Source organism: Streptomyces sp. NPDC020917 (assembly GCF_044333795.1).
In the GTDB taxonomy this organism is placed as follows: domain Bacteria; phylum Actinomycetota; class Actinomycetes; order Streptomycetales; family Streptomycetaceae; genus Actinacidiphila.
In genome coordinates this window covers 660,316-717,675 of record NZ_JBIRRR010000002.1, presented here as the reverse complement: position 1 = coordinate 717,675, position 57,360 = coordinate 660,316, and the positions used below count along the sequence as shown (strand labels likewise).

At 72.9% G+C, this 57,360-nt stretch carries 47 protein-coding genes, 2 tRNA genes and 2 pseudogenes (2 of these 51 cut by a window edge); 28 read left to right on the top strand and 23 right to left on the bottom strand.

From position 1 onward, the window contains the following. Positions 1-421, top strand: partial view of an N-acetylmuramoyl-L-alanine amidase gene (locus ACH4TG_RS07305; RefSeq protein ID WP_398241155.1) — the 3' portion only. Its footprint begins 236 nt before the window's first position; the window shows 421 of its 657 coding nt (coding positions 237-657); the start codon falls outside the window, past its left edge; it ends in the stop codon at positions 419-421. Between the two features lie 22 nt (positions 422-443). On the opposite strand, the gene ACH4TG_RS07300 is transcribed toward ACH4TG_RS07305, so the two are convergent. The 3 genes from ACH4TG_RS07300 to ACH4TG_RS07290 form a co-directional block, all read right to left on the bottom strand. Beyond that, positions 444-1,034 (bottom strand): DUF4240 domain-containing protein, encoded by a 591-nt coding sequence (locus ACH4TG_RS07300; protein WP_398241154.1) that lies wholly within the window; start codon positions 1,032-1,034, stop codon positions 444-446. 201 nt (positions 1,035-1,235) lie between these two features. Beyond that, a complete protein-coding gene (locus tag ACH4TG_RS07295; RefSeq protein WP_398241153.1) occupies positions 1,236-1,733 on the bottom strand; it encodes an NUDIX hydrolase in 498 nt (165 codons plus the stop codon). A 17-nt stretch (positions 1,734-1,750) separates the two neighbouring features. Further along, positions 1,751-2,722: an amidohydrolase family protein gene (locus ACH4TG_RS07290; protein ID WP_398241152.1), complete on the bottom strand. Its 972-nt coding sequence runs from the start codon at positions 2,720-2,722 to the stop codon at positions 1,751-1,753. A 233-nt stretch (positions 2,723-2,955) separates the two neighbouring features. Here ACH4TG_RS07290 and ACH4TG_RS07285 point away from each other — a divergent pair, with 233 nt between their 5' ends. Next, positions 2,956-4,110, top strand: coding sequence for a helix-turn-helix domain-containing protein (locus ACH4TG_RS07285; RefSeq protein WP_398241151.1), 1,155 nt, complete (start codon positions 2,956-2,958; stop codon positions 4,108-4,110). Positions 4,111-4,229: 119 nt separating this feature from the next. On the opposite strand, the gene ACH4TG_RS07280 is transcribed toward ACH4TG_RS07285, so the two are convergent. Together ACH4TG_RS07280 and ACH4TG_RS07275 are read right to left on the bottom strand one after the other, a co-directional pair. Continuing rightward, entirely contained in the window at positions 4,230-4,967 is a 738-nt protein-coding gene (locus tag ACH4TG_RS07280; protein WP_398241150.1) for a hypothetical protein, read from the bottom strand. Between the two features lie 296 nt (positions 4,968-5,263). Continuing rightward, complete coding sequence (locus tag ACH4TG_RS07275; RefSeq protein WP_398241149.1) at positions 5,264-6,493, bottom strand: peptidase S8; 1,230 nt, start codon at positions 6,491-6,493, stop codon at positions 5,264-5,266. Positions 6,494-6,773: 280 nt separating this feature from the next. Between ACH4TG_RS07275 and ACH4TG_RS07270 the strand changes: the two genes are divergently transcribed. The 16 genes from ACH4TG_RS07270 (at position 6,774) to ACH4TG_RS07195 (ending at position 24,593) form a co-directional block, all read left to right on the top strand. Further along, on the top strand, positions 6,774-7,670 hold the full coding sequence (locus tag ACH4TG_RS07270) for a YhjD/YihY/BrkB family envelope integrity protein (protein WP_398241148.1): 897 nt from the start codon (positions 6,774-6,776) through the stop codon (positions 7,668-7,670). A 143-nt stretch (positions 7,671-7,813) separates the two neighbouring features. Beyond that, complete coding sequence (locus ACH4TG_RS07265) at positions 7,814-8,419, top strand: LysE family translocator (protein WP_398241147.1); 606 nt, start codon at positions 7,814-7,816, stop codon at positions 8,417-8,419. Between the two features lie 2 nt (positions 8,420-8,421). After that, the gene (locus tag ACH4TG_RS07260; RefSeq protein WP_398241146.1) at positions 8,422-9,231 is read left to right on the top strand and encodes a B3/4 domain-containing protein; all 810 of its coding nucleotides are present in this window, start codon (positions 8,422-8,424) and stop codon (positions 9,229-9,231) included. Between the two features lie 739 nt (positions 9,232-9,970). Next, complete coding sequence (locus ACH4TG_RS07255) at positions 9,971-11,395, top strand: PLP-dependent aminotransferase family protein (protein WP_398241145.1); 1,425 nt, start codon at positions 9,971-9,973, stop codon at positions 11,393-11,395. A gap of 339 nt (positions 11,396-11,734) precedes the next feature. After that, complete coding sequence (locus ACH4TG_RS07250; RefSeq protein WP_398241144.1) at positions 11,735-13,549, top strand: APC family permease; 1,815 nt, start codon at positions 11,735-11,737, stop codon at positions 13,547-13,549. A gap of 296 nt (positions 13,550-13,845) precedes the next feature. Beyond that, a complete protein-coding gene (locus ACH4TG_RS07245; RefSeq protein WP_398241143.1) occupies positions 13,846-15,114 on the top strand; it encodes an enoyl-[acyl-carrier-protein] reductase FabV in 1,269 nt (422 codons plus the stop codon). An 83-nt stretch (positions 15,115-15,197) separates the two neighbouring features. Next, positions 15,198-15,587 (top strand): VOC family protein, encoded by a 390-nt coding sequence (locus ACH4TG_RS07240; RefSeq protein ID WP_398241142.1) that lies wholly within the window; start codon positions 15,198-15,200, stop codon positions 15,585-15,587. Between the two features lie 149 nt (positions 15,588-15,736). Further along, a complete protein-coding gene (locus ACH4TG_RS07235; RefSeq protein WP_398241141.1) occupies positions 15,737-16,762 on the top strand; it encodes a DUF4129 domain-containing protein in 1,026 nt (341 codons plus the stop codon). Then, a complete protein-coding gene (locus ACH4TG_RS07230; protein ID WP_398241140.1) occupies positions 16,759-17,292 on the top strand; it encodes a hypothetical protein in 534 nt (177 codons plus the stop codon). The genes ACH4TG_RS07235 and ACH4TG_RS07230 overlap by 4 nt, the downstream gene beginning before the upstream one ends. Before the next feature lie 196 nt (positions 17,293-17,488). After that, positions 17,489-18,514 (top strand): AAA family ATPase, encoded by a 1,026-nt coding sequence (locus ACH4TG_RS07225; RefSeq protein WP_398241139.1) that lies wholly within the window; start codon positions 17,489-17,491, stop codon positions 18,512-18,514. Then, positions 18,511-19,857 (top strand): DUF58 domain-containing protein, encoded by a 1,347-nt coding sequence (locus tag ACH4TG_RS07220; RefSeq protein WP_398241138.1) that lies wholly within the window; start codon positions 18,511-18,513, stop codon positions 19,855-19,857. The genes ACH4TG_RS07225 and ACH4TG_RS07220 overlap by 4 nt, the downstream gene beginning before the upstream one ends. A gap of 493 nt (positions 19,858-20,350) precedes the next feature. Then, complete coding sequence (locus ACH4TG_RS07215) at positions 20,351-20,962, top strand: hypothetical protein (RefSeq protein ID WP_398241137.1); 612 nt, start codon at positions 20,351-20,353, stop codon at positions 20,960-20,962. Between the two features lie 299 nt (positions 20,963-21,261). Beyond that, complete coding sequence (locus ACH4TG_RS07210; RefSeq protein WP_398241136.1) at positions 21,262-22,137, top strand: acyl-CoA thioester hydrolase/BAAT C-terminal domain-containing protein; 876 nt, start codon at positions 21,262-21,264, stop codon at positions 22,135-22,137. Between the two features lie 125 nt (positions 22,138-22,262). After that, positions 22,263-22,610 carry a hypothetical protein gene (locus tag ACH4TG_RS07205; protein WP_398241135.1) on the top strand — a complete coding sequence of 116 codons (348 nt, stop codon included), beginning with the start codon at positions 22,263-22,265 and terminating at the stop codon, positions 22,608-22,610. 112 nt (positions 22,611-22,722) lie between these two features. After that, positions 22,723-23,571: an aminoglycoside phosphotransferase gene (locus ACH4TG_RS07200; RefSeq protein WP_398241134.1), complete on the top strand. Its 849-nt coding sequence runs from the start codon at positions 22,723-22,725 to the stop codon at positions 23,569-23,571. 386 nt (positions 23,572-23,957) lie between these two features. After that, entirely contained in the window at positions 23,958-24,593 is a 636-nt protein-coding gene (locus ACH4TG_RS07195; RefSeq protein ID WP_398241133.1) for a hypothetical protein, read from the top strand. A gap of 369 nt (positions 24,594-24,962) precedes the next feature. On the opposite strand, the gene ACH4TG_RS07190 is transcribed toward ACH4TG_RS07195, so the two are convergent. Further along, the gene (locus ACH4TG_RS07190) at positions 24,963-25,727 is read right to left on the bottom strand and encodes an XRE family transcriptional regulator (protein WP_398241132.1); all 765 of its coding nucleotides are present in this window, start codon (positions 25,725-25,727) and stop codon (positions 24,963-24,965) included. 223 nt (positions 25,728-25,950) lie between these two features. Here ACH4TG_RS07190 and ACH4TG_RS07185 point away from each other — a divergent pair. Together ACH4TG_RS07185 and ACH4TG_RS07180 are read left to right on the top strand one after the other, a co-directional pair. Then, a pseudogene (locus ACH4TG_RS07185) lies at positions 25,951-26,301 on the top strand (hypothetical protein); the annotation flags it as partial. Between the two features lie 664 nt (positions 26,302-26,965). Next, complete coding sequence (locus tag ACH4TG_RS07180) at positions 26,966-28,675, top strand: FG-GAP-like repeat-containing protein (RefSeq protein ID WP_398241131.1); 1,710 nt, start codon at positions 26,966-26,968, stop codon at positions 28,673-28,675. Positions 28,676-29,168: 493 nt separating this feature from the next. On the opposite strand, the gene ACH4TG_RS07175 is transcribed toward ACH4TG_RS07180, so the two are convergent. Beyond that, on the bottom strand, positions 29,169-30,308 hold the full coding sequence (locus ACH4TG_RS07175) for a VWA domain-containing protein (protein WP_398241130.1): 1,140 nt from the start codon (positions 30,306-30,308) through the stop codon (positions 29,169-29,171). Between the two features lie 475 nt (positions 30,309-30,783). On the opposite strand from ACH4TG_RS07175, the gene ACH4TG_RS07170 reads away from it, so the two are divergent. Then, complete coding sequence (locus ACH4TG_RS07170) at positions 30,784-31,317, top strand: NUDIX domain-containing protein (protein ID WP_398241129.1); 534 nt, start codon at positions 30,784-30,786, stop codon at positions 31,315-31,317. Here ACH4TG_RS07170 and ACH4TG_RS07165 read toward each other — a convergent pair whose 3' ends face one another. Further along, complete coding sequence (locus ACH4TG_RS07165) at positions 31,318-32,628, bottom strand: hypothetical protein (protein WP_398241128.1); 1,311 nt, start codon at positions 32,626-32,628, stop codon at positions 31,318-31,320. Between the two features lie 226 nt (positions 32,629-32,854). On the opposite strand from ACH4TG_RS07165, the gene ACH4TG_RS07160 reads away from it, so the two are divergent. The 3 genes from ACH4TG_RS07160 (at position 32,855) to ACH4TG_RS07150 (ending at position 35,196) form a co-directional block, all read left to right on the top strand. Then, positions 32,855-33,754 (top strand): ATP-binding protein, encoded by a 900-nt coding sequence (locus tag ACH4TG_RS07160; RefSeq protein WP_398241127.1) that lies wholly within the window; start codon positions 32,855-32,857, stop codon positions 33,752-33,754. Positions 33,755-33,954: 200 nt separating this feature from the next. Beyond that, positions 33,955-34,461, top strand: a complete 507-nt coding sequence (locus ACH4TG_RS07155) for a hypothetical protein (RefSeq protein WP_398241126.1) — start codon at positions 33,955-33,957, stop codon at positions 34,459-34,461. An 81-nt stretch (positions 34,462-34,542) separates the two neighbouring features. Then, entirely contained in the window at positions 34,543-35,196 is a 654-nt protein-coding gene (locus ACH4TG_RS07150; RefSeq protein WP_398241125.1) for a class I SAM-dependent methyltransferase, read from the top strand. A gap of 53 nt (positions 35,197-35,249) precedes the next feature. Here ACH4TG_RS07150 and ACH4TG_RS07145 read toward each other — a convergent pair. The 8 genes and pseudogenes from ACH4TG_RS07145 to ACH4TG_RS07110 all read right to left on the bottom strand — a co-directional run. After that, a pseudogene (locus tag ACH4TG_RS07145) lies at positions 35,250-35,318 on the bottom strand (hypothetical protein); the annotation flags it as partial. A 259-nt stretch (positions 35,319-35,577) separates the two neighbouring features. Then, positions 35,578-35,650 (bottom strand) — tRNA-Lys (locus ACH4TG_RS07140). Positions 35,651-35,876: 226 nt separating this feature from the next. Continuing rightward, positions 35,877-36,380, bottom strand: a complete 504-nt coding sequence (locus ACH4TG_RS07135) for a hypothetical protein (RefSeq protein WP_398241124.1) — start codon at positions 36,378-36,380, stop codon at positions 35,877-35,879. 56 nt (positions 36,381-36,436) lie between these two features. Next, positions 36,437-37,090 (bottom strand): thioredoxin family protein, encoded by a 654-nt coding sequence (locus tag ACH4TG_RS07130; RefSeq protein ID WP_398241123.1) that lies wholly within the window; start codon positions 37,088-37,090, stop codon positions 36,437-36,439. A 5-nt stretch (positions 37,091-37,095) separates the two neighbouring features. Beyond that, positions 37,096-40,221, bottom strand: coding sequence for an FG-GAP repeat domain-containing protein (locus tag ACH4TG_RS07125; protein WP_398241122.1), 3,126 nt, complete (start codon positions 40,219-40,221; stop codon positions 37,096-37,098). Positions 40,222-40,591: 370 nt separating this feature from the next. Further along, on the bottom strand, positions 40,592-42,817 hold the full coding sequence (locus ACH4TG_RS07120) for a DEAD/DEAH box helicase (protein WP_398241121.1): 2,226 nt from the start codon (positions 42,815-42,817) through the stop codon (positions 40,592-40,594). A 321-nt stretch (positions 42,818-43,138) separates the two neighbouring features. Then, entirely contained in the window at positions 43,139-43,732 is a 594-nt protein-coding gene (locus tag ACH4TG_RS07115) for a hypothetical protein (protein ID WP_398241120.1), read from the bottom strand. Positions 43,733-43,919: 187 nt separating this feature from the next. Further along, positions 43,920-44,270 carry a metallopeptidase family protein gene (locus tag ACH4TG_RS07110; RefSeq protein ID WP_398241119.1) on the bottom strand — a complete coding sequence of 117 codons (351 nt, stop codon included), beginning with the start codon at positions 44,268-44,270 and terminating at the stop codon, positions 43,920-43,922. Positions 44,271-44,398: 128 nt separating this feature from the next. On the opposite strand from ACH4TG_RS07110, the gene ACH4TG_RS07105 reads away from it, so the two are divergent. After that, a tRNA-Glu gene (locus ACH4TG_RS07105) sits at positions 44,399-44,471 on the top strand. 139 nt (positions 44,472-44,610) lie between these two features. Here ACH4TG_RS07105 and ACH4TG_RS07100 read toward each other — a convergent pair. Genes ACH4TG_RS07100 through ACH4TG_RS07085 form a run of 4 tightly spaced genes read right to left on the bottom strand, consistent with a single transcriptional unit; the run spans position 44,611 to position 49,975 of the window. Further along, positions 44,611-45,705 (bottom strand): glycoside hydrolase family 26 protein, encoded by a 1,095-nt coding sequence (locus ACH4TG_RS07100; protein ID WP_398241118.1) that lies wholly within the window; start codon positions 45,703-45,705, stop codon positions 44,611-44,613. Continuing rightward, positions 45,698-47,392: a glycosyltransferase family 39 protein gene (locus ACH4TG_RS07095; RefSeq protein WP_398241117.1), complete on the bottom strand. Its 1,695-nt coding sequence runs from the start codon at positions 47,390-47,392 to the stop codon at positions 45,698-45,700. The genes ACH4TG_RS07100 and ACH4TG_RS07095 overlap by 8 nt, the downstream gene beginning before the upstream one ends. Further along, complete coding sequence (locus ACH4TG_RS07090) at positions 47,389-48,663, bottom strand: glycoside hydrolase family 26 protein (RefSeq protein WP_398241116.1); 1,275 nt, start codon at positions 48,661-48,663, stop codon at positions 47,389-47,391. The genes ACH4TG_RS07095 and ACH4TG_RS07090 overlap by 4 nt, the downstream gene beginning before the upstream one ends. Then, positions 48,656-49,975, bottom strand: coding sequence for a glycosyltransferase family 2 protein (locus ACH4TG_RS07085; protein ID WP_398241115.1), 1,320 nt, complete (start codon positions 49,973-49,975; stop codon positions 48,656-48,658). The genes ACH4TG_RS07090 and ACH4TG_RS07085 overlap by 8 nt, the downstream gene beginning before the upstream one ends. Before the next feature lie 248 nt (positions 49,976-50,223). Between ACH4TG_RS07085 and ACH4TG_RS07080 the strand changes: the two genes are divergently transcribed. Genes ACH4TG_RS07080 through ACH4TG_RS07070 form a run of 3 tightly spaced genes read left to right on the top strand, consistent with a single transcriptional unit; the run spans position 50,224 to position 53,834 of the window. Next, positions 50,224-51,543, top strand: coding sequence for a UDP-glucose dehydrogenase family protein (locus ACH4TG_RS07080; RefSeq protein ID WP_398241114.1), 1,320 nt, complete (start codon positions 50,224-50,226; stop codon positions 51,541-51,543). Between the two features lie 14 nt (positions 51,544-51,557). After that, the gene (locus ACH4TG_RS07075; RefSeq protein WP_398241113.1) at positions 51,558-52,694 is read left to right on the top strand and encodes a glycoside hydrolase family 26 protein; all 1,137 of its coding nucleotides are present in this window, start codon (positions 51,558-51,560) and stop codon (positions 52,692-52,694) included. 24 nt (positions 52,695-52,718) lie between these two features. Continuing rightward, positions 52,719-53,834 carry a hypothetical protein gene (locus ACH4TG_RS07070; protein WP_398241112.1) on the top strand — a complete coding sequence of 372 codons (1,116 nt, stop codon included), beginning with the start codon at positions 52,719-52,721 and terminating at the stop codon, positions 53,832-53,834. Positions 53,835-54,125: 291 nt separating this feature from the next. Here the strand turns inward: ACH4TG_RS07070 and ACH4TG_RS07065 are convergent, their stop codons facing one another. The 3 genes from ACH4TG_RS07065 to tdh form a co-directional block, all read right to left on the bottom strand. Continuing rightward, positions 54,126-55,094 carry a LysR family transcriptional regulator gene (locus ACH4TG_RS07065; protein ID WP_398241111.1) on the bottom strand — a complete coding sequence of 323 codons (969 nt, stop codon included), beginning with the start codon at positions 55,092-55,094 and terminating at the stop codon, positions 54,126-54,128. A 4-nt stretch (positions 55,095-55,098) separates the two neighbouring features. Further along, a complete protein-coding gene (locus tag ACH4TG_RS07060; RefSeq protein ID WP_398241110.1) occupies positions 55,099-56,298 on the bottom strand; it encodes a glycine C-acetyltransferase in 1,200 nt (399 codons plus the stop codon). 176 nt (positions 56,299-56,474) lie between these two features. Further along, positions 56,475-57,360, bottom strand: the 3' portion of a protein-coding gene (gene tdh, locus ACH4TG_RS07055) for an L-threonine 3-dehydrogenase (protein ID WP_398241109.1). It continues 143 nt past the right edge of the window; 886 of the gene's 1,029 nt are visible here — the last part of the coding sequence; its start codon lies off the right edge, out of view — the gene reads right to left on this strand; its stop codon occupies positions 56,475-56,477.

Here is a 57,360-nt window from a genome sequence, read left to right as displayed (position 1 = left end):
CACGGCCTACCCGGTCAACCTCGTGGTGATCCACGTGACGCAGGAGACCTTCTCCGACACCATCAAGCTGTTCCAGGACCCGACGCACGCGGCGGCCGCGCACTACGTCGTGCGGTCCGCGGACGGCGCGATCGACCAGTGCGTGCGCGAGAAGGACATCGCCTGGCACGCCGGCAACTGGGACTACAACACCCGCAGCATCGGCATCGAGCACGAGGGCTGGGTGGACCAGCCGTCGTACTTCACCACCGCGATGTACCACGCGTCGGCCGCGCTGACCGCGGAGATCTGCGACAAGTACGGCATCCCCAAGGACCGCGACCACATCATCGGCCACTACCAGGTGCCCGGCACCGACCACACCGACCCCGGGCCCAACTGGGACTGGGTGCGGTACATCCGGCTGGTCAACGGCGTCTGACGGCCGCGGACCCCGCCCGCGCTCAGGGCCGCGGCAGCGGGAACATCTCGCTGAGCCGGGGCAGCCGGCGGGCCGCCTCCGGCTCGTCCAGCGCGCTCCACCGGTCGCCGCGCGGCGCCGTACCGGTGGTGCCGCGCGGGCCGGAGGCGGCCCGCCGCGCGCGGACGGCGGCGTCCAGGGCGTCGGCCGGGAGCGACGACACGCGCTCGTACGCCTCGGGGGCGAGCCGGTCCAGCGACTCCCAGGTCGGGTGGTCGTCGTACCAGCTCTCGCGGGGGCGGGCGGACAGCCGCAGCACCTCGGGGACGTACGCGAGGGAGTCCGGGTCGTCGACCGCCGCGTCGAACACCGGGCGGCCCAGGCCGATCAGCCAGTGCTGGAAGTAGCAGAACGTGTCGTCGGAGCACCAGCCGCCGAAGACGCGGTCGGCGGCGGCCCACAGGCTCCAGGTCCTGGACTGCGCCACCCGCCGTTCCAGGCCCGCCTGGAAGCCGATGATGCCGTCGAGCGGCGTCCGCAGGAGGGCCTCGCGGAGCCAGGCGTCCCGCTTGTCACCGGTGAGCCCCTGCCGCCTGCTGTCCGCGATGAGAGTCCAGAGGGGATCCGTCTCCATGCCGCGACTATGCCAGCGGGCTGTCACTGCGCGCAGGGGCAATTCCACCTGATGGACGCTCAGTTCCCACTCCCCGGGCCCCGCACCCTGCCCGTCTCCGCCCCCCGGAGCCTTCCCGACCTGCGACGACGCGCCTGGCTGACGGAAGAGCGAAGGCCGCCGCGCAGCGACCGGCGGCGAGGGCGCGGCGAAAAAGGGGCCTCAGAGGCCGAGCCGGACGGGCTCGGCGGGGAGGCCCGAGGTGAGGAGGGCCGTCAGGGGGGTGGCAAGGTCGCGGGGGGAGAACAGGTCGGGGCCCCGGTAGGCGACGATGTCCCGCGGGTGCCACCACCGGAGGCCGCTGATGTGCTCGGCGGCCAGCTCCTCGTCGGACATCGCCCCGCGGGGCGCGAACGCGGCGGTGCGGACCAGGAAGTAGTCGTTGACCACGCCGTCGTAGCCCGCCGCGTGGCCGGGTTCGACGACCTCCTGGTGCCAGACGTGCGGCGGGGTGCCGTCGAGGGCCAGGCCCACCTCCTCGTCCAACTCCCGGCGCAGGGCCGCAAGGGGCGTCTCCCCCGGCTCGACGCCGCCGCCGGGCGCCGCCCAGACGACGATCGGCCCGGACGGCTTCGCGAAGACGAACCGGCAGAGCAGGAGGCGTTCGTCCTCGTCCAGGACAAGCGCGCGGACCGCGTGGCGAAGGTTCGGCGAAGGCATCAGGACACGCTAGTGGATCACGTTCCCGCCCGGAGCCCGAAGAGTGTCACCGCGTTGTCGTGGCACACCGCGCGCAGCCACTCCGGCCCGAGGCCGAGCCCCTCCAGGGCGTGGAGCTGGTGCACGTAGGGATAGGGGATGTTGGGGAAGTCCGTGCCGAGCAGGACGCGGTCGCCGAGCGCCGCCAGCCGCGGCAGCGCCCGGCGCGGGAAGGGCATGAAGTCCTCGGTGAAGCCGGTGAACGCCATCGTGGTGTCCAGCCGCACCTGCGGGTACCGCTCGGCGAGATCGAGGAAGTCCTCGTACTCGGGCATCCCCATGTGCGCGACGATCAGCGGCAGTTGCGGGTGGCGCGCCAGCACCCGCGCGATCGGCTCGGGTCCGGTGTGCTTGCCGGGCGCCGGTCCTGAGCCGCAGTGGATCACCACCGGGATCCCGGCCTCGGCCAGCACTCCCCAGGCGGGCTGGAGGAGTTCGTCGGCCGGGTCGTACGCCCCCACCTGCACGTGTGCCTTGAACACCCGCGCGCCCGCGTCGACGGCCTCGGCGACGAGCGTCTCGACGCCCGGCTCGGGGAAGAGGGTGGCGGTGTGCAGGCAGTCGGGGGTACGCCGGGCGAAGCCGGCCGCCCAGCCGTTGAGCCACCGGGCCATGCCGGGCTTGTGCGGGTAGAGCATCGCCGTGAAGGCCCGGACGCCGAACCGCCTGAGGACGGCGACCCGTTCGTCCTCCTGCTTGCGGTAGGCGATCGGCCACTGAAGTCCGCCGATCAGGGGCCCCTGCGCGTCGAAGTACTCCCAGACCTTGTGCAGGACGCGCTCGGGCATGAAGTGCGTGTGGACGTCGACCAGCCCGGGCAGGCCGAGGCCGCCCCAGAAGCGCCGGACCTCACGGGCCTCCGCCGCGTCGCCGTCGATGACGCCGCCCTGCGCGGCCTCGTCGTCGGCCGGGCCTGCGGGGTCGGAGCGCGCCGTGCGGTGATCGTTCATACCGCCCACGATCGTCCCTGGTGAGGGGGCGGGTCCACCGTTTCGGCCCGGGGCGGGTGAGGGATCCGTCACCCGGGCCGCCCGGCGAGCCCCCGCCCGCCCGGTTGCGTGCGACTGCGGGACGGCGGCGAGCGGTCCGCGAAGGCGGCCCGGGGGCGCAGCTTCGGGGCCGGTGGGCGGGCGGGGCGTGCGTGTTACGTTCGGCAGCCCGGCGGGCGAGGAGGTGGGACGGCATGGCCGACGAGGGGCGGCGCGTGCTGGGCGCGGTGCTGCGCGCGATGGTCGCCGACGAGCGGGTGGTGGACGAGGTGATCGCGGCCGCCCGCACCTCGCCGGAGGTGGCCCGGCTGCCCGAGGCCGAGAACCGGCGGCATGTCGCCGTCCTGCTGGCGTCCGGCCTGGCGTCGTTCGACGATCCCGCGGCCGGACTCCCCGACGAGGACCCGGTCGCGGCGGCACTCGGCGCCGACCGCGCCGAGCAGGGCGTGCCGCTGACCGCCCTGCTGCACGGCGTCCAGGCGGGCCGGCGGCGGGCGCTGGAGATCGGCGTGGCCCGCGCCCGGGAGGCGGGCGTCCCCGACCGCGAACTCCTGGACGCACTGCTCCACTTCGACCGGCACGCGGGCGCGATGGAGCGCCACGTGATCAACGGCTACCACACCGCGCAGCTCGAACTGGCCCGCACCGCACGCGATGCCCGCACCCAGTTGCTGCGGCGGCTGCTGCACGACGGGGCCGGCGGACCGCTGCCGGAGGCGGAGGTGCGGCAGGCGGGACTCGACCCGGGCGCCCGGCTGCACTGCGTGCTGTCGGCGGTGACCGACCCCGTGCGGGCGCGCGCCCTGGAACGCGAACTGGACGTGCCCGGCGCGCTCTTCGGCCTCGTCGACGGGCGCTTCTCCGGACTGGCCCCGCGGCTGCCGGCCCGGCGGGACGCCATCGGGGACGGGCCGCTGCTGCTGGTCTCCCCCGCGGTGCCGCTGGACGGCGTGCCCGCCGTGCACCGGCTGTGCGCGCAGGCGCTGCCCGCGGCGGCCGCGCACGGGCTGACCGGCGTCCGGCGGCTGACCGACCTGGCGGGCGAGACCGCGCTCGCCGCGCAACCGGCCCTGGCGGCGCTGCTGGCCGGGGAGATGCTGGGCGCCCTCGACCCGGCGGACGCCTTCCACCGCGAACTGGCGCGCACCGCACTGACGTACCTGGACCTGGGCCACCGCCTCGACCTGACCGCGGCGGCCCTCCACGTCCACCCCAACACCGCGCGCCACCGCCTGCTGCGCCTCACCCGACTCACCGGCGCGGCCGACGCGTTCGACGATCCAGGCGTCCTTCCCACCCTTCGCTGGTGGTGGGCCCTGCACACCTGGCTGAACGCCGCGCGGCCGTGACCACCCCTCCTGCGGGGTGATCACGGCCGCGGCGGCACCACGTCAGTGCCTCGTCGCGTCAGCCGATCGGAACGCAGCGGATCGGACCGTCCGCCGGTCGGTGCGCGGGTGCTCCGGCCTCAGTGCTGGCGCGCGGCGCCCTTGCGGCGGAACCGCACGAACACGCCCGCGCCCAGCAGCACCGCGGCCAGCGCGGCGATACCGCCGACGGAGGCACCGGTGGAGGCCAGGCTGCCGCTGTCCGAGCCGGTGGTGGCGGACGGCGACGGGGAGGCCGAGGTGCTGCCGCCGGACTCGCCCGGGGTGCCCGTGGACCCGCCGGACTCCGAACCGCCGGAGCTGCCACCGGACTCCGAGCCGCCCGAGCTGCTGCCGCCCGAGGTGCTGCCCGGCGCGGTCGAGGTGTCGGACACGCTGGGCGTCGGCGAGCCGGAGTCCGACGGGGTCGGCGTGCCGCCGTTGTCGCACGCGACCCAGAACACCTTGTGCTTGGCCTTGCCGTGCTCGCCGTCGAAGTTCCAGACGAGCTTGTAGTGGCCGTCGGGGAGCGTCATGTCCGCCGTGCGGCCGTGGCCCTTGGCGTCGAGCGTGATCGCGCCCTTCGCGGCGACCGCCTTGCCCGTGGGCGCCTGCTGGTCGATCTCCCAGGCGGCCTGCTGCCGGCCGTCGAAGTAGAAGGCGTCGAGGTAGAAGGTGCAGACGTGGGGCTCGTTCTTGACCAGTTCCTCATCGGTCTTGGCATCGTGGATCTTGACGGTGCCGTTGTCACCGGGTGCGTCGGCAAAGGCCGTGGGGCTGAGCAGCACGGTCGCCGCCACGGCCAGAGCCGCACCGGTTGCCGAGGGAAGGACGCGCATGGGCACACCAACCTGACGGGTTTGAAAGAGGCGATGCGGGGGGAGACAGCAAGATTCCTTGCCGGGGATACGGCACGTCAAGCGCCGCGACGCGCTATCCGTCCCCTTCCTTCCTGTTCACGCCGTTTACGCGCATAACAATCCGGCCATCGCGGGCGCCCGGGCCGCGGTCCCGTCCGGCCCGCGGCGGCCGAGGAGGCACCCGGGCGGCGGCGGAACGCGGCGCCGGGCCGGAAGGGGTTTCCCTTCCGGCCCGGCGGGCGGGTGGTGCGGTGGGGCGGTGGCCCCGGGTGGGGTCAGAACGCCCCGATGCCGTTCGGCGTGCCGAGGCCCGTGGGCCCGTCCCAGCCGGCGCGGGCGGTGCACCACTGCGACGTCGGGCAGCTGCCGTTGCTGCCGGAGGTGACGTCGTTGAGCGACGTGGAGTGCGTGTAGGGGTAGTTGTTGTCGATCGACGCGGTGTTGCCGGCCAGCGCGTACACCGAGGCGATGACCGGGGACGAGACGCTGGTGCCGCCGAAGACCATCCAGCCGACGTAGCCCTGGTAGGCCGTGCTGTCGTAGACCGCTACGCCGGTCGACGGGTTGGCGACGGCGGAGACGTCCGCCTCCGCACGGTTCGCGCAGCCGGTGCCGAACGAAGCGGCGCCGCTCAGCGCGGTGTTGTACGCGGAGCAGCCGCTGCCCGCGCCGCTCCAGGCCGTCTCGCTCCAGCCGCGGGAGTTGGACGCGGTGGAGAGCGTCGTGCCGCCGACCGCGGTCACGTAGTGCGAGGACGCCGGGTAGCTCGCGCCGTAGCCGGAGTCACCGGAGCTGGCGGTCACCGCGATGCCCGGGTGGTTGTAGTAGGAGCCGTAGCTGGCGTCCGAGGCGTCCGAGCCGCCGTAGCTGTTGCTGATCGCGACGACGCCCGCGGTGCTCGCCGCCTGGTTCACCGCGGCGCCCAGGTTGGCGAAGCTGGACGTCTTCGCCTCGACCAGCAGGATGTGGCAGTTGGGGCAGATCGCCGAGACCATGTCCAGGTCCAGGGAGATCTCCTGGGCCCAGCCACCGTCCTTCTTCGGGTAGCTGGTGCCGCCGGTCTGGCTGACCTTCTTGAAGCAGCCGTTCGCCGTGGTGCAGGCCGGAAGCCCGAACTGGGCGCGGTAGACGGCGAGATCGGCCTCGGCCGTGGGGTCGTCGTAGGCGTCGACGATCGCCACCGTGCGGCCCGCACCGGCCGTCGACGACGGCAGGTTGTACGCGGACTGGAGGCTGGACGGGCCGAAGCCGGACGGGGTGGCGTTCGGCTTCGCGGCGTTCGACGTCGCCTGGGACTGCACGAGGTCGGTGCGGACGATGGCCTTGCAGGAGGCGAATCCCGGCTTGCTCGTGGCACAGGAGTGCGCGGTCTTCTGGGCGTGGGAGGCGGGGGCGGCGGCCGGCGAGACGGCGGCCTGCGAGGCGCCGGCGGGGCCGAGGACGGCCAGCGGGATCCCCGCCAGCGCGGCCACGCCGATGCCGAACAACCGTGCGCGCAGGTGCATGTGACTCTCCTCAGGGGGTTGCGACCGAGTCTTCTATGTTGCGCACATGACAATCTCAGAGCGATTCCGCTGGTGAACGGGTGAAGTGTGAGGCTGCCAGGCGCCGTTGCGCAAGGTGCCGTCCTGTCGGACAACTGTGAATCCGCTACGCGCGCGGGCAGCCGTGTCCCCCGCGGCGGAAGGGACGGAGGTGACGTAACGCCCTTTCAGGAAAGCCGAGTTGCACCGGGGGGACCCGGCCCGGTATCCACAGCGGTAACGCTGGGGGAAGGGTGAGCCCATGTCCAGACTGGCCGAAGCCTGGAAGCGGTCCGCGGTCGGGCGGTTGACGAAACAGGCCCTCCACATCGAACTGCTCCACCGTTCCATGGGGTTCGCCGCGCTCGGCTTCGTCACGCTGATGCCGCTGCTGGTCGTCGTCGCGGCGGCCACGCCGTGGGAGAACCGTCCGGGCTTCGCCCAGTGGGTCGTCGACGGGATGGGGCTCACCACCGATGGTGCGCACAGCGTGCGGAGCATGTTCGCCGCGCCCCGCAACGTCCTGAGCGCCACCAGCGCGTGGAGTCTGGCGTCGCTGGCCTACTTCGGGCTCACCTTCGTGGCGAGCGTGGAGAACGGCTACCGCAGGATCTGGGACCTGCCGGCCGGCCCGTGGCACCGCGACTGGCGCCGCACGGTGTGGCTCGTGGTGCTCACCGCCTACCTGTTCTGCGAGTCGCAGAGCGCCGCCGCCCTGGGCAGCGGCCTGCTGCGCACCGGCATCCGCATCGTCCTGACCGTCCTGCTGGGCGTGGGCTTCTTCGCCTGGGGCCAGCGCTTCCTGCTGGGCGGCGCCGTGCGGCTGAAGACGGCCCTGCCCGGCGCGGTCTTCACCATGGTCGGGCTGGCGGGCCTGCGGATGTTCTCGCAGCTGTTCTTCGCTCCGATGATCGTCAGCAACGCGGACGCGTACGGCCCGGTCGGCACCGTGCTGACCGTCGAGACCTGGCTGGTCGGCGTCGGCTTCGTGGTGTTCGGCGGCGCGCTGCTCGGCCGGCACGTCCGCGACGGGCGGATCCTGCGCCGCGGCGCCGAGATACCCAAGCCCCACATGCCGGAGGGCTGGTTCGAGACGCCGCAGGCCCCCGCTCCCGAGATCCTCTGGCGCTCGGACGGCGCCGGCGGCGCCATCGACTGACGCGTGCCCGCCCGGTGGCCGGGTGTGGACCGGTGGCCGGGGCTTTGGACCGGTGGAACGCACCGGGTTTGGCCCTGTGGACCGGGCCAAGAGCGCGGCAGGGTGAAGGGAGGCCGCACCCTGCCGACCCGCGGAGGTCCCCCTTGAGCATCGCCTTCCTGCTGACCACCCTCGTCGTGGTGATCACCCCCGGCACCGGGGTGGTGTACACCCTCGCCGCCGGGCTGGCCCACGGCCGCCGCGCGAGCGTGATCGCCGCCTTCGGCTGCACCCTCGGCATCGTGCCGCACCTGGCGCTGACCATCACGGGCCTCGCCGCCCTCCTGCACAGCAGCTCGTTCGGCTACGCGCTGGTGAAGTACCTGGGCGCCGCCTACCTGCTCTTCATGGCCTGGACGACGCTGCGGGACAAGGAGGCGCTGGCGGTGACGGAGGACACCGAGCCGAAGCCGGCGTCCCGGATCGTCGCCCGAGCCGTGCTGGTCAACCTGCTCAACCCCAAACTCACCGTGTTCTTCGTGGCGTTCCTGCCGCAGTTCGTACCGCAGGGCTCGCCCGGCGCGACCGCCGCGATGCTCCGGCTCGGAGTGGTGTTCATGGCGCTGACGTTCGTGGTGTTCGCCGCGTACGGATGGGGCGCGGCGGCGGTCCGCCGGCACCTGGTCGCCCGTCCGCAGGTGATGGGCCGCGTCCGCCGGGTGTTCGCGGTGAGCTTCGTGGCGCTGGGCGCGCGGCTGGCGGTGGGCTGACCATGGCCCTGGTCTTCCGGCACGCCGCCGCCCTCTGGTCCGACCACCCCCAGCTGGCTGCCGGTGCCCTGTACGCGGGATCCGTCGACGGCACCACCGACGTCGCGGACGGCGTCGCGGACAGCGTCGCCGACTACACCGCGCGGGCCGTCCGGCGGCTCGACGGCGCCACGGAGGGGGAGTTCCCCGAAGTACTCGCCTGGCGGCGGGCGTTCTCCCGGCTCGGCCTCAAACCCACCCAGTACCGGTGCGCTTCGGAGTCGCTGCTGCGGCGGCTGCGCAAGCACGGCGGACTCCCCCGCATCCACCCGGTGGTGGACCTGTGCAATGCGATCTCCGTCGCGTACGCGGTGCCGGTCGCCGCGCTCGACGCCGACCGGATCACCGGCCCGGTCCTCGAGGTGCGGTACGCCCGCGGCAACGAGCACTACACGCCGTTCGGCGGCGGCCCCGACGAGCAGCCCGCCCCCGGCGAGGTCACGTTCGTCGACGGCGCGGGGCGCGCGCACGCCCGCCGCTGGACCAACCGCCAGAGCGGCTTCTCCGCTGTCGGGCCCCACACGCGTCGCGTCCTGGTCGTCACCGAAGCGCTGCACGACGGCGCGGCCGGAACGGTTCGCGAGGCGCTGGCCGCTCTTGACCGTGAACTCCGGGTCCACTGGGCCTCCGCCGTCGTCTCCATGGCCCATCTCAGCTCCGGGGCGCCGGAGTTCGCCTGCCGGGGGGCGGGAGAGCCGCCCGCTGCTTCGGGTGGGCCCGCGGGCGCTGGGCGGGGTGCCGCCCCTTCGTCGCGCGAGGAGGCCCGCACCTGACGCGTCGCCCCTCCGGGGCGGGTTCCGGGGTGCCTCTCGCTGCGCGTTGCCGGGTGCACTGTGCGTGGGTGGCTGCGCGCGCAGTTCCCCGCGCCCCTGCGGGATCGGGGGTGCCCCGCGGGGTGCGTTCCCGGCCAACGGTTCGGGTGTGGCTTGTCGCGCTGGGGGTACCTCCCAGGCGAAGCGCTGGGGGACCCCGCGCCCCTGACGGCAACTGGGCAGCCCCCGAGGGCGCTTTGCCGTCGAGCGGTCGACTTTGGCTGGGCGCGGAGTTCCCCGCGCTCCTGGAGCATCGCCCCTCCGGGGTGGGGGTCCGGGGAAGCCCCTGGGGTGCGTTGCCGGGTGCGCCGTGCGTGGGTGGCTGGGCGCGCAGTTCCCCGCGCCCCTGCGGGATCGGAGGTGCCCCGCGGGGCGCTTTGCCGTCGAGCCGTCGGCTTGGGTTGGGCGCGGAGTTCGCCGCGCTGCTGGGGCTGCCGAGGTGCCCCGCGGGGTGATCCGTGGGGGCGGGCCCGGGCGATGGCGTGACACGATGCTCGCGGCGGAAGGAGGCGGCGGCATGACCGGGATCACTCCTGGCCAGAAGGCAGACCGGGCACCTCGGCTGGTCGCTGCGACGGGGGTGGACGCGGTGTCTCGAACTGGCCCGTCTTCGGGTGGTGTTGGTGGTGACGCCGCGCGTCGCCAGGGGGCTGGGGCGGCCGCTCGGGGGGACTCGGGTGGCTCGTACGGGTCGGACTTCTTGCAGTTGGATGTGGCGGACGCGCCGGTCGGGGGGAAGGCGGACTGGCTGACGGTGCGGCTGCGGCAGGCGATCGGGGACGGGCGGCTGGCGGTGGGGGGCCGGTTGCCGCCGACCCGGGTGCTGGCAGCGGAGCTGGGGGTCTCGCGTGGGGTGGTGGCCGAGGCGTACCGGCGGCTGACCGAGGACGGCCACGTGGAGGGCCGCCGCCGCGGCGGCACCGTCGTCGTCGCGGCACCCGCCGTGCCGCTCCCCGCCGAGCCGGCCCAGCCCCGCCCGCCCGCAGGGCTGTTCGCGAACACCCCGACGCCCGACGTGTTCGAGGCGCTGCGGGCCGCCCCCGCCCGCGTCGACTTCACACCCGGCCAGCCGGACCTCGCCGCGTTCCCCCGCGCGGCCTGGCTGCAGGCCGAACGCACCGTGCTCGCGGGCCTGTCCGCAGGCCACCTCGGCTACGGCGACCCGCGCGGCACCCCGCAGCTGCGGCAGGCCGTCGCGGACTGGCTGGCCCGCAACCGCGGCATCCGCGTCGCGCCCGACGAGGTGCTGATCGTGGCCGGCACCGCGCAGGCCCTCACCCTGCTGCACCCCGTGCTGCGCGCGGACGGCGTCGACAGCGTCGCCGTCGAGGACCCCGGCTCGCTCGGCACCCGCCAGCACCTGGTGAACGGCGACCTGGCCACCCCGCCCGTGCCGGTCGACGACGACGGCATCCGCGTGGACGCGCTGCGCGCCACCGGCGCCCGCGCCGTGCTGCTCACGCCCGCCCACCAGTTCCCGATGGGCGTGGTGGCCAGCGGCGAGCGCCGGCGCGAACTGCTGCACTGGGCGGCCGGCGACGGCGGGCTGATCGTCGAGGACGACTACGACGCGGAGCACCGCTACGACCGGCCGCCGGTGCCGGCGCTGCGCGCACTGCTCGCCGACCGGGTCTGCTACCTGGGCAGCGTCTCGAAACTGCTGGCGCCCGCACTGCGGATCGGCTGGGTGGTCCCGCCGCCCCGCTACCGCGACGCCCTGGTCAACGGCAAGCGCTTCACCGACCTCGGCAACGCGGTGCTGCCCCAGCTCGTCCTCGCCCGGCTGATGGCCTCCGGCGACCTGGAGCGGCACCTGCGGATGCTGCGCGGCCGGCACCGCCGGCGGCGGGACGCGATGACGCAGGCGCTCGCCGCCCACCTGCCCGGCGCGGTGGCGCACGGCGCGGCGGCCGGCCTGCACCTGACCGTCACCTACCCCCAGGACGTACCCGACACCGACCTGGCCGCCGCCGCCCTCGCCCTGGGCGTGAAGTGCCAGCCGCTGTCCTGGCACCGCCAGCTGCCGGGCCGCCCCGGCCTGGTCCTGGGCTACGCCGCCACCCCGCCCGGCGCGATCGCCGAGGGCGTCGCCGCACTCGGCGAGGCGCTGCGCGCGCTGTCCTGAGCGCGTCCCGTCCCGATCCCGTCCCGACACCGCCCCCGCTCCACGCGTCGGCGGGGGGCGCCGCCCGCCGCGAGGCCCGCACCCGCACCTCCGGTCTGCGCCCGCCGCATCCCTGCCGCCCATGCCCAGCCCCCATCCCAGGGCCGGCCCGTCCAACGTCGCCATCCCTGCCGCCCTGTCGCCCGTCCACGCGCCACCAGCACCCACCTTCACGGGCCGGCCGCAGCCCCGCGATGGGCCCGCCCGCTCCCACGCCGTACGGGCGTGATTCCCGGGGCGGGTGTGGTGCGCGGTGCAGACTGAGGGTCACCGTCGGCGATACCGGGATGAGGTCACGGCATGGCGTTCGGTCTGGCGCGGCGTCAGCTGCGGCCCCGGGTCCCGCTGCGCCCGGGCGAGGGCGAGCGGGACCATCTGACCAGCCTCGAAGGGCTGGCCGCGCTGTCGCTGGACGCGCTCAGCTCGGTGGCGTACGGCCCCGAGGCGATCGTGCTCGCGCTGGTGGTCGCCGGCAGCAGCGCGGTGTCGGCGACGCTGCCCATCACCCTCGTCATCACCGCGCTGCTGGCGGTGCTCGTCGTCTCCTACGGCCAGGTGATCGCCGTCCACCCGGACGGCGGCGGGGCGTACGCGGTGGCGAAGAAGGACCTGGGCCGGCGCGCGAGCCTGCTGGCCGCGGCCAGCCTGGTGGTGGACTACGTGCTGACCGTCGCGGTGAGCCTGGCCGCCGGCGCGGACGCCCTGGTCTCGGCGTTCCCCAAGCTCGCCGGCGACAACCTGGCGGTGTGCCTGCTCGGGCTCGCGGTGCTGACCCTGGTGAACCTGCGCGGCGTCACCGAGAGCGCCCGGCTGCTGATGCTGCCGACGCTGCTGTTCATCGTGAGCATCGTCGGCGTCATCGTGGTGGGTCTGGCCCGCCCGCACCCTGCGGCCATGGTCGGCACCCCGGAGCCGCTGCACGCCACCGAGGCGCTCAGCGTGCTGGTGCTGCTGAAGGCGTTCTCGTCCGGCTGCTCGGCGCTGACCGGCGTGGAGGCGATCGCGAACGCGGTGCCGACGTTCCGCAGCCCGCGGGTCAAGCGCGCCCAGCACACCGAGCTGATGCTCGGCGGGCTGCTCGGGGTGATGCTGATCGGGCTGGCCGTGATGATCCACCGCGACAGCGTGGTGCCGCGCGGCGGGGTGACGGTGCTGGCGCAGCTGACCGCGGGCGCGTTCGGGACGGGCTGGGCGTACTACGCCACCAACGTCGTCGTCACCGTGGTGCTGGGGCTGGCGGCCAACACCAGCTTCGGCGGGCTGCCGGTGCTGATGAGCCTGCTGGCCCGCGACAACCGGCTGCCGCACCTGTTCGGGCTGCGCGCCGAACGCCCCGTCTACCGCTGGGGGGTGGGCGTGCTGGCGGTGACCGCCGGGCTGCTGCTGATCGCGGTGGACGCCGACACGCACCGCCTCATCCCGCTGTTCGCGATCGGCGTGTTCATCGGCTTCACCCTCAGCCAGGGCGGGCTGGTGCGGCACTGGCGGCGCGAGCGGCCGCCGGGCTGGCGGCGCCGGGCGATGATCAACGGCACGGGAGCGGTGCTGACGACGATCGCCGCCTGCGTGCTGCTGGGGACGAAGTTCCTGGCCGGGGCGTGGATCGTGGTCGTGACGGTGCCGCTGATGATGCTGCTGTTCTCCCGGATCGAGCGCTACTACACCGCCGTCGGCGCGGAGTTGGAGCTGGGCCGGATCCCCGGGCCGCCGGCGCGGATGCACTCGCTGGTGATCGTCCCGCTGGGCCAGGTCAGCAAGGTCGCGCAGCACGCCCTGACGGCGGCGCTGGCGATGGGCGACGAGGTGGTGGCGGTGGTCGTCCACCACGACCCGGCCAAGTCCCGGGCGCTGATCGACGCGTGGGACCGATGGGACCCGGGGGTGCGGCTGCAGGTCCTCGACAGCCCGCACCGCTCGCTGGTGCAGCCCGTGGTGGACTACGTCCGCGTCGCGGCGGCCGACGGCCGCCAGGTGGCGGTGCTGATCCCCGAGATCGAGCCGCGCAGCCGCCGCTACAAGATCCTGCAGAACCAGCGGGGCATCCTGCTCGCGACCGTGCTGCGGGCCCGCACGGACGTGGTGGTCTGCATGCTCCCGCACCGCCTCGACCTCTGAACCCCGCGGCTCCCTGCGCCCGGCCCCGCCCGTGCGCAGGCCGTGCGCAGGCCGTGCGCGGGCCGTTCGCTGCAAGCGGGCGCGCCATGCCGCACGTCGCCGCACGTCAACGCGGCACGTCAACGGGTGACGTCAAGGACAGCCCCCGACAAGCGGCGGCCGCCACGTCCGTGCGGTTCGGGCACCGGGTGCCGGCATTCCTCCCGATACGCTCCGTCGAGAAGACCGGACGACCGGCTTCCACCGGACACCGGCCCGCTCCCCGCCGCGCCCACGACCGAAACGGACCGCACCCCATGGCCCTTCGCGAGATCGCCGCCAAGCAGCGCGGCTACCTGATCGTCAACTCCCACCCCGAGGGATGTGCCGCCACCGTCGAGCGGACCTGGGAGTCGATCCCCGCCGCGGACGGCGGCGGCCGCCCCGGCGGCGAGGGTCCCGTCGTCGTGCTGCTGGGCGCCAGCGCCGGCTACGGGCTGGCCATCCTTCTCGCCGGCCTGCGCCGGCACGGCATCCGCGGCGTGGGCGTCGGCTACGAGGCGGCGGAGACCGAGCGCCGCACCGCGTCCGCCGGCTGGTACCGCACCGCGGCCGCCGCAGCCGTCGCGGAGCGCAACGGCAGCGACTTCAGGTTCGTCAACGCCGACGCGTTCAGCGACGAGGCCAGGACGAACGTGCTCGACCTGGTGGCCGCGGAGTACGGCCGCATCGACTATCTGATCTACAGCCTGGCCGCGCCCCGCCGCACCGACCCGAGGACCGGCACGACGTACACCTCCGTCCTCAAGGCCCTCGGCTCGCCGTACGACGCGCCGTCGCTCGTCTTCGAGGACGACAGCCCGCGGATCGGCACGGTGCATCTGGACGTGGCGACCGACGCGGAGCGCGAGGCGACGATCCAGGTCATGGGCGGGGCCGACTGGCAGGAGTGGGTGACGGCGATCCGCGCCCGCGACCTGGCCGCGCCCGGCTTCACCACCGTGGCGCTCAGCTACGTCGGTTCGGAGATCACCGCCCCGGTGTACCGGCACGGCACCATCGGCGCCGCGAAGGAGCACCTGGAGGCGACGGCGACGAACCTGGCCCGCCCGGCCGGCACTTCCGGCGACGGCGACGCCGACGGGGGTGGCGAGCGCGACCGCGAGCGGGCGTTCACCGCGGTGGCGGGGGCCGCCGTCACCCAGGCGTCCACCGCCATCCCCAGCATCGCCCTGTACACCACGCTGCTGCGCCGCGCCCTCGGCCCGGACGCCTTCCGGACCCCCGCCCAGCAGGCCGTCGCCCTGTGGGACCAGCTCACCGGCGCCGCGCCCCTCGCCCTCGACGACCGGGGCCGCATCCGCCTCGACGGCTGGGAGCTCGACGAGGACGTGCAGAACGCCGTGCGCGCGCTGTGGGCCGACCCCGAGGCGTCGCTCGCCGCCGGCGCCGAGGAGGCGGCCTGGTTCCTCGCCGAGGTCCGCCGGCTCTACGGCTGGTCCGTCCCCGGCATCGACTACGCCCGCCCCGTCGACACCACCGTCCCGTGGCCGGCCCCGCAGCCGGCCGCCGCAGCCATCGGCTGACCCGCCGCCCGGGCGCCGGGACCGGCACTCCTCGGCCCCGCGACCCCGCCTGCCCGCGCGCCGCCGCGGACCAGCGTGTGGGCATGGCGGAGTTCGAGGCTGTTCAGATCGATCTGTGGTGCGACGACGTCGACCGCTGCGCGGGGTTCTTCCGCCGGCTCGGGATGCCCGAGCGCTTCCGTTTTCCGGCGGAGGGCGAGCCGCACCAGGTCGAGGTGGAGGCCGCGGGCGTGCGGATCGGGTTCACCTCGGCGCGCGCGGGCGCGGAGCTGTACGGCATCCCCACGACGCCCGGCGCGAACACCGAGGTCGTGCTGTGGTGCGACGACGTCGACGGCCTGCACGAGGCCGCGCTCGGCGCGGGAGGCGAGACCGTCACCGGCCCGGCCGACTCGCCGGACGGGCGCCTGCGGTTCGCGTGGCTGCACGATCCCGAGGGTCACCGCGTGAAGTTCGTGCAGGAGCGCGGCTGACCCGTCCGTGCGCGTTCCGGTACGGCGCCGCGCCGCGCCGGCTCCGGGTCGCGACGCCGCGCGCGGCCCTCGTCCCCGGTCCCGGCGGCCGGTGAAGGCCTGCTGACAGGCCCGCGAGCGGTGTGCGAAGCTGCCGGTCGGGAGGGGCGGTGACGGTGGGGCGGGAGCGTACGGAGGACGGGCGGCGGCGGAACGGCACGGTCGGGGCGCCACAGGCCGCGCTGGCGGTGCTGGTCGCCGGCGGGGCGGCCCTGGGAGCCCTGCTGCTGCACCCCGGCACGGACCTGCTCGGCAAGGGCCGCGGACCGCTCGGCGGCAACCCCCTGCTCGTGATCGGCCTCGCCGTGCTGGGGCTGCTGGCCGGCCTGGTCCTGCGCGACGCGTATCTGGGACAGGTCGGCGTCGGCCGCGAACTCGGCCCGATGGAGCAGCGGTTGGTGGACACGGTGAGCCGCGTCCTGATGATCGCGCCCGTGGCCGTCCCGCTGCTCCTGCTGGCCCTGCACCGGTTCGGCGCGGGCGGCGGCGACCCCGGGAGCGGCCTCACGAGAATCCACCTCCCCGTCAAGGAGCTGCCGGGGGTGCCCACGCCCAAGCCGCCGCCCCCTCGGCACCACGACCACCACGACCACGGCATCCACCTGGGACTGATGCGGATCCTGATCGGGCTCGGCATCGCCCTGCTCGTCGCGGCCGTCGTGTGCGCCGGGATCCTCCTGTGGCGCCATCTGACGCGGCCGGCCGGGCCCGGGTCCGGCACGGCCTACGCGGATCCCGACGACGAGCAGGACCGCCTGGCCCAGGCCGTGGACTCCGGCCGACGCGCCCTGCTGGACGGATCCGACGCCCGCACGGCCGTCATCGCCTGCTACGCCGCCATGGAGGATTCGCTCGCCGAGTCCGGCGTGGCCCGGCGCGCCTCCGACAGCCCGCAGGACCTGCTGGAGCGGGCCGTGGCCGGCGGCCTGCCCGCGGAGGCGGCCGCCGCCGAACTCACCGCCCTGTTCCGCGAGGCCCGTTACTCCACGCACCCGATGGACGACGGCCACCGCGACCGGGCGGCGGCCGCGCTCGCCGAGATCGCCGACGGGCTGCGCGCCCGGGCGTCCGGGGCCGAAGCCGGGGCGGGTGCCGAAGCCGGGGCGGGTGCCGAAGCCGTGGCAGGCACCTCGTGACGGCGCCGGGCCGGTTCCGGGCCTTCACCGGGTCCACGCGGGCGCCCGGTTCGGTGCGGCACTCGCTGACCGTGCTCGCCGTCGTCGCGGTCGCCGCGGAGGTGCTGCTCGCCCTGGCCGACGGCGTGGCCGCGGCCGCCACCGGCCTCGCGCTGATCACCGCCGCGGCGCTGGTGCTGGGACGCTTCGCCGCGGGCGGCGGTGCCCAGGACAGCGGCTACCGCCGGCCGGTGCGCCTGATGGGCGGCCGGGCCCCGGCGATCGGCGGATGGCAGAGCATCGTTGCCAAGACCCTCGCGGACGACGCCGAGATGCACCTGCACACCGTCATGCGGCCCCAGTTGCAGCGGCTGTTCGCCGCGCGGCTGGCCGAGCGGCACGGCGTGGCGATGTACCGAGACCCCGAGCGGGCCCGGGCGCTGGTGGGCGCCGACCTGTGGCCGTGGATCGACCCGCGGGCGACCGCTCCCCAGCCCCGGCTCGCCGAGCCCGTCCTGCGGTCCCTGCTCGACCGCCTGGAAGCCCTGTGACCGGTGGCGCTGCGGCCGGCCCGCAGCCCCCGTACCCCGCGCACCGCGACGGCCGGCCCGCACGCCTCGGCACCCGGCCCGTGGCCCCCGAACTGCGGTGCGCACGAACCGCATTGCCCGGCCCGCACCGCGACCCGCAGCCCGCGGCCGCCGGCCCGCGGCGCGCACCCCGACCCCGCCCCGTGAGGATCCGACCGTGACCAGCACGCAGCCCATCCCGGACCACGACACCCTGACACCCCGGCAGGCGGGCGAGCGGGCCTCGGCCGTGCTCGACGAGATCCGCACGGCCGTGGTCGGCAAGCCGGAGCCGCTGGCGCTGGTGATGCTCGGCATCCTCGCCGGCGGCCACGTCCTCATCGAGGACCTGCCGGGGCTCGGGAAGACGCTGCTGGCCCGCTCGTTCGCGACGACCCTCGGCCTGGACTTCCGCCGGATCCAGTTCACCCCGGACCTGCTGCCCTCCGACGTCACCGGCGCGCCGTTCTACGACCAGCGCACCGCCGACATGGTCTTCCGGCCCGGCCCGGTCTTCACGCACCTGCTGCTCGCCGACGAGATCAACCGCACCCCGCCCAAGACGCAGGCGGCGCTGCTGGAGGCGATGGCCGAGTCGCAGGTGTCCATCGACGGCAGCACACGGCGGCTGCCGGATCCCTTCGTGGTCGTCGCCACCGCCAACCCGATCGAGTACGAGGGCACTTACACCCTGCCGGAGGCCCAACTCGACCGGTTCCTGCTGCGGGTGCGGATGGGCTACCTGACCGCGGACCAGGAGACCGGGATGCTGCGCGCGCGGATCGACCGGGCGGCGCCCGAGGCCGTGCTGCGCACCCTCAGCGGACCGGCCGAAGTGCTGGCCATGCGGGCCGCCGTCGAGAGCGTCGAGGTGGACGACGACCTGCTCGGGTACGTCGTCGCGCTGGTCGGCGCCACCCGCGAGCACCCGCACATCCAGGTCGGCGCCTCCCCGCGCGGCGGCCTCGCCCTGGTGCAACTCGCCCGCGCCCGCGCCGTCCTGGACCTGCGGGACTACGTGACCCCCGAGGACGTGAAGTCCGTGGCGGTCCCGGCCCTGGCGCACCGCGTCACCCTCAAGCCGGAGTTGTGGGTCCGGCAGATCGACGGCGACGACGTGATCCGCGAGATCGTGCAGGCCGTACCGGCCCCGCAGACGGTGCCCGCCGCGCAGACCGGGCCGCGGACGCCGGTCGTGTCATGACGGAACCGGTGCCGGACGCCCGGGCCGCCGCGGCCGCACAACGGGCCCTGAACGGCGTCCAGGACGTGACCGCCGAGCCCCCGCCGCCGCCCCCGCCCGGCTGGCGGACCGGCGAACGGGCCTTGCGGCTGAGCACGTTGGCGGTCGTCGCACTGGCCGCCGCGCTGGTCACCGGCCGCGCCTGGGTCCTCGCACTGGCCGCCGTGCCCCTGGCACTGCTCGCTGTCGCCCTGCCGGGCGGCGCGCGCCCGGCGGAGGTGACGGCCGAGACCGAGGTGGAACCGCGGCGGTGCTTCGAGGGCGAGCGGATCACCGTGCGGATCGATGTGTCCCACGACGGCGAGGCCGGCCGCCTGGACCCGGGCGTCACCCTCGGCCACGGGGTGCGGCTCGACCGCCTCACCGTCGGCCCGCGCCGCGTCGACCTGGTCCTGACCGCTCAGCGCTGGGGCCGCTGGACGCTCGGCACGGTCGACGTCGACGTCTACGACCAGGGCGGGCTGGCCCGGAGCACCGTGCGGGCCGAACTCGGCGAGGTCGCCGTCTTCCCGGTACCCGAACACGCCGGGCTGACGCCCATCCCGGTGCGGCTGCCGCAGCGGCTCGGCGAGCACACCGCCGTGCAGCGCGGCGAGGGCGTCGAGGTCACCGGCGTGCACCCGTACGTGCGCGGCGAGCGGCAGCGGCGGATCCACTGGCCGGCCACCACCCGGCGCGGCTCCCTCCAGGTCCACCAGTTCGCCGCGGAACGCACCGCCGACACCGTCGTGCTGCTGGACGTGCTGGCCGACGTGGTCGACCCGGTGACCGGCAGATCCTCGCTCGACGAGACCTTCCGGGCCGCCGCGGGCCTGGTCCGCGCCTACCTGCGCACCCACGACCGGGTCGGTGTCGTGTCGGTGGGCGGCGGGACCCGCTGGCTGCAACCGGGCAGCGGGCAGGGGTACTTCTACCGCATCGTCGAGAGCGTGCTGGAGGTCCGCAAGGACCTGGCGTACCGCACGGCGGGCCTGAGCCGGCTGCCTCCGCCCGCGCTGCCGGAGGGGGCGCTGGTGTACGTGATCACGCCGCTGACCGACCAGCGGATCCTCGACGTCCTGGACCAGGTGCGGGGGCGGGCCAACCCGATGGTCGTGGTGGAGATCCCCTCCGGCGACCCGGTCGTGGAACCCGGCGACTCCGAGGGCGAACTCGCGCTGCGGCTGTGGCGCGCCGACCGCGACGCCATGCGCTTCGCGCTCGTGGAACGCGGCATCGCGGTCGTCGCCCACCGACCGGGCGAGACGCTCGACCTCGCCCTTGCGCCACTGCTCCGGACCCGCATCCGCGGGGGAACGCGATGACCTGCACCGCCGCACGGTCGGCGCGGGCCCAAGTCCCTTTGCGTGCCGATCTTTATGGGCCGCTGGGCGCCCGACTCCGCGTTCACGTACGCACCCAGAGGCCATGGCGGGCCCGACTCCGTGTAGCCGTAAGCGTCCACACATCATGGCGGTCCCGACTCCGTGTAGCCGTAAGCGTCCACACATCATGGCGGTCCCGACTCCGTGTAGCCGTAAGCGTCCACACATCATGGCGGTCCCGACTCCGCGTACGCACGAACCTCCCCGCACCACCGCGAACCCAACTCCCCACCCTCGCCCACCTCCACGCACCGCCGCAGCCCCAACTCCGCACCCTTGCCCACCTCCACACACCGCCGCAGCCACAACTCAGGGCCCGCGCGCATGTCCACGCACCGCCGCAGCCCCAACTCCGCACCCTCGCCCATCTCCACACACCACCGCGGCCCCAACTACGGGCCCGCGCGCACGTCCACGTCGTCAGGGGGAGCCGATGACCACCGTCCCTGACCGGGCCGCCGGGCCGGAGCCGCGCCCGGTCGACCGGCCGATCGCCCGGCTCGCGGCCCGCGTCGCCGGCCGCCCTGCCGACCGGCTGCTGGGTACGGCGCTCGCCGTGGCCGCGTGCAATCCGCCCGCCGTGCTGGACGCGCCGCTGCCCGCGAAGGTGGCGGTGTTCGGGGCGGCGGTGGCGGCGTGGGCGGCCGCGCCGATGGTCGACGCGCGGCCCGTCCTGACGTCCCTGCGCTGGCAGGGCATCGCGGCCCGGCGCCGGACGACCCTGTTGCCGGCCGCGGCGATCGCGGTCGCCGCGGTCACCGACCCGGCGCTGTGGCTGGTCGCCTGCATCGCCGCGCTGCTACTGGCCTACCTGCTCGTCACCGACGCCTGGACCGCCGGGGTCACCGCGCCGCCCGGCTCGGCCGTGCGGCGGCAGACGGCACCGGCGCTGACGGGCGCGGCCGCCGCCGCGGTGGTGCTGCTCGCCGCCCAGGCGCCGGTCGCCGGCACCTCGTGGGCCCGGCTGCCCGCCGCACTCGCCGTCGGCGCGACCGTGGTGTGCCTGGTGCTGGCGCTGCGCGGGAGCCGCCGCCCGCCCGGCTGAGGAGGTCTTCACGTTCCAGAGGTGCTACCAGTTCCCGGCCTGGCTGAACGCGCTGATCCCCGCCGCCCCGGCCCCCCCGCGCCGACCGCCTGACCACCGCGTCCGCCCGTGCCTTGGGCGGCGTCCCGCTCGGTCGGACGGGCTCGCCCCCGCCGCACCTGCCTCGGTCCTGCCAGGGCGGGTGCGGCGAGCGGCCGGGCGCCGCACCCACCCTCCTGTTCGCACCCGCCGCCCGGGACGGGAGACTGCGGGTATCCGCGCCCGGACGGTGGAGGCGTACGGACAGAGGGAGTGGTCGCATGGAGGCGGGGATCGCCGAGTACGAACTGGCCGCGCCCTGGGAGGGGTTCCTCGCCGAGCCGGCCGCGGGTGCGTCTGCCGGTGCGGCACGCGCGGGCGTCGTGGTGCTGTCCGGTTCCAGTGGGCGGATCGAGCGCGAGCGCTGCCGGCTCTTCGCCCGGGCCGGGGTGACCGCGGTGTCGATCCGGTGGTTCGGCGGGCCGGGGCAGCCGCCGGGCATCTGCGAGGTGCCGCTGGAGACCTTCGTCGCCGCGACCGATCTGCTGCGCGAGCGCGGCACCCAACGCGTCAGCGTTCTCGGTGTCTCCAAGGGCGCGGAGGCGGCCCTGCTGGTGTCGACCCTCACGGACCGCGCCGACGCCGTGATCGCCCTCGCCCCGACCTCGGTCGTCTGGGCCAACGTCGGTCCCGGCCGCGACGGTCGGGACCGGCCCTGCCGCTCCAGCTGGACGTGGCAGCGGCGGCCGCTGCCCTTCGTCCCCTACGACGACTCGTGGCGCCCGTCCGAGCCGGACGGCGTTCCGGTCTCCGTACTCGGCTCGTACGAACGGAGCCTGACCACCTACGCGGACCAAGTCCCCTTTGCGGCCGTCCCTGTGGAGAGGTCCGCGGCCGAACTCGTCCTCGTCGCAGGCGGCGCGGACCGGATGTGGCCCTCCCTGCGCTTCGCGGCCGAACTCGCGGATCGCCACGCCGCGACCGGGCGTACGGCGGCCCTGATCTCCCACCCGGACGCGGGCCACCGCACGGTCTTCCCGGGAGAGCAGCCCCCGCCCCCGTCCCCCCGCTTCGATCACGGCGGCACCCCGGAGGCGGACGCGGCCCTCGGCGCCGCCGCCTGGCCCACCGTGCTGGCGACCGTTCTCGGTCCCTGAAATCCTGGGCGCACCCGTCCGTCGCGACCGGAAACCGGTGTGCCGCGTGGGCGGACTCCCCTGCGAAAGGCGGCCGTTGCGCGACTGCTGACCGAGGTCTCCGCTCCACGCCACCAGTGGTCCTCGTGGTCGCCGGTCTCCAGGCCACCGGAAAGTCGACCCTGGCCGAGCTGGTGGCGCACGATCTGGCAGCGCCGGTCTTCGCGTGGGACCGCCTGATGGCTCCGCTCAAGAAGCACCGCATGCTGGCCGGCCTCGACTACGAGAAGTGCCTGGACCTCGGGTTCGACCTGATCCAGTCGCTGGTGCTGAACCAACTCCGGCTGGGACAGCCCGCGATCGTCGACAGCCTCGTCGACCAGCGCCGGATCGACGCGTGGCGGCCGGCCGTCGAGGTCGACGCCCGCATCGACGCGGCCCGGCCCGCCGCGGCCGGCCGGGCTCGGATCAGCGGGCTTGTGCCCGGCGCGTAGCTCGACGCCCCAGACCGTCCGGCCCTGAACCCAACCTCTGGGCAGCCGAGTTGAGGCGGAGCTCGACGAAAAGCAGGTGCCGTGGGCATGGGGTGCCGGGAGGATGCCCTGCGTGACCGTTCAGCAGCCGAGCAGCGACGTCCCGCCCCGCGCCGTCCTCGACGCGTTCGGTGTGCGGGGCGATCCGGTCCCCCTGGCCGGTGGGCAGGGACGGAGCGTTCTCGTCGGCGGGTGGGTGTTCAAGCCCCTTGACGGAGCCGAGGAGGAGGCCGACTGGGCCGCCTCCCTCTTCGAGGAGTTGGCGCCGAGCCGTGGCTTCCGCGTCCCACGGCCGCTCCGGGCCGCCGACGGGCGCTGTGTCGTGGACGGTTGGAGCGCCGGGGAGTTCGTGGCCGGCGAATCGGGTCCGGCGGGACGCTGGGCCGATGTACTCGGCGCCGGCCGCGCGTTCCACGCCGCCCTGCGGCGGCAGCCCCGGCCCGGCTTCCTCGACCGGCGTACGGACGCCTGGGCCGTGGCCGACCGGGTCGCGTGGGACGAGCAGTCCGCCGAGGTCGTCGAGGATCTCGCCCCGACGTTCCAGTCTCTGCTGGACCTGAAGCGCGCCGTGCCGCAGGACGCGGCCCAGCTCGTCCACGGCGACCTCACCGGCAACGTCCTCGTCGCCGCGGGCGACGTGCCCACCGTGATCGACTTCTCGCCGTACTGGCGACCCCCGCTGTTCGCCGAGGCCGTCGTCGTCGCCGACGGCCTGCTCTGGTTCGACCTCCCGCCCGGCCTGCTGACGCGCGGCAGCGACCACCCCCACTGGCCCCAGATGCTGCTCCGGGCCCTGGTCTTCAGACTCGTCGCCCACAGCGAGAACGCGGGTCCGGCCGGGCGGGCTCAGCCCGGCGAGCCGGAACGGTACGCCCGAGCGGCCGAGGTCGTGGCACGACTCTTGACGGGCCGTCAGGACTAGTCCGTCCCTTTCGGATCGCCGAATCGCCCGGTGCGCAAAGGGCGCTGGGCCGAACCGCCGTCCCGGCCACCGGGTGCGGCGACTCGTGCGAGATGGAGGCAGTGCGCACCAGGGTCAGCGCACGCCGAGGGGCAGGCGACCCCGCAAGGAACCTGGCGGAGCCCAAACCGGAATGAACGCCGCCGATGAGGAGGTACTCCGAGGAGTTCCCCCCACGTGCTACCGCCGGTAACCTGCTGCCTCCGGGCGCGGTTCACCCGCACCCGGTGTCATGTACGACCCTCCAGCACCGCGGAGGAGTATCCCCGACCGGTCCGGCCGGGGTTACCACCGTTCCGGCCCCCGGGCGAAGCGCCCCCGGGGCCGGACTGCCACAGGGAGTGCACATGAACCGTCTGCGCGGCCTTCTCTCACGGCCTCGCCGAGTAATCCTGCACGCGGCGGCCGTGGCCGCCGTGGCGTTCGGGCTGGTCGCCACGTCCACGGGCGCGGCCCAGGCCGTCTCGTTGCACATCGACTACCCCGTGTCGGGGACGACGTACGTCAAGGGCGCGGGGTCCAGCATGCCGCTGGGCCCCGGCCAGCTCTCGTCGACGCTCGACTCCGACACCTGGACCGTCACGGCCGCCACGAGCCTGCCCGACGCGACGCTCAAGTTCTGGACCCTCGACCTGATTCCGGTCACCGCCAAGGTGCAGTTCGTCGAGGCGCAGCCCACCGTGGGGACGATCGACCCCTACACCGGAGCCCTGTCCACGACGTCGTACTTCACCATCAAGATCAAGCAGTTGATCGTCGCCGGGATCCCGCAGCTCATCGGTGACTCGTGCCAGACGGAGTCCCCGGCGGTGATCCCGCTGACGTCCGGAGCGGACTGGGGCGTCATCAAGGGCGGCACCCTGAGCGGGACGTACACGATCCCGAACTTCCACAACTGCATCCTGGAAGCGCCGCTGATCAACCTGATAGTGCCGGGTGCCGGCAACACGATCTCGCTCCTGCTCGGCCCCGCCGAGAGCTAGCAGCGGCCCCGCCGTGCCCCTGGCGCCCTCCGGGTGTGCTGGGCCCTGGACCCAGGGGCACGGACGGCCGCTCCCCCGGCCACGCAGCAGGCTCGGCCCCGACGTTCGCCTGCGCCGGTAATCCCGGGACGGGATCCCGCCGATGAGACGTCCACCCGTGGCCGGCACGGCCTCGGCAGCCGGCGCATCCGCGCCCGCGGCAGTACAGGCCCCCCGGCGAGCCCACCATCGGTGGGGCCGCTCAGCGGTTCGCTGAGAGCAGCGCGGCCGAGGGCTGCGGACTCCTCAACCCCCGTGGTGGACATCCGACCCATGCCGTGGGGCGGTTGCTGGTTCGGCCCCGTCGGTTGAGCGGCGGGGCCTCCGCGATCACTCCGGTCGGCGGTTGTACGCGTCGAGCGTGGCCCGGTTCGTCGAGGCGTCCTGGAGCACCAGCTCCCACGGCCCCGTGTTCACGTCGAATTCCTTGCCGAACCCGACCCACTTGCCCGACATGCGGCGGCCGGTCGGCTCGACGAGCAGTTGAATCGCCCCGTGGTAGCGGGCCCCGCGGTAGTAGCCATCCGATGCGGTCTGCTCGGTCCACGTTCCCGTGACGACGTTCCGGTCGACCTCGAGGTCCATCGTCAACGGCGAGTCCGACGAGCCGGGCAGGGAGCGGACGGTAAGGCGGTCGCCGTGCTGGAGGACGACCACGTAGTGCGCGCCGTTGAAGGATGCGTCGCGGCCGGAGGAGAAGTACTCGTAGCGGCTGAGCCACACGCCGGAGAAACTGCCGTACTCCGTGCGCGGTGCAGCATGCGTGTTCACCTGACCGGCGGGTGGTGCGATGCCATCCGGCTCGGGGGTCACGTCGTGGCCACCCTGGCCGTCCCCGGCGACACTGACTTGGGGTACGGGCACGGAGAAGCCGAGGGAGGCCAGCGGCAGGCCGGTGACCGCTTCCAGGGCGCGGGCGTAGACGGGCCGGGGCTGGACGATGATGCCGGACTCCCAGCGCTGAACGAGGCGTTTGCTGGCGTCGTTGGGTTCTCCGGCGCGGGCGCCGGCCTCACGGATCGCTCGGGCCATGTCGTCCTGGGACAGCAACATGCCCATGCGGATGGCGCGCAGAGTGGCGTTTGGTGTTGCCATGCGATCACGGTAGCTCGAACCGGCCGCCAGTGACACCGAAATGACGCCCCGTGCGTCCTCGAAATGACGCCTCCCATGACGCCGCATCAGGCGACATTCCGGGGTCATGGTGACGGCATGACTGCGAAGCGTGCCCACCCGGGACTGACGATCCGGGTCTACAGGGTCAACCCGGTAACCGGCGGCCGCACCACGGTCAAGGAACGAACCGAGCTGACCCCGGCTGACGAACCAGCCACCACGTGGGCCTGGCCCACCTGCTCCCATCACAGCCGCCGGCGGCGAGCACCTCGGCGAGCGGCTCATGCGCCGCTACGTCTACGACACCATCCCCGCGGTGACCGGCCGCTGGGTACGCCTGCGCGACACCGGCGCCGAGGTAACGCTGTGCGTCAAGGAGATCAGCTCCGACGCCATCGACGGCACCCGGGAAACCGAGACGACGGTCGGCGACTTCGAAACCGTCCACGCCGTACTCGAGCAGTTGGGGCTGACGGCGCGCTCTTACCAGGAGAACCGGCGGGACTCCTGGTTGCTGGACGGCGTCCGGCTGGAGATCGACACCTGGCCCCGGTACTGGTCGCGGATCTCCTCCGCGTCCTCCCATGTCAGCACCACCACTTGCGAGCGGGTGCCGCTGGTCATCCAGCAGAACGCGTAGGCCAGGATCCCGGGCCCGCGGTCCTTCTGATCGAAGTGGGTGTGCCAGAACGAGTCGGTCCGGCCCTCGGCACGGGCGTACCCATCCTCCAACCCGGCAGATCCTTCGGGCCGATCGTCGCCGCTTCCAATTGGGCCTGGCTGAGCATCCGCGCGGGCCGCACGCTCCGTCCCTGCCGTGCACCGGTCACCTTGGAATGTGAATCTGTTGTCGCAGCGGTCGCCTTCGACGCCGCCGCGCCCTTCGAAGGCGCCGTCGCGGACCCCTTCGCGTCCGCCGCATGCCCCTCGCCGCCGCACGCTGTTGCGGCCACTGCGATCAACGTCACGCACACTGCTGCAACTCGTGAAGCCCGCATGGCATGTACCCCCCTGCCTCTCGGCCGGTCATGATGCCATGGGTAAAGCCGCGCCACCGGTCCGGTCGCCTCGCCGATGTCACTCGGTAATCGTCCTGGCCAAAGGTCGCTGGGGCGTACGAGATGGTCGGCACCAGCGGGAGGTATGTTGTCGGTGCGCAAGGGGGTTCCGAGCGCTGCCGCGGCAGCAGATGCCGCCGTCCTGTGGGGGGACACCACGTGGCCAGAAGCTTGCACGCCCTGAGACTCACGGCCGCTTGTGCGGTCACCGCGGCCCTGGCCGCCGGGACGCTTGCCGCCGCAGGCGGCGCGAGCGCGGACTCGACCTTCGTCCCGACGGTGCGCGACCTGTCGCTGGGCCCCGGCCACAGTTGGGAGGTGTCGGCCGGCGCGTACGGCACCCCGAACGGCACGGCTGTCTACGTGTTCAGCAAGAAGCCGCTGACCGACTCCACCTGGGCCGCCGGCGGCCTGCCGGCCGGCCTGTCCGCGTCGGTCTCCGGTACCACCTGCAAGCCGTACGCCGGGGTGGCGGGCGTCTACACCTGTCCGGTCACCGACGAGAACGCGCTGGACTCGCCGACCGTCAACGCGGCCGCCAGCGCCGCGAACCACACCACCGCGTACGTCGGCGCTGCGTACGCGCCACGCGGTGCCAGCCTGACCACGGCGATCAAGGCCGCGGAGTTGGCCGCCACCACGTCGACCGCGGACGTGCAGACCGCGGCCACGGTCACCGTGCTGACCGCCGCCGAGGTGGCCAAGAGCACCGTCCAGATCACCACGCCCGACGTGCCGCTGAGCTCGTCGACGGTGCACACGGTGCACGTCCACGCGGCCGACCCCGCCTACCTGTCGGTGAACTTCACGCCCACCCCCGACGAGCGGTGGAACGACCTGGAAGAGATCGATGTCAAGGTGACCGCCGTCGACGGCGGCCCCACCGACGCATGCGACCACACGCTCGACTCGGCGGCCGCGGGTGGCGACGCCGCTCGCTGCCAACTGCCGGCGGGCGACTACACCATCACCTACACGCTCACCTCCGGCCCCAAGGTCGCGGCCTGGAAACTCGTCGCGGACGCCGTGCTCCAGGTGGTCGAATACGGCAGCGACAACCCTGAGGCCACCAGCACCTTCAAGATCCTCAGCCCATACCCGGTTACCGAGCGATACCGCCTCTTCGGCCGCTCCTCGAACGGATCCGTCATGGTGTACGACGGAACGGGGAGCGCGAGCAGGCCCTTCCAACAGGGCGACTACTTCGACGACGGCTGGCAGATCTACAACACCGCCACCGCACTGTCCGCAGTCACCGAGCACGGCACCGGTGACGCCGTCGCCCGGGACAAAAGCGGCATCCTCTGGTACTACCGCGGCACCGGCACCCATGACTGGGACATCTTCAAGCCGCGCACCAAGGTCGGCGGAGGCTGGAACACCTACAACACGATTGTCGGCGCGGGCGACCTGACCGGCGACGGCAGGGCCGACCTGCTGGGCCGTGACGCCTCCGGCGTCCTCTGGCTCTACAGGGGCACCGGCAGCACCACGGCGCCGTTCGCCGCGCGCACGAGGATCGGCGGCGGCTGGAACACCTACAAGTCCCTGACCGCCACCGGCGACCTGACCGGGGACGGCAAGGCGGACCTGATCGCCGTCGACAGCTCCGGCGTCCTCTGGCTCTACAAGGGCACCGGCAACGCCGCCGCTCCCTACGCCGCCCGCACCAAGGTCGGCACCGGCTGGGGCGGCTACACCGCGCTCGTCGGACCCGGCGACCTGACGTCGGACGGCAAGAGCGACTTCATTGCCCGCGACTCCACCGGTGTGCTGTGGCTCTACAAGGGCACGGGCAACGCCGCAGCTCCCTACGCCGCGCGCACGAAGATCGGCGGAGGCTGGAACACCTACAACCTGATGTTCTGACACGTCAGTTCACCCCGGGGCCCTCCCCTGGCCGTGCGACCCCACGCCGCACGGCCCGCGGGCCTTGGACCTTCGCCGTTTGCCCCGCCGCCTTCACGACAGGGGTAACGAACGGGCGAATCCTGGCGCTCGGGGTCGCCCGCAAGGTGAGAGCAGCGGCTGTGGACATGCCAGAAAACGACGCCGAGCCCTGGTCAGATGTGCTCTGACCAGGGCTCCAGCGGTAGGCCGTGTGGGACTCGAACCCACAACCAATGGATTAAAAGCCCTGGCCAGGGCGTGCCAGGCGGTGGCGGACGGTGGGCCGCCATCCCAAACCCGCAGGTCAGGCGGACCGAGGTTGTCGCCCTGTCCCCGCCGCACCGCCCGGTGCCACCACATCCGCTCACGCATCGCTCACGCAAGTAGAGCGCTGGCCGGCAACCGGGGGCATCAGGGAGGAAGCGGTTGGTGGCCCGCCATTCGGCGAGACTGAAGGCGTCGGCGCAGATCCCTAGCGGCTCATCCACGCCCCGAACGCTTCGACCAGACCGGCGTAGAACTTCTCATCCGGTACAGCCCCCGGGTTCTTGCTGGCCTCGTAGAAGGCGACATTCGTAAACCTTGCGGACGTCGAAGCGTTGAGGTTCTTGAAGAAGGCGAGCTTTCCGCGCCCGAAGCCCACGAACAGCCAGAACACCCCCAGGCTCCCAGTGTTCTGCAGCAGAGAGCGGAACTCCGACTTGTCCCAGGGTTCGTCCCCAACCTGGACGATGACGAAGGCAGGGTCGCGGGCTCCGGACTCCTGGTAGTGCGTGACCGCGGCACGCATAGCTGCGCCTACATTGCCCCAGCCCCAGTCGACCTGTGTGTGCAGTTGCCCGATCCGACCCCGATAGTTGTCGAGGCGGATCTCCTCCATGAACGGTTCGTTCCCGCTGGAGAAGATGACTGGCACGGTTCCGTCGTCGTCGAGGTTCGCTGAGAGGGCCAGAACTCGCTCCGCAAACGCCTGAACCGCGAACGACTCGTACAGTTCCTCCATGGCCCAGTCGTGATCGAGGATGAGGTACACCGCCGCGCGCTTGTCGGCTGCTCCAGTGCGTGCAAGCGCCTGACTTGCTTGGCGCGTGGTGGCCAGCAGGGCCGGCGCCTGCGCTTCGACTTTCGACAGACTGAGCTGACCGTTGCTGGAGGCTGCCGAGGCTGTTCTCGGGTTGGGCAGTTGCGGCGTTGACGCTGCCGGCTCCGGATCCACATCAACGCCGTAGTCGGTAGCGAGGCCGGCCAACCCGGAGGCGTAGCCCTGGCCAACCGCCCGAACCTTCCAGCCTCCCGCGCGGCGATAGATCTCCGCGAGTACGACGACGGTCTCCCCCGCCACGAAGTCCGGCGGGGTAAAGGTCACTCCGGCGCCGTTCCCCTGGCTGGCAGTGAGAATCGGTGCGGTGGTGAACACCGCTCCTGGATGGGAGGGATCCACGCTGGCGACAACCACTACTGTTGCGACGCTTGCTGGGATACGAGGAAGGTCAGCAGAGACAGTGTTGCCCGTGAGACTCACGCCGTCCTGTGCCGGATGATTGTAGAAGACCAGGTCGCCATCGCTCCGGACCTTGCCGTCCGCGCCCAGCAGAAGCGCCGAGATGTCCACGAGCGTCCCTCTCGTTGCCACCTGTAACGCGACAGGTTGCAACTCAAGACCCGCATTCCCACCCTTGCCCAGAGATACCGCTTGCATACGCGTCGAACATCCCCTCATGCACCCATTCATGGCCTGCAGGTACAAACCGTAGCGACGCAACCACCGCGATGAGCAGGAATACGGAAGGCCAGTCGTCCCCTTAGCCATCTTCCTTGGCGGGGTAGGTACAGACGGTGTTGCCGGACCCTCCGACCCGGCTGCGTGCCGTGATCGCGGATCAGACGGCAACGGATGCCGAGGCGTCCGACGGAAGGCGCGGGATGTCAGCACATCCGCGCACGTATACGGCCGCCTGGCAGGCTTCACCTCATCGTCACCGGGTCATCCTGCCCCATACTCGTCAGTGTGACGTGAAGTCGCCCGAACGGGCCGCCCGAGGCTGCCGCGTCTGAGATGCTGAGGCAGATCGAGAGGGGCCGCGGCGATGCAGTGGAAGATCCACGGAGAACGTCCGATCTACGAGAACCCATGGGTGAACGTGTGGTTGGTCGATGTCGAGCAGCCGGACGGGCGGCGGTGGGAGCATCACGTGCTCAAGCTGCGACACCTGGCAGTGGCCGCCGTGGTGAACAGCGAGAAGCAGGTCCTGATGATGTGGCGCCATCGCTTCATCACGGACTCATGGGCCTGGGAACTGCCCATGGGACTGGTCGAACCCGGCGAGACCCCGGCCGAGGCTGCCGCCCGCGAGGCCATGGAGGAGACCGGTTGGCGCACCAGCGAGATGAAGCCGCTGATCTATGCCCAGCCGGCCAACGGAATCACCGACTCGGAGCACTTTGTCTTCCGCGCCGACGCGGTCGAGTACGCCGGCCCGCCGACCGAACTCAACGAGTCCGACCGGCTTGAATGGATCCCGCTGTCCGAGTTGCGCGGCATGATCGACCGCCGTGAAATCGTCAGCAGCGGGACGCTCGTGGGAGTCCTCTACCTGCTGCTGGACGAGGCCGGACTCTGATCAGCCTGCGCTCCCCGCCAGCCGGGCGTCCAGCTCCGCGACCGGCCGGAACGTGCGGAATGGCGTGAGTAGGTGACGGAGGTCCCGCAAGTGTGCGGTCACGCGAGGCGAGTCGACGGTCGCGGACAGGTCCAGGGCGTCACTCGCCGCCCGGCAGGCCTCCTCCAGCTCGCCGCGTTGCAACTGGGTCCTCGCCAGCCAGAAGGAATGGAAGGCCCGGCTGCGCAGGTTCATCTCCGGCTCATCGCGCAGAGCTTCCGCGATCAACGGTTCGGCAGCACCCACGTCCCCGAGCTGCCCGAGGGCGATGCCGATGTCCACCGTGAGCTTGGTCCGGTCGAAGTAACTCACCCACGGTGGGTCGTCGTCTGCGGATCCGACCCGCCCGAACTGCAACTGCGCCTCGGCGATAGCCGCATGGGTCGCCGGTCGGTCGCGTGCGCTCGCGTGGCCGAACGCTTCGCGGACGCACAGCATCGCCATCAGTCTCGGAGTGCCGCCGTCGTGGCGGGCAACATCCTGGGCGCTCCGTGCGAGCGTGACGGCTTCCTCGGCCCGGTCCTGATAAGTGGCTTGGAGGCTCAGACAGGCGAGGACGTTGGCGACGAAGGCCCTGTCGTCGATTGCGCGGGCCAGGCGCAGGGACTGGGTGAAGTACGCCCTCGCGGTGCTGTACTGCCGTGCGTCGAAAAGCGTCCAACCGGCCAGCCGGGCGAGTTCCGCAGCGATGCCGTGCAGACTGCGCCGATAGTTCGGATCCGTGCTGTCGGACAGTAAGCCTATGACGTACCTGAGTTGCCCCATCACAGCCGGCCGTAGGGCCTCGCCACCGTGCTCGTCGTCCCGCCGCCAGTAATCCTCGATCGAGGTCTGGAGGGACCGAAGCGTGCTCGGTGTTACTTTCGTGGCCGCCGCGATGGCGAGAATGCCGTCCAGATCCTCTGGCTGTCCTGGGAGGAAGCTCGGTTCAGGGATTCCTTGGGCACATCTGTGCTCGGGCGGAGCAGGGGCCGGTGCTCGTTCCTCCCAGTCCCGCGGCGCAAGGCCGAGCATGTGACCGGGAAGCCGTAGGCCGTCCGCGACGCGTTCGATCACGCTCATGTTCGTGATGGTCCGGCGGCCGGAGATGACCTCGCCGACCCTGCTCGGCGTCAGTTCACACTGGCGGGCGATGCGTGAGACGTGAAGCCCGCCCCTTGCCTTCGCCAAGCCGAAGACCTTCGTGAAGTCCCGCTCGGCGCAGGCAGCGATCATCTCGGGATCCGCCAGCAGGCGACTGGGCAGGCCGACCGCTGCCGCGGGTTCGATCATGTCCGGCGCCCCCTCGTACGGGAGTGTGATCGCTCACCGTCACACGAGATCACTTACTGCGAGTTTACCCACCATGGGTGTCCACGCTGGCCTTATCCCAGAACGGGCCGCTGGAACAGTCTGGGATTCCCTCCAGGAGCTGCCCTCCGGAGGAAGCGACAAGCCCCGTGCTGCACCGAAGTCAGTGGCATGACACGGCATCCAGCGTCTCGAAAGGTCCCCAGCGATGTCCGACACCATCTCGGATACCTGTCCTCCAACGTTCGGTTTCCGCGTTGAGGCCGAACAAAAGGCGGTGCCCGAAGCCCGGCGCAAGATCGTCGCGTTGGTGCGGGGCTGGGACGTGCCGCTGCCGGAAGACACCTTGGGCGACCTGGAGTTGCTGTCCACCGAGCTGATCACGAATGCCGTCCGGCACACCGATTCCTCCTGCGCGGTGGCCGTGCGCTGGACCGGCGTACGGGTCCGGGTCGAGGTCACCGACGTGAGTCCCGCCCGCCCGCGCCGACGCCACAGCTCCCCGGAGGCGGAGGGCGGACGCGGCCTGCTCTTGGTCGAGTCCCTGGCCAGCGCTTGGGGAAGCGCCCCCGATCCCGCTGGGAAGGTCGTCTGGTTCGAACTCGGACCGCCCGACGGGACGCCTCCTCCCCGGAGCACCCGGACGATAACCACCGGCAGTGGATCGGCGACGTCCGGCTACCTCCCTGCCTGGGCAGAGGACGACCCGACCGAGGCCAATGTGCCCCTGGACCAATTGCCGGAGCGGCTGGCCGGCATCAACCACCGGAACTACTTCGAAGGCCCGATGATGCCCCTCACCGACCCGGACGTATGGGAAGGGGTCGAGGAGGACGTGGTCTTCGAGGGCAGCATCGACTGCAACCCCTACGACCCCGACTCCGGCCTCCGTGTGCCGGTCGTCAACCTCCAGGTCTGCGTGGGGCGCTGGATCCTCGGCCTGGACCCGCTGGGTGTCGCCGAGATCGCCGCGAAGCTCCGCGCCCACGCCGACCTGCTCGATGAGAAGGTGCGCCCCGCCCTCATCGCCGCCCGCGAGGACTGGATCGCCCACCACCCGTCAGCCCAGCAACGCTCGCCGGCCTCAGGCCCGGGGGGCCGCACATAACCGGCACACTCGCCGCCCCGGCCCCTCCCCGCTGGCGCGGCTATGCGAGCGCCCCCTAGGGAGCCCGGGCGCCGGTGGATGTCGCCGGTTGCCCGGAGCCCGGAATGCACGACGTCACGCCTTCAGGGTGCCGTGCGGGTCCCCAGCAGCAGCTGGCGGACCAGAAGCCTTATCCATCCCCAGAGCAGGAGGACAGCACCATGACCACAGCCATCCAGATCGACACCGGTATCGGGTTACGCACTCGGGACCCGAAGGAACTCCTCAACGCCGTCCAACCCCACATCGCGCACCTGACCGTCAACATCCTCGACAGCGGCATGACCCTCTGGGACCGCGAGATCGCCCTCCTGCTGCGTGACCACACCATGGTCCTCGACATGGCCGAACGGATCCTCGGCAACGCCGTCATGTACACCCTCGCCTGCATCGAGCACCCCGAGGTGCACCTGGGCGTCGGCAAACTCGTCGACATCGGCGTCCACCAGCTCATCCTCGACACGCCCGTCTGGTTCGCCCTCTGCGATCTCTACAACGGCGGTCGCTACAAGCACCACGCCCCGTTCATCGAGCGCCGCAGCGACGGACTGTGCCTGCGCACTGCGGACTTCCTCACCTCGATCGGCTTCGAGATCGACACCGAGCTGTGGGCGATCGACAGCACGGACTGCTCGCCGTGCGACAACAAGGTCCCCGACAGCCACTGAACCGAACGGCGCCTCGCCCGTCCGGTGCCTGCGGGCATCATGGGGCGGGGCGCCGCCTTCTTCGGCAAGCAGAGGACACACATGCCTGCGCAACACGACATCGTCGCCGAGACCGAACTGTGGGACACCTACGCCCGCACCGCCTTCAAGGACGAAGCCGAGCCGGTCTTCCGCTGGACGCAGTACGCCGGTCACGGACCCGGCCCTGAGCTCATGGGCGACCCGGGCAGCGTCCTGGAGATCGGCTGCGGCACCGGACGCGCGCTCGCCCACCTGGCGCAGAGCGGCGTGAAGGCCACAGGCGTGGACCTGTCTCCGGTGATGGTCGAGAAAATCGCTGAGCGCTGGGCGCCGTCGGGAGCGCAGTTCCACTGCGCCGAAGTGCTGGACTACCTCGGCTCCACAGCGGAGACCTACGACGCGGTGTACTCGATCTTCGGGGCGGCCTGGTTCGCCGACCCGTCGAAGCTCTTCCCACTCGTCCGCCGCCGACTCAATCCCGGTGGGACCTTCGTCTTCTCCCAGCCACCCGCGATCCCGGGCGCCTACGGCCCACAGGGCATGTACAAGGGCGGCTTCGCCGGGAAGGCCATGTTCACCTACCGCTACAGCTACCGCCCGCCTGTATGGGAACGACTTCTGACCCGATCCGGGTTCACCGCTGCCCAAGCCCGCGTCCTGGACGCCCCCGAGCCGGGCCACATCGGCACGCTCCTGGTCAGCGCCCAGGCCTGACGCCGAGCCCAGCCCACGTCGGCGATGTCGGCGAAGGCCACCAGCGGCTCCCAAGTCTCCGCCGCTCGGTCCTCGACTGGCATCACCGGCTCCATCGATGCCGCCACGTCGGTCAGCGGCACCAGCCATCCCGCCAACCGGTCCCGCAGATCGTGCAACTGCGGGGTGTCACAGCGGCACCAGCTGACAACACCAGCCAGCCCGTCGCCCCACCAGACGCTGTCCGATCAGTGCGAGGCAGGCACGGCCTACGGACCACCTACCCCGGCCACTCACGCATCGCTCACGCACGACCCTCCGCACGACCGCGCCCCGGCCGCCATAATGACGACCGGGGGCACAAAATCACAGGTCAGCGACCCCGTAGAGGGATCGACCCCGTAGGCCGTGTGGGACTCGAACCCACAACCAATGGATTAAAAGTCCACTGCTCTGCCAATTGAGCTAACGGCCCGCACCCCGAAGCATAGCCGGGGTCCGGGGGCGGGCCGAGACCATATCGGCGGGTCCGCCGGGTCGCGCGGACGGGCGGCGCTTCGAGGCCCCGGGCGGGGGCGGGCCGCCGCGGTCCCGGGCAGGCGGCGACGCGCGTCCCGCCGGGTCCGGGGCAGGGGCACGTCCGGTCCGGGAGTGCGGTGGGCCACACCTCAGCGCCCGGCCCCGCCCAGGGGGCCGCGCGGTTACGCCCGCGGCACGGGCAGAACGAGGGGGTGGCCGCGGACCGGCGGGCGGCAGCCGGCGGTCGAGGAGCAGGCGCCGTACGACAGCAGGACGCGGGTGCTGGTGGCGCGCGGGTCGGCGAGGCGGGCGGTGAGGTGGAGGGTGACCGGGCCGTCGGGATAGACCGGCAGCGTCACCTCCAGTTCGGGCAGCCGCAGCCCGTACGGCTTGGCCGAGGCGCTGACCGGGCCCGCGGGGATGAGCGGGGCGGACACGTTCAACCGGGTGGGGATGCCGAGGCCGTCCACGCCGCCGTCGGGCAGGTCGAGGCTGTAGAGGTGGAAGCCGCGTGTCTGCGGGGCGAGTTCGGCCGTCAGCCGCACCTGGTCCGTCGCGGTGCGCTCCAGGGTGACGGACGCCGTGACGCCGCCGTCGGTGAACGATCCCGCCGAACGGGGCGCCGCCGACGGGCTTCCCTGCCCGCACCCGGTGAGCCCGCCGGCCGCCACGGCGAGGAGGGCCACGGCGGCGCTGCGGGCGGCGACTCTACGAGGACGGACAGCCGCCAACCTCCCCACGCTCAGGCCCACTTCTTCAGGAACGCGTTCACCTCGGCCGCCGGCATGTCCCGGGCATTGGCGAACTGCCCCTGGTTCGTGGCCACTTCCAGCTTCCCGTGCGCGTCGACCACCGCGAGGGCCGGGATGCCGCTGGACCGCAGCTCGACGTACTGCGCGGCGACGTCCAGGTTGTGGTCGAAGTCGCCGACGTCCACCCGCACCACGTGGTACTTCGCGAGCAGCCCGGCGGTGTCCGGCTCGGTGAACGTCTTGCCGAGGACCACGCAGTCGGGACACCAGTCCGCACCGAAATCGAGCAGGACCGGCCGGCCGTCCGCGGCCGCGGACCGCCTGGCGGCGGCGATGTCCGCGGCGGCGTCCCGCGCGGGGTCGTAGCCCTCGGGTGCGGCGGCGTTCGGGGGCGCCGTGGCGGAGGCGGTGGTCGCCCCTGGCGTGGCGAGCGTCGCGGCCGTCGCGGGCGTCGCGATCGGCGCGGCCGTCGTGGTGGCCGGCACCGGCAGCTTCGGATCCGCGGCCGCGTCCGTACCGGACCCCGAGCCCGAACCCGAGGACCCGCACGCCGCGATCAGCACGACCGCCGCCGCCCCCGCCGCCCCCAGCGCCGCACGGCGCAGCCCGCCCGCGTTCCGTCCCCTCCCGCTCCCCCTCAACATCCCGCTCACAGCAGCGCCTTGTACGTCTGCCAGCCCCAGCCGATCTTCGCGCGGGCCGCGAACTTCCCGTTGTTCAGGCCGTCGTAGCGCCACAGGTCGCCGTTGGCGTCCCGCGCCACGAGGTCGTTGCGGCCGTCCCCGTTCAGATCGCCCACCCCGACGATCGCGTTGTAGATCTGCCAGCCCCCGCCGACGCGGACCCGGCCGGTGAGGTTGCCGTGGCTGGTCGCCCCGTAGAGCCACAGGACGCCCGCGTGGTCGCGGCCCATCAGGGTGGCGGCAGGGGGGAACTGCGGGGTGACGCGGAGGTCCTGGACACCGACGAGCATGTCGTAGGTCTGGTAGCCGTAGCCGATCTTGACGCGGGGCGCGAACACCCCGCCGCTGGTGGTCTTGTAGAGGTACAGGTCACCGTGGGTGTCGCGGGCGATCAGGTCGGGCCGGCCGTCGCTGGTGGTGTCGCCGGGCGAGGTGAGCTGGTCGTAGATGTTCCATCCGCCACCGATCAGCCGGTGGGCGCCGCTGGGCGTGAAAGCGTGGCCCGCGCTGCCGTAGTAGCAGGTGAGGTTCCCCGAAGCGTCGCGTACCAGAAGGTCGTTGAGGCCGTCGCCGTTCAGGTCGCCGGTCGGGACGAGCCGTGATGTCGCGGGCCAGCCGCTGCCGGACGACGAGGCCGCCTGCACGCCGCCCGGCGCGGCGCCGGTGCCGGGACGGATGTCCAGACGTCCGCCGGAGGTCAGCGCGAGCAGGTCGCCGACGCCGTCTCCCGAGAAGTCACGGTCCCGCGCGGGGGCGGCGGCGATCGTCAGAGTTCCCGTGCTGCTGAGCGCGGGGCCGTCGGCGTCGGCCGGAACGGCGCTGAGAGTCCAGGTGTAGGCGCCGCCCGGCACCGCCATACCGGTGATGTACCGGCCGTCCCAGTGCGCCGACACGGTGGCGCGCGCCGCACCTCCGTGGAAGGAGGCCGCCACCGCGGTCTGGCCGCGCCTGCGCACGTCCAGCCGCCAGGAGGAGACCGGCCCGGTGAGGGTCCACTGCGGCTGCCAGCCGACCGCGTCGAGTGCCGCCGCCGGGCTGACGGTGCTGCGCAGCACCGCGAGCGGCGACCCCGGCACTCCCGAGGGCAGTACATGGGTGGTGCCCTCGGTGTCGGTGTACGCCGCGAAGCCGCGGTACTTGTCGACGGTCCAGGTGATGCCGCGGTCGTCGGCGTAGGGCCCGGCGGGAAGGTCCGCGAGCGTGCGCCCGGCGGCGGCGCCCGTGTGGACGTCGGTCAGGACGAGGTGCGCCCCGGTGTGCTGGAGCACGAAGCCGTCACCGAGCAGCGCCTTGCCCGCGGGCACCCGCACCGAGTGGCCGAGCGTGCTGTCGTAGACCCCCGCGGGGCCGTCCGCGCCGCAGGACCAGTACAGCCACCGGCCCAGCACCTGGATCTCGTCGGGCACGCAGGGGGCGTCGGTGGTGACCGTGCCGGTGGGGCCGGGAGTACCCGTCAGTGCCGCGGTGGACTCGGTGGTGAACGTGCCGGGCGTCGAGGTCGCGGACCACAGGGTGCCGTTCCACAGTGCGGCGGCGGCGATCGGCCGGGTCCGGGCGACCTGGCGCTTGGCGAGGTCGATCACGTACTGCTGCCCGTTGGCCGCGCTGTCGTAGAGGGCCGTGGTGCCGTCGGCGGAGGCGATCCGGCCCTGCGAGGTGTCGAGGGTGATGCCCGCGGTGGCGCCCTCCTGCTGGACGACGTCGGCGCCGAGGAGGTTGGTGGACAGGTAGACGGGCGCGGCGCCGTCGAAGGTGTCGGATGCCGTGTCGGTGTCGGTGAGCGCCGCGCAGCGCACGCCGCCGCAGCGGTTCACGATCCCGTCCCACGGCATCTGATGTTGCTCTTCGACGTAGCCGGTCAGTTTCGGGGTGGCTCCGCTGCCGAGGTCGGCGTTCTGCAGGTGCTCCTGGACCTCGTTGCCCGGGCCGGTCTCCACCCGGCTGAGCCGTCCCCGGTCGAGCGACAGGCCGATCTGCTCGGGGTGGTAGGTGGTGAAGTTCCGGAGGACGGCGGCGGGCCCGCCGTCCGGGGGCAGCCGGTAGGTGGCCCAGCCGCCGGATCCCGTGGCGGCGTCGAAGGTCACCCCGCCGTCGGCGGCGCGCGCCGGGGTGCTGCCCCGCGCGGTCAGCACGGTGGCGGCGCTTCCGTCGAGCGGGAACGACTCGACGGGTCGGGGCGTCTGTCCCGGCATGAGGCCGGCGTTGGCGCGGCCCATGACCAGGGCCTTGTCCGTCAGGATCGGCACGGCGAGGCCGCCGTCCTGCAGAGGGGCCGCGAGGTCGGCGACGACGGTCTGCGGCGCGTCGACCGCCCGCAGCGTGGCCTTGCCCGTCACGGGGTCGTAGACGCCGAAGGCGTCGTCGCTCAGGAGGAGGGTGCTGCTGTCCGACGCCGCGTTCGCTCCGAGGAAGGTCAGCGCGCCCGTGTCCGTGTCGAGCAGGCCCAGCCGGCTCGCCGTGCCGCTGGTGAGGAACGCCATGGCGCCGTCGACGGCACGCCATTGGCCGATCGCGGTGATGCCTCCGGCCGGCTGTCCGCTGACCAGGGTGTCGTTCAGGCCGCCGCCGGCCGCCGGTGTGAGCAGGTGGAGGGCGCCGTCCGTGTCCTTCGCGACCGCGGCCCAGCCGCTGCCGGTGGGCACCAGGCCGACGACGTACCGTCCCGCGGGCACGTCGGTGCGGGTCCAGGCGCCGGCCGCCACGTCGTAGATGTCGATCCGGTCGGCGGGCTGCGCCGGCGTGCCCCGGTCCACGGTGCCCACCACCGAACCGCCGCCCGGCAAGGGCACCACCGTGGGGGGCTGGGCGAGCTTCCCCAGGTCTCGCGAGACCGTGCCGTCCGCCGAGTACCAGGTGTACTGCCGGGTCCCGGACGTGAACGTGACGCTGCCCTGCACGACGTAGCCGCCCGGGTCGGAGCCGGCCATTTCCAGCCCCACCGGACCGGTGGGGCTCTGCGCCGGGATCGTCACCTCCGCCGGTGCGGCCGGCGCCGTGCCGGCATGGGCGAGCTGCGGCAGCGGTCCGGTCGCCGCCGCGACGGCGGCGAGCGCGGCGACCAGGCCGCGGCGGAGTGCGGTGGTACGGGTCACGTGGGTCCCTCCAGTGCGCCTCCCCGCGCGCAAAGCGCGGGGGTCCCGCGGACGGCGGCCGGATGCGGCGTGGCCCGCGTCGGTGAGGAGGTGCCCGCGGCTCGCGGAGGCAGGCGAAGTGGCGCGCAGCGGCACGCGAACGGCGCCGGCGGCGCGCAGGAAGAACGGGAAGCCCCCCGGCCCCTGGTCATCCCCCCACAACAAGACAGCGCACTGTAACAGCAGGTGCACCCGCCCTGGAACGCGGAATCACCCACTCCGCGACCGGCGGCGGCGGGACCCCGCGACAGGGGCCGCCCACGAAAACGGGCCCGCCCGGCCGGGAGGGTGAACTCCCGGGCCGGGCGGGCCCGTTGACGATCAGCAGCGGTCAGCCGTTGCGCTTCCAGCGCGGCTTGCGCTCCCCGTACGAGGTGGCGGGCCGCTCGCGGTCACGGTCGCCGCCGTAGGACGGACGGCGGTCACGGTCGCCGTACGACGGCCGCGAGTCGCGGCGGTCGCGGTTGAACGGGCGGTCGTCGCGGCCTCCGTAGGAGGGGCGGCGGTCCCGGTCGCCGTAGGACGGGCGGCTGTCGCGCCGGTCGTCCCGGTTGTACGACGACGACGAGGACGAGGACGAGGACGGACGGCGGTCGTCACGGTCCCGGTTGCCGTACGACGGACGGGAGTCGCGGCGGTCGTCCCGGTTGTACGACGACGACGAGGACGACGACGGACGGCGGTCGTCACGGTCGCGGCTGCCGTACGACGGGCGGGTGTCGCGGCGGTCGTCACGCCCGTACGGGCGGCGGTCGTCGCGGTCCCGGTTGCCGTACGACGGGCGGGAGTCGCGGTCCCGGTCCCGGTCGCGGTGGTCGCGGTCGCGGAAGTCCCGCTGGTCGCGGCCGTACGAGGGCCGGTCGTCACGGCGGCGGTCGAAGTTGCCGCGCTCGTCCCGCCGGTCGTCGCGACGGTCGTCCCGGCGCTGGTACCCGCCGGCCGGACGCTCCTCGCGCGGCTCGGGGATCTGCGGGGCGGCCGCGGCCTCGACCGCGGCGGCCGCCTCGGCGGCACGGGCGGCAACGGCCTCCTCCGGGTCCTCGCCGCGCTCGCGCGCCGAGCGGGCGGTCAGCCGGTCGGCCTCCTCGCGCAGCTCCGCGGCGCGCCGCTGCAGGCGCTCCAGGTGCCGAGTGGCCTCGGCGACCTCGCGCTCGGCCTGCGCCGCGGCGTTCTGCACCGCGTCGGCCTGCACGTCGGTCAGCGAGCGGGCGCCGGTGATCTGGGCGACGTCCTCGTCGAACGCGCCGGCCCCGCCGATGGTGTGGCGCGAGGCGTCCACGCCCGCGTCCTCCATCAGCCGGAAGATCTGCTTGCGCTGGTGCGGCAGGGCCAGCGAGACGACCGTGCCGGACCGGCCGGCGCGCGCGGTGCGGCCGGAGCGGTGCAGGTAGTCCTTGTGGTCGCCGGCCGGGTCGACGTTCAGCACCAGGTCGATGCCGTCGACGTGGATACCGCGGGCGGCGACGTCGGTGGCGACCAGCACGTTGACCAGCCCGCCCTTGAAGTCCTCCAGGGTGCGGGTGCGGGCGCCCTGGGTCATGCCGCCGTGCAGCGCGTCCGCGCGCACACCGGCCTCGACGAGCTGCTGGGCGACACGGTCGGCGCCCATCTGGGTGCGGACGAAGATGATCGTCCGGCCCTTGCGGGCGGCGATGGCCGCGGTGACCGGGGCCTTGTCCTTGGGCTTCACCACCAGGACGTGGTGGCTCATGGTGGTGACCGCGCCCTGGGCGGCGTCCACCTCGTGCGTCACCGGGTCGACCAGGTAGCGCTTGACGAGGGTGTCGATCTCGTTCTCCAGCGTGGCGGAGAACAGCAGGCGCTGGCCGCCGGCCGGGATGAGGTCGAGGATCTCGGTGACCTCGGGCAGGAAGCCCATGTCGGCCATCTGGTCGGCCTCGTCCAGGACCGCGATCTGCACCTGGTCCAGGGCGGCGGCGCCGCGGTTGATCAGGTCGCGCAGCCGGCCGGGGGTGGCGACGAGGATGTCGACGCCGCGCTCCAGCGCGTAGATCTGGTTCTGCATGGAGGTGCCGCCGCAGACGACCTTCATCTTCAGGCCGAGGACGTCGCCGTAGGGCTGGAGGGCGTCGGCGACCTGCATGGCCAGCTCGCGGGTGGGCGTGAGGATGACGCCGCGCGGGCGCTTCCGCTCGGTGCGGCCGCCGGCCAGGGTGGTGAGCAGCGGCAGGCCGAAGGACAGTGTCTTGCCGGAGCCGGTGCGGCCGCGGCCCAGGATGTCCTGGCCGGACATGGCGTCCGGGATGGTGGCGGCCTGGATCGGGAACGGGGTCACGACGCCGTTCTGGGTGAGCTTGCGGACGATCGCCTCGGGCAGGCCGAGGTCGGCGAACGTGATGCCGGGGGCCGCGTCGTCGGCGGCGGCGTCGGCAGCGGTGGTGTCGGCGGGAGCGTCGGCACCGTCGGCGGGCACGGTGGCCCCGGCGGCGTCGGTGGTGGGCTCGGTCGCCGTGTCGGCGGTCACCGCCTCGACGTCGAGCACGGAGTTCTGCGCGCTCTCGGGCATGGCGGCACGGTCGGCACTGTCAATGGACATGCTGAAGCAAAACCTCTCGGAGACTTACGGCACGCGCCAGCTCCACAGGTTGCTTACAACCGCCTCGATGCGGTCAGCCACTGGAGATACGGAACGCGCCACGCGGCGCGTTGCGGATTCAGGCGCCAGGCATCGGAATGGGGATCAAACGATCTACCAGCATACGCATCCAAGGCCCCGAGCGCCAATCCCCTCCGGAACCCTGCTCTGACCTGGCCGTACTCGGATCGGGAGGGGTTTCGCACGGGGTCGGAGGCGGGACGGGGGCCGGGCCTGGGGCACGGCGTCCGGAAGAGGAGAGCGGGGCCCGCGGCGCCGCGGTCAGGACGCGCCGGGGCCGGACGTGCCGTCGCCGGGAGTGGTGCTGCTGGACGGCGGGTCGGACGGGGCCGAGGTGGTGGTGGGCTCGTCGGTGGTGGGCGTGCCGGTCGGCCGGTCGCCGGTCGGGGACGGCTGCCCGGCCGGACGGGACGAGGTGGCGCCCCCGCCGGGCGGCGGGACGGCCCGGACGCCGGGCTTGCCGGACGTGGGGGTGACGGGTGTGGACGGGGAGGCGGAGCCGTCGTCGAGCGGGATGCCGGAGACCGTCGGGGACGGCGCCATGCCGTCCCGGCCGCCGCCGTGCCCGGTTCCGGGCAGGCCCTGCCGGGTGCGGGGGCCGTCCGCGGCGTGCCCGCCGCTGGCCGTGGTGGCCGTGCCGCCGGGAATCTTCTGGTCCGTGCCGCCGGTGCTCACGCACCCCGCGACACTCGCGGCCAGCAGCGCGACGAGCGCGGCCGCCCGGATCCCGGCGGACAGGGCTCCAGCGGACCGGGCCCCGGTGGGGCGGACCCCTGCGGGGCCGGCCCCTGCGGACGGCGTCCCGGCCGCGCGGGCACGGGCGTGCGGGGGACGTGCGGGAACGGGTGCGGGCATGCGTGGGGACCTCGGGCTCGGCACGGGCCGGCGGGCGCCCAGCGGCGCGCCGCGCCGGGCGGACTCGCCGTGTCCAACGCCCCCGCCCGCACCAGGACACGCCCGGCGTCCCGGGAGGCATGTGCCGTTCTGCCGTGGCGGCCGCCGATCTGCCGTGGCTGCCGCCGACCGGCCCGACGGGTGCGGCTCAGCCGTAGCCCAGCTCGTGCAGCCGGTCGTCGTCGATGCCGAAGTGGTGGGCGATCTCGTGGACGACGGTGATCTCGGTCTCCTCGACCGCCTCCTCGCGGCTGTGGCACATCCGCAGCGTCGGCCCGCGGTAGATGGTGATCCGGTCCGGGAGCACGCCGGCGTACCACTCGCCGCGCTCGGTCAGCGGCGTCCCCTCGTACAGGCCGAGCAGGTCCGGGTCACCGGCGTCGGGCTCGTCCTCCACGAAGACGGCGACGTTGTCCATCAACCGGGTCAGCTCGGCGGGGATCCGGTCCAGCGCCTCGCCGACCAGTTCCTCGAAGTCCTCGCGGCTCATCTCCAGCACAGGCCCATTGTGTCCTGCGCCACGCCCCGCGGCCGACCCCTCAATCGTTTTGCCGAACCCGCGGGCCGTCCCATATGCTTCCCCCGTCCCCGATGTGCGCCGAAAGGCCCACCGCGGCAGGCCGTTCAGCCCTCATCGTCTAGTGGCCCAGGACGCCGCCCTTTCAAGGCGGTAGCACGGGTTCGAATCCCGTTGGGGGCACCCACACCCTTTCCCCTCCCCCACCCGGGGGCACCCTCCCGCCCGCGTCCAGGGCACCCACTCCCCCCGTCCGGGGCAGCCTGGTGCCGTCAGGGCATCCCCGCGCCGCCCCGGCGCCCCGGCGGGGCAGCCCGCCTGGTCAGGCCGGGGCCGGGATCGGGGCCAGTTTGAGGGTGCGGGCGCCCTTGCGGAACGCCTGCTGCGCCGCGGTGCTGGAGGTGAACGTCCAGTCCGCGCCGCCGCCCTGCTCCCGGGTGTACTGGAACCAGACGAAGCCGATCACGTCCGGGTGCGTGTCCAGCCACGGGAAGAACGTGCCGATCCAGGGGGCCTTCTGGGCGCCCGGCTGCGCGCCGGTCTCGGTGATCAGCAGCGGGCGGTCGGTGAACTTCCGGAGGGCCCGCAGCGTCGGGTCCAGCACGCTGCCCGCCGTGGACTCGGTCACGTCGTAGGCGGACAGGCCGATCCAGTCGACGTAGGCGTCCCCGGGGTAGAGCGACTTGAGGCTGACCTGGTCCGCGCCGCGCAGCGTGTTCGGCGCCCACACCCAGATCACGTTGTCCACGCCGGCCTTGTCGAAGATCGCGCGCACGTGCTTCCACGCGGCGACGAACTGCCCGGGCTTGTTCACGCCGTTGTGCTCCGCCCAGGGGTACCAGTGGCCGTTCATCTCGTGGCCGAGGCGGATCGCGACCGGCCATCCGTCGTCCTTGACGGCCTGGGCGAAGGCGGTGATGTACGCGTCGTGCGCGCCGCCGATGATCGTGGACAGCGCGTACGAGCGCTGCTTGGTGCCCTTGGCCGAGCCCGCCCACGGCTCCCAGGTGAGCACCGGCAGGGCGTGCTGGGAGTACGCGGCCCGCACGGCGTCGGGGTCGAAGCCCTTGGTCCAGTTGACGAAGTACTCGACCATGTTCGGCGCGGTGCCGCCCGCGTCCTTGGCGATGCCGGAGAGCACCGTGGACTTCCACGGCGCGTCGTGCGCCGCGACGCCGAAGTACTTGGTCCCGGCGGCGGGCGCGAGGAAGCGGGACTTGTCCGGGACGGCCGGGGCCTGCGACGAGGAGGGCAGGGCGACGCTGCGCCCGCCGTCGTTCGTGCCGGAGCCGCCGGAGGAACTGCCGCCGCCCAGGGTGAAGGCGCCCACGCCGACGACCAGCGCGGCGGCGACCGCGAGCGCGGCGAACACCAGCCGGCGCGAACCGCCTTCCCGGACCGGTGCCTCGTCAGCCATTGCCCGCCTTGTCCGTCGCGCCGGCCTTCTGCGTGCCGGACTTCTGCGTGGCGCCCGCCTGCTTGGCGGTGCCGGTCTGCTTCGTGGTGCCCGGCTTCTGCCCGGCGGCACCGTTGTCCGGCACCCGCTCGAACAGGGTGATCCGCAGCCCGCCCGCGAACTCCCGGGCGATCGACGGCTTGTACTCGGTCTGCAGGAACGCGCCCTGGTCCGCGGTCATCCCGGCGTACGGGGTCGCGGCGTCCGCGGTGGACACCAGCCAGATCCGGTCGACACCCTTGGTGCACACCACCGGTGCCGCGCAGGGCGTGCCGGTGTAGGTGCCGTCCTGTTCCGGCGGGACCATCACGTAGACGCCCGACAGCGGCTGCGCCGCGCCGCGCAGGTGGTAGGCCATGGCCCGGGTGGCCACGTCGAGTTGGCCGCTGTAGACGATGCCGTCGCCGGGCTTCTGCTGAAGGGCCACGTACCGGGCGGCGGCGCGGAAGTCGTAGGCGCCGTGCTGCGGATCGTCCCGCAGCGTCGGCAGCGCCATCACCGAGACGGCACCGACCGCGGCCAGGGCCACCAGCCCCGCGGCGATCTGCCGGGGCACGACCGACCCTGCCTTGCCCGGCAGTTCACGGCCGAGCGCGCACACCCCGGCTCCGGCGAGCAGGGCGAGAGCGGGCACGGTGAAGACGAAGTACGCCGGCGTGAACACGTTGGCGTACGAGCGCAGGCCGAACAGCACCACCGGCGGCAGCACCGCCCACACCAGCAGCGGGATGCCGTTCCTGCGGCCGAGCAGCACGCCGAACAGCGCCAGCAGGCCGACAGCCAGGGCGACATGGGCGGAGCCCAGCAGGTCCTGCGGCAGGTGCAGCAGCGCGTCGACGTTCGTACCGCCGTTGGGATGCTGGTGGTTCTGGCCGCGGGCCAGCATCAGCACCGCGAACAGCGGCGCAACGGGCACCAGCGTCACCGCGAACCAGGCTCCGGTGCGCTGCCGTTCGGTGGCGAGCACGATCAGCAGGTAGGCGGCGACCACGGTCGCGGCGACGGGGTGGAACAACCCGGTGAAGAGCATGCCGAGCGCGTAGCCGCCCCAGCGGTCGGCGCCGTCGTGGTCCAGCGCGCGGTAGAGCAGGAGCGCCCCGACGACCACGGACAGCGCCGACAGCGCGTACGGGCGGGCGTCCTGGGCGTAGCGGGCGGTGGCCGGCAGGACGGCGAAGACCAGCCCGCCGATCAGACCGGTCGGCGCGTCGAACATCCGCCGGCCCAGCAGGGCCAGGGCGGCGGCGGTGGCGGTCATCGCCAGCAGCGACGGCAGCCGCAGCATCACCGCGGAGGAGCCGGCGACCGACACCCACAGGTGCATCAGCACGTAGTAAGGGGCCAGCACCACGTCGGTGTTGTCCAGCAGCCGCCCGAGGTTGTTCCAGGACAGGTGCGCGGCCCACCAGGTGGCCGACTCGTCCTCGCGGACCTGGGGCGTGCCGATCTGATAGGCGCCCAGGGCGAGGGTGACCAGCGCCGGCGGCAGCATGGTCGTGCCGCGGCTCAGGCCGCGCCTGCGTTCGCGTTCGCGCTGCTCCCGCTCCTGGCGCCGGCTGGGCCGCGACTCGTCCCGCTCGGTCCTGGGCTGCGGGATGATCGCGATGGGGATGGTGTCGGGGGCGTCGAGGAGTTCCCTGTCGCTCACGGCGTGCTCCCCGCGGTGGAGGGGGTGGCGCCCGATGAGGCGCCGGTGGTGGAGGGCGTCGCGCCCGGTGGGGCACCGGTCGAGGGCGTCGCACCCGGTGAGGCGCCGCTGCGGGTGGCCGGCTGGCCAGTGGTCAGGTGCAGGGTGGCCAGGCCGGCCTGGAACGCCTGCTTCTCCTGAGGGCTGGAGGTGAACCGCCAGTTGGCGCGGGCGCCGGTGTCGCGGTCCTTCTCCATCCAGACGAAGCCGATGATCTCGGGGTGGCGCTTCAGCCAGGGGAAGAAGTTGTTGACCCAACTCAACTGCTTGCTGTCGATCTGCGCGCCGGTCTCCATGATGATGATGGGCTTGTCGGTGATGGTCTGGATCTGCTTGATCGTCGGCCCGAACGTGATCGCCGGCGTCTTCTCGTGCACGCCGTAGCCGGTCATGCCGACCCAGTCGACGTAGTCGTCACCCGGGTAGAGCGGCTTGAGCTTGATGTTGGGCTCGGGCCGGATGATGTTCGGCGACCAGACCCAGATCACGTTGGTGGCGCCGGCCTCGGTGAACAGGTCGTGGACGTGCCGCCACACCTTGACGTACTCGCCCGGGTGGTTGCCGTTGACGCCCTCGTCCCACGGATACCAGATGCCGTTCATCTCGTGCGCGAACCGCAGCACCACCGGCCACTTGGCGTCGGCGATGGCCTTGGCGGTCTCGGTGATGTACGCGTCGAAGTGGCCCGCCAGGATGTTGGCGAGCCGGTAGTCGGGCTGATCGGTGTTGGACTGGAGGATTTCCTTGGGCTTCGGGTTCTGCTTGCCGCCGGCCCACGGCTCCCAGGTCAGCACCGGCAGGGTGCCGTGTGAGTAGGCCGCGGTGATCGAGTACGGGTTGAACTTCTGGCCCCACGTCATGAAGTACGAGCTCATCGTGGTCCGGATGCCGCCGGCGTCGGTGGTGAGCTGGTCGAGTTCCTTGGCGTCGTAGGGCGCCTTGACGGTGGCCGCGCCGTAGTAGATCCCGTCCGGGTGCAGGAACTGCTCCTTGCTCGGAACGGCCTGCCCGCCCTTGCCCTTGAGCCGGTCGAGCACGCCGGGGCTGCTCGGGGCGTCGCCCAGGCCGGAGTAGCCCGAGCCCTCCGCGTTGGACACCACCGCCGCGTACACGGCGTACGAAAGGGCCGCGAGCAGCACGGCGTTGACGGCCATCCACACGCGAAGGCGGATGCCGGAGCCGCGGCTCCACCAGTGCATCCGCTTGCGGCGCCGGTTGCTGCGCTCAGACACTCATCATCACCGAGCCCCCGAGCATGAGCCCGCCGATCAGGTACGGCACGAGCACCAGCGGGCTGCGGGACTTCTCGCCGGCGAAGCTGTCCGCCCGCGTTCCCCAACTCGCGTTGTGCGCGCACCGGAAGAAGCCGAGCAGCCGCACGGGGAGCAGCAGCAGGGTGTTGATGACCATGAAGGTGGGCAGGAACAGCAGGTCCTGCGGCCGGTACGCGAAGTGGCGGCCGAAGCGCACCATGAGCGAGAACAGCGACATGATCGCGGCCAGACTCACCAGCAGCACCAGGGACTTGGTGGGGTCGGACGGCAGCGGCAGGTCGTGGTAGATGCCCGGGCGGCCGCGGTGGAAGGCGGCGACCACCCAGGAGGCGAAGGTGCCCAGCAGCACGAACGGCACGGCGACGTCGGCGAAGTAGAACAGCGCGAGCATCTTCGCGTGGCGCAGCATCCACGGCATCATCCGCAGCGTGTTGTACTGCGAGCCGCGGGCCCAGCGGTACTGCTGCTTGGCGAGCTTCTTCAACTGCAGGGGCGCGTCGGTGTAGACGAGCGAGGTCGACTGGTAGACGGTGCGGTAGCCGGCCTTCAGCGTGTAGTTGGTGAGCGTGCGGTCGTCGCTGACCTCGAGGAAGACGCCGAGGAACTTCTCGCCCAGGAAGTCGTCCATGCAGTCGAAGAGGATCTGGCTGCGGAAGGCGATGGTGCGGCCGGGCAGGCAGCCGACCGTGCCGAGCACGCTCATCGCCGGCATCGAGTACTGGCAGCGCACGCTCTCCAGCCAGTCCGCCCAGCGGGTGAGGACGGTGCGGCTCGGCTGCAGGATCCGCTGACGGGTGGTCACCCCGCCGATCTTCGGGTCGCGGAACGGCTTGATCAGCTCGCTGAGGGTGTGGGTGGTCCAGATGGTGTCGGAGTCGACCAGTACGGCGATCTCGCCGGTGGACGCCTCGAGTCCCACCTTCAGCGCGTTGCGCTTGCCGGGGATCTCCGTCCAGTACCAGAGCACGCCGAGGTCGTCGCAGATGGCTTCCAGGGCCTCGTTGCGGCGGCCGTTGATGACCACGATGATCTCGGTCGGCTGCTGGGCGATGATCCGGCCGACGACCTCGCGGAACAGGTCCTCCGGCTCGTCGACGACCGGAATGATCACCGACGTGGTCGCCTCGAAAGGCCGCTTCCACGGTTTGTAGCGGCGGGCAAGAACAACCTTGATCACCCACAGCAGCCAGATGAGGGACATAAAGGCCGCAAATGGGTACACCACTCCGCTGATCCGCAGCTCGCGGAGCTCCAGCAAGAACGCCAGCATGTCTTCCCTATCGCGCCGAATTCTCCCCCGCTCCGCTGTCGACGCGGTATGCCGCAGAGCAGCTATCTCGATGGGAATGTTTACCATATGATCTGCACGGCATCCTCACGTGGTTGTGGAACCAGACTGTTGCTGTGTGCATCAGTGCGGCGCCGGCCCGGGGAGCGGTGGTGTGGACTCTGTGACGTGGGGGGCTGCTTCACCCAATTCACCGTCGGTCCCCACGCACAGGGAAAGGGCCCCGCACCATGCGCCTCACTGTCATCGGCACCGGCTATCTCGGCGCCACCCACGCCGCCTGCATGGCCGAACTGGGACATGAGGTGCTGGGCGTCGACGTCGACCCCGACAAGATCGCCGCATTGCAGTCCGGTAGCGTCCCCTTCTACGAGCCCGGACTGGCCGAACTCCTCGCCAAGCACGTCGCGTCGGGCCGGCTGCGGTTCACCACCTCCTACCGCGAGGCCGCCGGGTTCGCCGACGTCCACTTCTCCTGCGTCGGCACGCCGCAGCAGCCCGGCGGGCAGGGCGCCGACCTGCGGTACGTCGACGCGGTGATCGAGTCGCTGGCCCCGCACCTGGACCGGCCCGCCCTGGTGGTCGGCAAGTCCACGGTGCCGGTGGGCACCGCGGCCCGGCTGGCCGCCCGGCTCGCCGAACTCGCCCCGGCCGGCGACCGGGCGCGGCTGGCCTGGAACCCCGAGTTCCTGCGCGAGGGCTTCGCCGTCGAGGACACCCTGCGGCCCGACCGCCTGGTCCTCGGCCTCGCCGACGGCGACACCGGGTCCGAGCAGCTGCTGCGGGAGGTCTACCGGCCGCTGCTGGAGAACGAAGTGCCGCTGGTCGTCGCCGACTTCCCCACCGCCGAGCTGGTCAAGACCGCCGCGAACGCCTTCCTGGCCACCAAGATCTCCTTCATCAACGCGATGGCCGAACTGTGCGAGGCGGCCGGCGCGGACGTGACGCGGCTGAGTGAATCGCTGTCCTACGACCCGCGGATCGGCGGGCGGTTCCTGCACGCCGGCGTCGGCTTCGGCGGCGGCTGCCTGCCCAAGGACATCCGCGCCTTCCGCGTCCGCGCCGAGGAGTTGGGCGTCGGGCCGGCGCTCGCCTTCCTGGACGAGGTGGACGCGATCAACCTGCGCCGCCGGGACCGGGTCATGGACCTGGCCGCCGAACTGCTGCCGGACGGGCTGGCCGGGCGCCGGATCGCCGTGTGGGGCGCGGCGTTCAAGCCCGACTCCGACGACATCCGCGACTCGCCGGCCCTGGACCTGGCGGCCCGGCTGCACCGGGCGGGCGCCTCGGTCAGCGTGTACGACCCCAAGGCCATGGACAACGCGCGCAAGCTGCGGCCCGAACTGGACTACGGCACCGGCCCGCTGGAGTCGGCGCAGGGCGCCGAGCTGATCCTGCACCTCACCGAGTGGCGGGAGTTCCGCGCGCTCGACCCGCAGGCCGTGGCCGCGGTCGTCGCCCGGCCGCAGATCATCGACGGCCGCAACATCCTGGACCGGGACGGCTGGCGCGCCGCCGGCTGGACCTTCCGGTCGCTGGGCCGGCAGTAGGCCGCCGCCGTCCGATGCCCACTCCACGCACAGCGCGGCGCCCCATCGGCCGCGCGCTGACCTCTCCCGCCCGGCACCGGCGCATCCTCGTCCACCTGCTGGTGAGCGGGCTCGTGGCGGCGCTGGCCGCCTGCTCCTCCGGCGGCGGCGACGACCGCATCCACGACCTGGCCGGCACCGGCCACGGCACCGCCTCGTCGGGCGGAACGCCGGAACCCGGGCCGTCGGGACGCACCAAGACGCTGACCAAGGCCGACTACCTGCACCCGCAGGGCGACTACTTCGGCGTGGCCACCTTCCACGCCCCCGCCCGGGCCACCACCGACGCCGCGACCCGCGCGTCCGGCCGGCACCCGCGCATCCTGGAGTACTACCAGGGCTGGGACGAGCCGTTCTCCGCCGCCGACGCCGAACTCAGCTACCAGCAGGGCGCGTTGCCGCTGGTCACCTGGGAGCCGTACGGGACGTCGCGGGCCGCCGACCAGCCGCAGTACTCGCTGAAGAAGATCGCGTCGGGGGCCTTCGACCAGTACATCATCACCTTCGCCCGGCAGGTCAAGGCCGCCGGGCAGCCGGTGCTGCTGCGCTTCGCGCACGAGATGAACGGCGACTGGTACCCCTGGTCGGAGCAGAACAGCGGCAACGCCCCCGGCGACTACGTCAAGGCGTGGCGGCACGTGCACGACCTGTTCCAGGCCGTCGGCTCGACGCAGGTGATCTGGATCTGGAGCCCCAACATCCCCCGCGGCGCCCCGGGGGTGCCGCTCCAACCGCTGTATCCCGGCGACCAGTACGTGGACTGGATCGGCATCGACGGGTACGGCACCGGTCAGCGGACGGCGCGGGAGGTGCTGCAGCCGGCGGTGGACGCCGTGGAGAGCTTCACCGACAAGCCGATCCTGATCAGCGAGACCGGCAGTTCGCCCGGCGCGCAGCAGGCCGGCTGGACCGCCGACCTGTTCCGCTGGCTCAAGAGCACGCCGAACGTGATCGGCTTCGTGTGGTTCCAGCACAGCCAGGACGAGGGCGGCCGGTTCGACTACCGGTTCGACATCGACCCCCGTACGAAGGCGGCGTTCCGGCAGGGTCTGGATTCGCTGGCCCTCAGCCCCTGGCCAGTCACTGACGCTAAGATTCACCCAAATGGGTGACCGGAAAGGTGAACTCCCCAGGCTATGAGCACACCGCAGGGGCCCCAGGACCCCCGTATCCCGCATCAGGGCGCCGCCACACCCCCGGTCGAACCGCAGCAGCACCAACAGCCGCAGCAGGCGCAGCAGCCGGCCCCGCAGCAGCAAGCCGCGCAGCCGCAGGCACCCCAACCGCCGCAGGCGCAGCAGCAGGCCCCGCAGCAGCAGGCCCCGCAGCAACAGGCCCCGCAGCAACAGCAGCAGCCCTACGGGGGCTACGGCTACCCGCAGGGCCAGTACCAGCCGTCCGCCCAGCAGCAGCCCCAGCCGCAGCAGGCGCAGCCCCCGCTGCAGAGCGGCTACCCGTACGAGGTGCGGCCCGGCTTCCCGGAGCCGCGTCCCTACGTGCCCAGCCCCAATGAGCCCGACTGGTCGGCGATGGCGGACCGCCAGGAGGCCGACCGCAAGCGCAAGCGGCGGATGAGGGTCGTCATCGCCTCCGTCGTCGTCCTGGCCGTGGCCGCGGCCGGCACGGTGGTCGCCCTGACCCTGGGCGGCAAGAAGGGCGGCGGGGACGCCGTCGCCGACGACACGACGCAGAGCGCGACCCCGTCGGCGAGCGCCTCCGCCAGCACGTCGGCGAGCCCCTCGCCGAGCGGCTCGCCCACGCCCAGCGGCGGCCAGGCGACGCCGACCCTGCAGGGCAGCGACCTGTTCGCGGCGACGTCGCTGCCGGTCAACGGCCAGAAGTTCGACCGCAAGATGACCTCGCACGCGACCCCGTGCTGGAAGGGCACCCAGGGCGGCCTCGGCCCGGGCCTGGACCACAACCAGTGCTCGCAGATCGTGCTCGCCACCTACGTGTCCGGCAAGGACGCGGTGACCGTGGGCGTGCTCGTCTTCCCGACGCCCGCCCAGGCCACGGCGGTGAACAGCGACTTCAAGGGCACGCTGAGCCCCCTCACCGGGAAGGCCGGCATCCCGAAGAACTTCTGCGCCAAGGTCCCCTGCGCGGTGACCCACGCCGTCCACGGCCGGTACCTGTACACCACCATCGCCGGGCCCAACTCCGGTACCGCGGGCGACAAGGACACCGACGCGATCGCCGCCGGCCAGGGAATTGCCGCCTACGCGCTCTCCCGCCTGCTCGAAATGCACTGAGAACAAGCGGAGTTCGGAAATTGAATGCCGAACTCCGCTTTTCTGCCTCCATATTCCCCTCACAGGGCGCGCATACCGCGCTCACATATCACGTGAACGACCGGTAAGTTTGCGGGCGTGTTAACGGCGGCTGTCGAACATGTCAACAGATTCACGATCGCCGGGGAAATCGCCCGCCTTCCCTGCGGTCGTCACCGCTGCGAGGCCAGGGAATCCGCTTACTTTCGGCGTCCGACGCCGAGCCCGTCGTGCCGAGAAGCGCGCGCCTTCCGCTTGCGCGGTGACCGGCCGCTAGTCGCCGAGCCCGGACCCCGCGTCGGCCGGCACCGCGTCTGCCGGTACCGGGTCGGCCGCGGGAATCGCGTCCGCGGCGCCGCGGAGGGCGTCGAGGACGGGGTGCAGCAGGGGGTGCTCCTCGGAGCCGCGGCGCACCGCGGCGAACACCCGGCGGGTGGCGACGACGCCGTCGACCGGCCGCACCGCGGCCTGGGACAGGTCCATGTCGCGCAGCGCCGAGCGCGGCACCAGGGCCACGCCGGCCCCGGCGGCGGCCAGCGTCACGACCGCGCGGAAGTCGTCGGAGAAGTGCTCCAGGCGCGGCTGGAAGCCGGCGTACTCGCAGGCCAGGACCATCACGTCATGGCAGGGGTTGCCGGCGTAGGGGCCGACCCACGGGTCCTCGGCGAGCGCCGCGACCGGCACCGTCTCGGCCTTCGCGAGCGGGTGGGTGCGCGGCAGGACCGCGTCGAACGGCTCGGCGTACAGCGGGACGCGCAGCAGCCGCCGGTCGTCGGGGCTCGGCGCGCCCCGGTACTCGACCGCCACCGCGATGTCGGCCCGGCCCTGCAGCACCATCGGCAGGCTCTCGTCGCCCTCCGCGTCGCGCACCTTCACCCGGATCCCCGGGGAGGCGGTGCGCAGCGCGGCGATCGCCGGGGCGAGCACCACGGCGATCCCGGTCGCGAACGCCGCGACCGTCACCTCGCCCGCCGCACCCGAGGTGTACGCGGCGATCTCCGCCTCGGCACGCGTGAGTTCGGCGAGGACCGCGCTGGCATGGCTGAGCAGGATCTCGCCGACGGGCGTCAGCCGCACACCCCGCTTGTCGCGCTCCAGGACCTTGTGGCCGGTCTCCTGCTCCAGCGAGGCGATCTGCTGGGAGACCGCCGAGGGCGTCAGATACAGCGCGGCGGCTGCCGCGGTGACCGTCCCGTGGTCGGCGACGGCCTGCAGGGTGCGCAGCCGCCGTGCATCGATCACCCGTTCATCCTGCCAGATCCGCCCGAGCGGCGACGAATGCCGCGACCGCGCGGTCGACGTCCTCGGTGGAGTGGGCCGCGGACAGCTGGACCCGGATCCGGGCCTGCCCCTGCGGGACGACGGGGTACGAGAACCCGACCGCGTAGACGCCGCGCTCCAGCAGCAGCTCGGCGAGCCGGCCGGCCACGGCCGCGTCCCCGATCATGACCGGGACGATGGGGTGGTCGCCGGGCAGGATGTCGAAGCCCTCCTCGGCCATCCGGGACCGGAACCTGGCGGTGTTCGCCACCAGCCGGGTCCGCAGGTCGCCGGCGGACTCCAGCAGGTCGAGCACCTTCAGCGAGGCGGCCGCGATCACCGGGGCGAGGGTGTTGGAGAACAGGTAGGGGCGGGAGCGCTGCCGCAGCAGGGCGACGATCTCGGCGCGGGCGGCCACGTAGCCGCCGGAGGCGCCGCCGAGCGCCTTGCCGAGGGTGCCGGTGAGGATGTCCACCCGGTCCATGACGCCGTGCAGCTCCGGGGTGCCGCGGCCGCCGGGGCCGACGAAGCCGACGGCGTGCGAGTCGTCGACCATCACCATGGCGCCGAAGCGCTCCGCCACGTCGCAGATCTCGGCGAGCGGGGCCACGTGGCCGTCCATGGAGAAGACGCCGTCGGTGACCACCAGCATGCGGCGGGCGCCGCCGTCCGCGGCCTCCTTGAGCTTGGCCTCCAGGTCGGCCATGTCGCGGTTGGCGTACCGGAAGCGGCGCGCCTTGGACAGCCGGATGCCGTCGATGATCGACGCGTGGTTGAGGGCGTCGGAGATCACCGCGTCCTCGGCCTCCAGCAGCGTCTCGAAGACACCGCCGTTGGCGTCGAAGCAGGAGGAGTACAGGATCGTGTCCTCCTGGCCGAGGAACGCCGACAGGCGCTGCTCCAGCTCCTTGTGCACCTCCTGCGTGCCGCAGATGAAGCGCACCGACGCCATGCCGTAGCCCCAGCGGTCCAGCGCCTCGTGGGCCGCCGCGACCACCTCGGGGTGGTCGGCCAGGCCGAGGTAGTTGTTGGCGCAGAAGTTGAGCACCTCGCCCGGGCGCCCGCCCGTGGTCACGGTGACGGTCGCGGACTGCGGGCTGCCGATGACCCGCTCGGGCTTGTGCAGTCCGGCGTCCCGGATGCCGTCGAGGGTGCTGCGCAGGTCCGCGCGGACGGTGTCGAACATGGAGGGGCTCCCTGGGGTCGTGGTCAGCGGACGGGCGGCGGTGCGGGGGGATGGCGTGCGGGCGGGCTGCGGTACGGACGGCGGCGTCCGCGTGGGGACGTGCGCGTGGCGGCGGGGCCGGGCGGGCCGGCCGCTGGGCGCGGGCCGGCCGGAGCCGAGGCGTCGGGTCCGGTGGGTCAGGCCGTCCAGTCCAGGATGACCTTGCCGCCGCGGCCGCCCGCCGCGTCGGCGAACGCGGCCTCGTGCTCGCGGTAGTCGTACCGGCCGGTGATCACCGGGCTCAGGTCGAGGCCGCCCTCCAGCAGCACCGACATCGCGTACCAGGTCTCGAACATCTCGCGCCCGTACACGCCCTTGATGGTCAGCATGGACGTGACGATCCGGGACCAGTCGACCGGGAACTCCTCGGACGGCAGGCCCAGCATGGCGATCCGGCCGCCGTTGGTGAGGTTGGCGACGAGGTCGCGCATCGCCTCGGGGCGCCCGGACATCTCCAGGCCGATGTCGAAGCCCTCGCGCAGGCCGAGCGTGCGCTGGCCCTCGGCCACCGTGGTCTCCGCCACGTTCAGCGCCAGGCTCACGCCGATCTTGCGGGCCAGCTCCAGGCGCTCCTCGCTGACGTCGGTGATGACGACGTTGCGGGCGCCCGCGTGCCGGGCCACCGCGGCGGCCATCAGGCCGATCGGCCCGGCCCCGGTGATCAGCACGTCCTCGCCGACGATCGGGAACGACAGCGCGGTGTGCACGGCGTTGCCGAACGGGTCGAAGATCGCGGCCACGTCCAGGTCGACCGGGACCTTGTGCACCCACACGTTGGTGGCGGGCAGCGCCACGAACTCGGCGAACGCGCCGTCGCGGCCCACGCCCAGGCCCACCGTGGCCCGGCACATGTGGCGGCGGCCGGCCAGGCAGTTGCGGCACTTGCCGCAGACCAGGTGGCCCTCGCCGCTGACCCGGTCGCCGACCACGATGTCGCTGACGTCGCGGCCGATCGCGACGACCTCGCCGACGAACTCGTGGCCGACCACCAGCGGGGTGGCGATCGCCTGCTGGGCCCAGCCG

What these genes read in the sequence shown, in the direction of transcription:
- ACH4TG_RS07300 (WP_398241154.1), bottom strand. Translation starts at nt 1,034, where the DNA reads ATGGAGACGGATCCCCTCTGGACTCTCATCGCGGACAGCAGGCGGCAG.
- ACH4TG_RS07295 (WP_398241153.1), bottom strand. Translation starts at nt 1,733, where the DNA reads ATGCCTTCGCCGAACCTTCGCCACGCGGTCCGCGCGCTTGTCCTGGAC.
- ACH4TG_RS07290 (WP_398241152.1), bottom strand. Translation starts at nt 2,722, where the DNA reads ATGAACGATCACCGCACGGCGCGCTCCGACCCCGCAGGCCCGGCCGAC.
- ACH4TG_RS07285 (WP_398241151.1), top strand. Translation starts at nt 2,956, where the DNA reads ATGGCCGACGAGGGGCGGCGCGTGCTGGGCGCGGTGCTGCGCGCGATG.
- ACH4TG_RS07280 (WP_398241150.1), bottom strand. Translation starts at nt 4,967, where the DNA reads ATGCGCGTCCTTCCCTCGGCAACCGGTGCGGCTCTGGCCGTGGCGGCG.
- ACH4TG_RS07275 (WP_398241149.1), bottom strand. Translation starts at nt 6,493, where the DNA reads ATGCACCTGCGCGCACGGTTGTTCGGCATCGGCGTGGCCGCGCTGGCG.
- ACH4TG_RS07270 (WP_398241148.1), top strand. Translation starts at nt 6,774, where the DNA reads ATGTCCAGACTGGCCGAAGCCTGGAAGCGGTCCGCGGTCGGGCGGTTG.
- ACH4TG_RS07260 (WP_398241146.1), top strand. Translation starts at nt 8,422, where the DNA reads ATGGCCCTGGTCTTCCGGCACGCCGCCGCCCTCTGGTCCGACCACCCC.
- ACH4TG_RS07250 (WP_398241144.1), top strand. Translation starts at nt 11,735, where the DNA reads ATGGCGTTCGGTCTGGCGCGGCGTCAGCTGCGGCCCCGGGTCCCGCTG.
- ACH4TG_RS07245 (WP_398241143.1), top strand. Translation starts at nt 13,846, where the DNA reads ATGGCCCTTCGCGAGATCGCCGCCAAGCAGCGCGGCTACCTGATCGTC.
- ACH4TG_RS07240 (WP_398241142.1), top strand. Translation starts at nt 15,198, where the DNA reads ATGGCGGAGTTCGAGGCTGTTCAGATCGATCTGTGGTGCGACGACGTC.
- ACH4TG_RS07220 (WP_398241138.1), top strand. Translation starts at nt 18,511, where the DNA reads ATGACGGAACCGGTGCCGGACGCCCGGGCCGCCGCGGCCGCACAACGG.
- ACH4TG_RS07215 (WP_398241137.1), top strand. Translation starts at nt 20,351, where the DNA reads ATGACCACCGTCCCTGACCGGGCCGCCGGGCCGGAGCCGCGCCCGGTC.
- ACH4TG_RS07210 (WP_398241136.1), top strand. Translation starts at nt 21,262, where the DNA reads ATGGAGGCGGGGATCGCCGAGTACGAACTGGCCGCGCCCTGGGAGGGG.
- ACH4TG_RS07195 (WP_398241133.1), top strand. Translation starts at nt 23,958, where the DNA reads ATGAACCGTCTGCGCGGCCTTCTCTCACGGCCTCGCCGAGTAATCCTG.
- ACH4TG_RS07190 (WP_398241132.1), bottom strand. Translation starts at nt 25,727, where the DNA reads ATGGCAACACCAAACGCCACTCTGCGCGCCATCCGCATGGGCATGTTG.
- ACH4TG_RS07170 (WP_398241129.1), top strand. Translation starts at nt 30,784, where the DNA reads ATGCAGTGGAAGATCCACGGAGAACGTCCGATCTACGAGAACCCATGG.
- ACH4TG_RS07165 (WP_398241128.1), bottom strand. Translation starts at nt 32,628, where the DNA reads ATGATCGAACCCGCGGCAGCGGTCGGCCTGCCCAGTCGCCTGCTGGCG.
- ACH4TG_RS07160 (WP_398241127.1), top strand. Translation starts at nt 32,855, where the DNA reads ATGTCCGACACCATCTCGGATACCTGTCCTCCAACGTTCGGTTTCCGC.
- ACH4TG_RS07155 (WP_398241126.1), top strand. Translation starts at nt 33,955, where the DNA reads ATGACCACAGCCATCCAGATCGACACCGGTATCGGGTTACGCACTCGG.
- ACH4TG_RS07150 (WP_398241125.1), top strand. Translation starts at nt 34,543, where the DNA reads ATGCCTGCGCAACACGACATCGTCGCCGAGACCGAACTGTGGGACACC.
- ACH4TG_RS07130 (WP_398241123.1), bottom strand. Translation starts at nt 37,090, where the DNA reads ATGTTGAGGGGGAGCGGGAGGGGACGGAACGCGGGCGGGCTGCGCCGT.
- ACH4TG_RS07120 (WP_398241121.1), bottom strand. Translation starts at nt 42,817, where the DNA reads ATGTCCATTGACAGTGCCGACCGTGCCGCCATGCCCGAGAGCGCGCAG.
- ACH4TG_RS07115 (WP_398241120.1), bottom strand. Translation starts at nt 43,732, where the DNA reads ATGCCCGCACCCGTTCCCGCACGTCCCCCGCACGCCCGTGCCCGCGCG.
- ACH4TG_RS07100 (WP_398241118.1), bottom strand. Translation starts at nt 45,705, where the DNA reads ATGGCTGACGAGGCACCGGTCCGGGAAGGCGGTTCGCGCCGGCTGGTG.
- ACH4TG_RS07085 (WP_398241115.1), bottom strand. Translation starts at nt 49,975, where the DNA reads ATGCTGGCGTTCTTGCTGGAGCTCCGCGAGCTGCGGATCAGCGGAGTG.
- ACH4TG_RS07080 (WP_398241114.1), top strand. Translation starts at nt 50,224, where the DNA reads ATGCGCCTCACTGTCATCGGCACCGGCTATCTCGGCGCCACCCACGCC.
- ACH4TG_RS07075 (WP_398241113.1), top strand. Translation starts at nt 51,558, where the DNA reads ATGCCCACTCCACGCACAGCGCGGCGCCCCATCGGCCGCGCGCTGACC.
- ACH4TG_RS07070 (WP_398241112.1), top strand. Translation starts at nt 52,719, where the DNA reads ATGAGCACACCGCAGGGGCCCCAGGACCCCCGTATCCCGCATCAGGGC.
- ACH4TG_RS07060 (WP_398241110.1), bottom strand. Translation starts at nt 56,298, where the DNA reads ATGTTCGACACCGTCCGCGCGGACCTGCGCAGCACCCTCGACGGCATC.